The sequence below is a fragment of the Kitasatospora sp. NPDC023118 genome (assembly GCF_055560875.1).
Genome location: NZ_JBVHHW010000020.1, coordinates 110,941 through 154,854, shown reverse-complemented (window position 1 = coordinate 154,854; position 43,914 = coordinate 110,941). Strand labels below are relative to the sequence as shown.

The following is a 43,914-nucleotide window of genomic DNA, read 5'->3' as shown; positions in this document are numbered from 1 at the left end:
GCCACGAACTCCGGCTCCAGACCGAGAGATTCGACAAGCCGGAACAGCGCCACCTCCACCGCGAACAACCCGGCCTGGGCGAACTCCGTCCGGCTCAGCAACTCCGCATCCGAACCCCACACCACCTCACGCAAGGGCACGTCCATCGCCGCACACACCGCGTCGAACGCCTCCGCGAACACCGGGAACCGGGCATACAACTCCCGCCCCATCCCCAACCGCTGCGACCCCTGCCCCGAGAACAGGAACGCCGTCGACCGCTCCCCCGCCACCCCACGGGCAACCTCGGCCCCGTCCACCAACACCGCCCGGTGCGCGAACCGCGAACGCCCCGCCAACGACAGCCCGACGTCCACCGGCGAACCCCCGACCCCGGCAAGCCGCCCCAGCTGCGCGCTCAGCGCGGCCTCCGACTTCGCCGAGACCACCCACGGCACCACGCCCGGCGCCACAGTAGGCTCGACAGTCGGGTCCGCGTCCTCCTCCACCGCCTCCTCGACGATCACGTGCGCGTTCGTCCCGCTGATCCCGAACGAGGACACCCCGGCCCGTCGCGGCCGCTCGCCCCCCGGCCACTCGCGCGCCTCCGCCAGCAGCCGCACCGAGCCCGCCGACCAGTCCACGCGCGAGGACGGCGTGTCCGCGTGCAGCGTCTTCGGCAGCACGCCCGCCCGCATCGCCTGCACCATCTTGATCACGCCCGCGACCCCGGCGGCCGCCTGGGCGTGCCCGAAGTTGGACTTGATCGAGCCCAACCACAGCGGCCGGCCGTCCTCCCGCCCCTGCCCGTAGGTGGCGAGCAGGGCCTGGGCCTCGATCGGGTCGCCGAGCGGCGTGCCCGTCCCGTGGCCCTCGACGGCATCGACGTCGGCGGCCGACAGCCCGGCGTTGGCCAGCGCCTGACGGATCACCCGCTGCTGGGACGGGCCGTTGGGCGCGGTGAAGCCGTTGGACGCGCCGTCCTGGTTCACCGCCGAGCCCCGCACGACCGCGAGGACGCGGTGCCCGTTGCGGCGGGCGTCCGACAGCCGCTCCAGCACCAGCACGCCGACACCCTCGGCCCAGCCCGTCCCGTCCGCGCCCTCCGCGAACGCCTTGCAGCGCCCGTCCGAGGCCAGTCCGCCCTGCCGGGAGAACTCCATCAGGGAGCCGGGCGTCGCCATCACGTTGACGCCGCCCGCGACGGCCAGCGTGCACTCGCCGGCCCGCAGCGCCTGGACCGCCCAGTGCAGGGCGACCAGCGAGGACGAGCAGGCGGTGTCGACCGTCACCGCCGGACCCTCCAGCCCGAGGGTGTAGGAGAGGCGGCCGGAGAGGGCCGAGGCGGCGATGCCGGTGCCGATGTCGCCGGTCGCGTCGGCCAGGGAGCGCACCAGCAGGTACGCGTAGTCCTGGCCGTTGGTGCCGAGGAACACGCCGGTCCGCGAGCCGCGCAACGCCGTCGGGTCGATGCCCGCCCGCTCGAAGGCCTCCCACGACGTCTCCAGCAGCAGGCGCTGCTGAGGGTCGGTGGAGACGGCCTCGCGCGGCGAGATGCCGAAGAAGTCGGCGTCGAAGCCGGATACCGAGTCGAGGAAGCCGCCACGCCGCGAGACGCGGGTGCCGCGCTCGTCGACGCCGGCGTCCGCCAGGGCGCCGAGGTCCCAGCCGCGGTCGGCCGGGTAGCCGCCGGTGGCATCGGTGCCGCCCGCCACGAGGTCCCAGAGGTCCTCGGGCGAGGCGACGCCGCCGGGGTAGCGGCAGCCCATGCCGATGACGGCGACGGGTTCGGCGGCCGCGGCCAGGAGCTGGCGGTTCTGCTTGCGTAGCCGTTCGGTCTCCTTCATCGAGGACCGGAGAGCGGCGACTACCTTGTCGTGGGGCGTGGTCATGGCTGCTCCGTCAGTCCTGGGCGTGGTCGGGGTCGTTGCGCAGGGCGGCCTGCACCAGGTCGTCCAGGTCCATCGCGTCGATGGCGTCGGTGTCCTCGTCCTCCGGGGCGGCCGCGCCGTCGGCGAGCCTCAGCAGCGCGTCCAGGACGCCGCTGCGCCGCAGGCGGTCCAGCGGGACGGACTCGACGAGCGCCCGCAGGCGGGCGCGCTCGGGGTCCGCGCCGTCCGCTCCGGCCGCGCCGTCGCCCTCGAAGAGCAGGCCCAGCAGGTGCTCGGCGAGTTCGGTCGGGCTCGGGTGGTCGAAGACCAGCGTCGGGGACAGGTCCAGGCCGGTGGCGGCGCCGAGCCGGTTGCGCAGCTCGATCGCGCCGAGCGAGTCGAACCCGAGGTCGCGGAAGGCCTTCTCGGGGCCGACGGCCTCGATGCCGGGCAGTCCGAGCACCTCGGCCGCGCGGCCGCGCACCAGCCCGAGGAGGGCGGCGCAGCGGCGGGCCGGGCTGAGCGCGGCCAGTTCGGCGCGCAGCTCGCGGCCGTCGGCGTTGTCCCCGCCGGGGCCCTGCCGGTCCGCGTAGCCGGGGAGTTCGGCGAGCAGCCGGCTCGGGCGGACGGCGGTGAAGGCGCGGACGAAGCGCTCCGGGTCGACGTCGGCGACCAGCGTGGTCGGCGCGGTGTCGAGGACGGCCCGGCGCAGCGCGGCGACCGCGACGGCCGGGTCGAGCGGCCGGATACCGGTGCGGCGGGCGGCCTCGCCGGCCCGGGCGTCGGCGGCCATGCCGCCGCCGGCCCAGGCGCCCCAGGAGAGGGAGGTGGCGGCGAGGCCGTCGGCGCGGCGGCGTTCGGCGAGGGCGTCGAGGACGGCGTTGGCTGCCGCGTAGTTGCCCTGGCCGGGGTTGCCGACGGCCGCGGAGGCGGAGGAGAACAGGGCGAAGACGGCGAGGTCGTGGTCCCTGGTCAGCTCGTCGAGCAGGAGGGCCGAAGTGGCCTTGGCGCGGTAGACGTCCTCGAAGCGGTCGGGGGTGAGGCCGTCGATGACGCCGTCGTCGAGCACGCCGGCGGCGTGGACGACGGCCGTCAGCGGGTGTTCGGCGGGCACGGCGGCCAGGACGGCGGCGAGCGCCTCCCGGTCGGCCGCGTCGCAGGCCGCGACGGTGACGGCGGCGCCGGTGGCGGCGAGTTCCTCGCGGAGCCCGGCCGCCCCGGGGGCGTCCGGGCCGCGGCGGCTGAGCAGCACGAGGTGCCGGGCCCCGGCGGCGGCGAGGCCGCGGGCGACTTCGGAGCCGAGCGCACCGGTGCCGCCGGTGATCAGGACGGTGCCGGTCGGGTCCCAGTCCGCCCGGTCACCGGCCGCCGTGGAGCCGCCGGGGGTGGCGGCCAGGCGTCGGCCGAGGACCCCGGTGGGCCGGACGGCCAGCTGGTCCTCCCCGTCCGGGTCGGCGAGGACGGCGGCCAGCAGGGCGCCGGTGGGCCGGTCGAGGCTCACGGGCAGGTCGATCAAACCACCCCAGCGCTGCGGGAGTTCGAGCGCGGCGACCCGGCCGAGGCCCCACACGGCAGCCTGGGCCAGGCCCGTGACGCGGTCGCCGGGGGCGGCCGCGACGGCGTCCCGGGTGAGGCACCACAGGGGCGCGCCGATCCGGGCGTCGCCGAGGGCCTGCACCAGGGCGGCGGTGCGGGCGAGCCCGGCGGGGACGCTGCCGTCCGCCGACTCGTCGAGCGCCAGGAGGGACACCACGGCGGTGATCTCCTCGGCCTTGTACGGGAGTTCGGCGAGCTGCTTGGCGAGTCCGGCGCGGTCGGCGTCGGCCTCGACGGTCAGCCGGACCGCGTCTGCGCCGAGTGCGGCGAGGACGGCGTCCGTCCAGGCCGTGTCGCCGTGGCCGGCAGGCACGACGGCGAGCCGAGTGCCGGCCGGAGCCGCGGCGCGGGGCCGGTCGAGCGGCTTCCAGACGATCCGTCGGCGGCGCGCGTCCACGGCGGCCCGCTCCTCGCGCCGGTCGTGCCAGTCGCGCAGCGCCGGGAGCACCTGGGCGAGGGCGTCGCCGTCGACGTCCAGGGTGCCGGCGAGCGCGTCGAAGGACGCGGAGCGCAGCGCCGTCCAGAACTCCCCGTCCGGCGACGCGGCCGAGGCGAACGACTGCTCGGGCCAGTAGCGCTGCCGCTGGAACGGGTAGGTGGGCAGGTCGACCCGGCGGGCGCCGGTGCCGGCGAAGACGGCGGACCAGTCCGGCGCGAGCCCGTCGGTGTGCAGGCGGGCGACGGCGGTGAGCAGGGTCGTGCGCTCGTCGCGGCCGTGGCGCAGCGCGGTGGCGGTGACGACCGGGCGGGCCGGGTCGGCGTCCTCCGCGGTGTTGGCCTGGACGAGGGCGGACAGCACGCCGTCCGGGCCGAGTTCGAGGTGGCGGCGCACGCCGCGGGCGGTGAGGGCGGCGACGCCGTCGGCGAAGCGGACGGCCTCGCGGACGTGGCGCACCCAGTACGCCGCCCCGGTGTCGCCGGTGACGACGCCGCCGGTCAGGTTGGACACGAGCGGGATGCGCGGGGCGGCGTAGGCGATGCCCCGGGCGGTCCGCTCGAAGTCGTCGAGCATGGCGTCCATGTGTACGGAGTGAAACGCATGGCTCACCCGCAAACGCCTAGTCCTGCGTCCGTCGGCGGCGAATCCGGCGGTGACGCGTTCGACGGCGTCCGCGTCTCCGGAGAGGACGACGGCGCGCGGGCCGTTGACGGCGGCGATCGAGACGCCGTCCGTCAGCAGCGGCAGCACCTCCTCCTCCGTCGCCTCGACCGACACCATCGCTCCCCCACCGGGGAGTTCGGACATCAGCCGGGCCCGAGCCGCGACCAGCGCACAGGCGTCCTCCAGCGAGAACACCCCCGCCACATGCGCCGCCGCGATCTCACCGATCGAGTGCCCGACCACGAAATCGGGCCGCAGACCCCACGACTCCACCAACCGGAACAGCGCCACCTCCAACGCGAACAGAGCCGGCTGCGCGTACCCCGTACCGTCCAGCAGCTCAGCCTCCGCCGACCCCTCCTCCGCGAACAGGACCGGGCGCAACGGCCCGGCCAGCCGTCCCTCGAAGCCGGCGAGGACGGTGTCCAGCGCGTCGGCGAACACCGGGTAGGTGGCGTACAGCTCCCGCCCGGCGCCGGGGCGCTGCGAGCCCTGGCCGGGGAAGAGGAAGGCGGTCTTCCCGCCCAGGGCCGAGCCCTGGACGAGCCGCGTCGCGGCCTGGCCGTCGGCGAGGGCGCGCAGGCCCTGCGTCAGCTCGGCGCGGTCGGCGGCGAGCACGGCGGCCCGGTGGTCGAGCAGCGTGCGGGTGGTGGCGAGCGAGTGGCCGAGGTCGCGGACCGTCAGCTCCGGGTGCGCTGCGAGGTGGCCGAGCAGCAGGGCGGCCTGCTCGCGCAGCGCGGCGGGCGTCGCGGCCGAGAGCGGTACGGGCAGCGGCCGGTCGTCCGGGCGCTCCTCGGCCGGCTCGGCCGCGGGCGGCGCCTCGACGATCACGTGGGCGTTGGTGCCGCTCGCACCGAAGGCGGAGACGCCCGCCCGGCGCGGGCGGCCGGTGGCCGGCCACGCGGTCTCCTCGGTGAGGAGCTCGGCGGCGCCGGCCGTCCAGTCGACGTGCGAGGACGGCGTGCCGACGTGCAGCGTGCGCGGCAGCAGGCCGTGCCGCATGGCCAGCACCATCTTGATCACGCCGGCCACGCCGGAAGCGGCCTGGGTGTGGCCCAGGTTGGACTTCAGCGCGCCGATCAGGACGGGCCGTTCGCGGTCCTGCCCGTAGGTGGCGAGGAGCGCCTGGGCCTCGATCGGGTCGCCGAGCCTGGTGCCGGTGCCGTGCGCCTCGACGGCGTCGACCTCCGCGGGCGCCAGGCCCGCGTTGGCCAGGGCGCGCCGGATGACACGCTGCTGGGACGGGCCGTTGGGCGCGGTGATGCCGTTCGACGCGCCGTCCTGGTTGATCGCGGAGCCGCGCAGGACGGCCAGCACGCGGTGGCCCCGGCGCTCGGCGTCCGAGAGCCGCTCGACCACCAGGACGCCGACGCCCTCGGACCACGCGGTGCCCTCGGCGGCATCGGAGAAGGTGCGGCAGCGCCCGTCCGGGGACAGCGCCCCCATCTCGCCGAACTCGACGAAACCGACCGGGCTCGACATCACCGTCACACCGCCCGCCAGGGCCAGCGAGCACTCGCCGGACCGCAGGGCCTGGGCGGCCAGGTGCAGGGCCACCAGCGAGGACGAGCACGCGGTGTCCACGCTGACCGAGGGCCCCTCCAGCCCGAGAGTGTAGGAGAGCCGGCCGGAGAGCAGGCTCGCGGACTGCGCGGTCTCGACGTGGCCGAGCTGGCCGATGGCCGGCCGGTAGTCGCCGCTGCCGCCGCCGATGAAGACGCCGGTGTCGCCGCCGCGCAGGCCCGCCGGGTCGATCCCGGCGCGCTCCAGCGCCTCCCACGCGGTCTCCAGGACGAGCCGCTGCTGGGGGTCGACGACCATCGCCTCGCGCGGGGAGACCCCGAAGAAGGCGGCGTCGAACTCGGCCGCGTCGTACAGGAACCCGCCCTGCTGGGTGACGCTGCGCCCGCGCCCGTCGCGGTCGCCGTGGGCGAGCCGGTCGAGGTCCCAGCCGCGGTCCGCCGGGAAGGGGCCGATCGCGTCGACGCCCTCCCGCAGGAGCCGCCACAGGTCCTCGGGCGAACGGACGCCGCCCGGGTAGCGGCAGCCCATGCCGACGATCACGATCGGGTCGTCGGTGTCGGCGGCGACGGCCGAGCGCTCCACCTCCCGCGCCTCGTCGAAGAGCTCGGCGCGGAGGTGGGCGGCGAGGGCCGCCGGGGTCGGGTAGTCGAACACGAGGGTGGCGGGCAGGCGCAGGCCGGTCGCGATGTTGAGCCGGTTGCGCAGGTCGACGGCGGTCAGCGAATCGAAGCCGAGGTCCTTGAACGGGTGTCCGGACGGCACGTCGTCGGCGCCGGCGTGGCCGAGCACGGCGGCCGACTCGGCCCGGACGATCGCCAGCAGCGCCTCGGTGCGCTCGGCCGCCGACCGCTCGCGCAGACCGGCGCGCAGCGCGTCGGCCCGGCCGGAGGCGCCGGGCGCTTCCTCCGGCTCCGCGGCGACGCGGGCCTCCGGCAGGTCGGCGAAGAGCCGCGTCGGCCGGGCCTCGGCGAAGGCGGGCGCGAACCGCTCCCACGCCACGTCGGCGACGGTGACGGCTGGGCCGTCGAGGGCGGCGGCGAGGGCCGTCAGGGCGCGGTCGGGCGACATCGGCGGCAGCCCGTTGGCCCGCAGGTGCGCGGCCAGGGAGTCGGGCGTGCTGCCCGCCCAGGCGCCCCACGCGACGGCGGTGGCGGCCCGCCCGGTGGCGCGGCGCCCCTGGGCGACGGCGTCGAGGAGCGCACTGGCGGCGGCCTCGTCGGCCCGGCCCTTCACACCCCAGGTGCCGGTGATCGACCCGAACAGCACGTAGCCGTCGAGCTCCCGGTCCGCGAACGCCTGGTCGAGCGCGTCGAGATCGGCGAGTAGCCCGGCGAGGTGGTCGGCGGGCTCTCCGGCCCGGCCCGTGTAGAGGACGGCCGAGAGATCCGGCAGCCCGAGGACGGAGGCGACGGCCTCCGGGTCGCCGGGCGTGCCGGTGACGAGCGTCAGCTCGGCGCCGTACTCGGAGAGCTCGGCTCGCAGCCGGTCGACGGCCTCGCCGTGGACGGCAGTGTCCGCGGCGAGCAGCACCACCTGCCGGGCGCCCGCGTGGGCGAGCCAGCGGGCGGCGGGGGCCGCGTGGCCCTCCGCGTCGCCGACCACCACGACGGTGCCGCGCGGGGTCCACGGGCGCGCGGCGTCGGACGTCGTGGCGCGCACGAGGCGGCGGGCGAAGGCTCCGGCGGGGCGCAGCACCAGCTGGTCCTCGCCGTCCCCGGCCGTCAGCAGGGCGCGCAGGCGGGTCGCCGTGCGGGCGTCGGGGGCCTCGGGGAGGTCGATCAGCCCGCCCCAGCGCTGCGGGTGTTCGAGGGCGGCCACCCGGCCGATGCCCCAGGCGGCCGCCTGCGCGGCGTCCTGCGGGGCCTCGGTGTCGCCGACGGCGACGGCGCCCCGGGTGAGGCACCACAGCGGGGCCTCGACACCCGCCTCGCCGAGGGCGGCGAGCAGGGTGTCCGGCCGGGCGAGCCCGGTGGGCACGCCGCCGGAGGCGGCGAGCAGGGACACCACGCCGGTGATCGGCCCGGCGAGCGGGGCCGGGTCCACAGCGCCGTCCCCGTCGACCGCCACCCGCACGACGTCCGCGCCGAGGCCCGCGAGCACTGCGGACGTCCAGGCGTCGTCGTCCCGGTCGGCCGGGACGAGGGCCAGCCAGGTGCCTGGCAGGGCGTCCGGGCCGGTGGGGGCGGCGTACGGCTTCCAGACCGCGCGGTAGCGCAGCCGGTCGGCGTCCGTCCGCTCGGTCCGGCGGCGGCGCCACGCCGAGAGGGCGGGGAGCAGCGCGCTGAGCGACGTGTCGTCGTCGAGGCCGAGGGCCGTGCCGAGGGCGGCGGTGTCGGCGCGCTCGACGGCGGACCAGAACGCGGCGTCCGCCGGGTCGGTAGCGGCGACGGCCTCGGGTGCGCGCTCGGGCCAGTACAGCTCGCGCTGGAACGGGTAGGTGGGCAGGTCGACCCGGCGGGCGCCGGTGCCGGCGAGCAGGGCGGTCCAGTCGACCGGGACACCCGCGGCGTGCAGGCGGGCGAGGGCGGTGACCAGGGTCCGCTCCTCGGGCCGGTCGCGGCGGCAGGTCGCTTCGGCCACGCGGTCGGGGTCGTCGGCGGAGCGCTGGGCGAGGGCGGCGAGGACGCCGTCCGGGCCCAGCTCCAGGTAGGCGGTGGCGCCCGCCTCTTCGAGCGCCCGGATGCCGTCTGCGAAGCGGACGGTCTCCCGGACGTGGCGCACCCAGTACTCGGGGGTGCACAGATCCGCGCTCGCGTCGCCCGTCAGGTTGGAGACCAGCGGGATCGATGGAGCCGCGTACGCGAGCCCGTCGAGGACGGCCCGGAACTCGTCGAGCATCGGCTCCATCAGCGGCGAGTGGAAGGCGTGCGAGACCCGCAGGCGCGTGGACCGCCGGTCGGCGAAGTGCGCCTCGATCGCCGCGACGGCTTCGGCGGCACCCGAGACCACCACCGACGTCGGCCCGTTCACCGCCGCGACCGAGACGAACTCGCCCAGCAGCGGCAGGACCTCGGCTTCCTCGGCCTCCAGGGCGAGCATCACGCCGCCCTCCGGGAGTGCCTGCATCAGCCGGCCGCGCGCCGCCACCAGCGTGCACGCGTCCTCCAGGGAGAACACCCCGGCCACGTGGGCCGCGGCGATCTCGCCGATCGAGTGTCCGGCTACGAACTCCGGCCGCACGCCCAGGGATTCGACGATCCGGAACAGCGCCACCTCGACCGCGAACAGCGCGGCCTGGGCGTACTCCGTCCGGTTCAGCAGCTCCGCGTCCTCGCCCCACACCACGTCCCGCAGCGGCCGGTCCAGGAGCTGGTCCAGCCGTGCGCAGACGCCGTCGAAGGCCTCGGCGAACACCGGGAAGCGGGCGTACAACTCCTGCCCCATGCCGATCCGTTGCGAGCCCTGCCCGGAGAACAGGAACGCCGTCGAGCGCTCGGCGGCGACGCCGCGCGCGACCTCGGCGCCGTCCAGCAGCACCGCCCGGTGCCCGAGCGAGGCCCGGCCGACGGCCAGCGAGTGGGCGACGTCCAGCGCGGACGGCGCGTCCACGTCGGCGAGCCGCGCGAGCGAGGCGTCCAGCGCGGCCTCCGATTTGGCGGAGACCACCCACGGCGCGGCGGCTGCGGGCAACACCGGACCGGCCGGGTCCGCAGCGGAAGGCGCCTGCTCCAGCAGGACGTGCGCGTTGGTGCCGCTGACGCCGAAGGCGGAGACACCGGCCCGGCGCGGGCGGCCGGTCTGGGGCCAGTCGCGGGCCTCCGTCAGGAGCTCCACGGCGCCGGCCGTCCAGTCGACGTGCCGGGAGGGCGCGTCGACGTGCAGCGACTTCGGCAGCAGACCGTGCCGCATCGCGAGCACCGTCTTGATCACACCGGCGGCGCCGGCGGCGGCCTGGGTGTGGCCCAGGTTGGACTTCACCGAACCGAGCAGGAGCGGCAGTTCGCGCCCCCGCCCGTAGGCGGCCAGTAGGGCGTGCGCCTCGATCGGGTCGCCGAGGGCGGTGCCGGTGCCGTGCGCCTCGACGGCGTCGACCTCGGCGGCGGTCAGGCCCGCGTCGGCGAGGGCCGCGCGGATCACCCGCTGCTGGGCCCGTCCGTTGGGGGCCGTCAGCCCGTTCGAGGCGCCGTCCTGGTTGACGGCGCTGCCGCGCACGACCGCGAGCACCGGGTGCCCGAGCCGGCGGGCGTCGGAGAGCCGCTCCAGGACGAGCACGCCCGCACCCTCGGACCACGCGGTGCCGTCGGCGGCGTCGGCGAAGGGCTTGCAGCGGCCGTCCGAGGCCAATCCGCCCTGCGCGGTGAACTCGACGAAGGCGTCCGGGCTGGACATCACCGAGGCGCCGCCGGCCAGGGCCAGCGAGCACTCCCCGGCGCGCAGCGCGCGGGCGGCCAGGTGGAGCGAGACGAGGGCGGAGGAGCACGCGGTGTCGACGGTGACGGCCGGGCCCTCCAGCCCGAGGGTGTAGGAGAGCCGGCCGGACAGGACGCTCGCGGTGTTGCCGGTGGCGGCGTGGCCTCGGACGTCGGCGGTGCCGCGGCGCAGCACGGTGAGGTAGTCCTGGCCGTTGGTGCCGACGAAGACGCCGGTGTCGCTGCCGCGCAGGCGGTCGGGGGCGATGCCGGAGCGCTCCAGGGCCTCCCAGGAGGTCTCCAGGAGGAGGCGCTGCTGGGGGTCCATGGCGAGGGCTTCGCGGGGCGAGATGCCGAAGAAGCGGGCGTCGAAACGGCCGACGCCGTCGAGGAAGCCGCCGTGGAGGGTGGCGGAGCCGCCGCGGCCGAGGGCGTCGAGGTCCCAGCCGCGGTCGGCGGGGAACGGGCGGATGGCGTCGGCGCCGTCGCCGAGCAGCCGCCAGAGGTCCTCCGGGGACTCGATGCCGCCGGGGAAGCGGCAGGCCATGCCGACGATCACCACGGGGTCGTCCGCGACGTCGCGCGCGGCCGGGGCCGGGTCGGGTTCCGGCAGGGTGCCGAGGAGTTCGGCGAGGAGGTGGGCGGCCAGGTCCGCCGGGCTCGGGTGGTCGTACACGAGGGTGGCGGGCAGGGTCAGGCCGGTGGCGGCGGTGAGGGCGTTGCGCAGTTCGACGGTGGTGAGGGAGTCCATGCCGAGGTCGGTGAAGGGCTGGTCCGCGCCGACGCGCTCGCCGCCCGCGTGGCCGAGGACGGCCGCGACGCGGGTGCGCACGAAGTCGAGGACGAACCGCTTCCTGGCCTGCTCGGACAGCTCGGCGAGGCGCTGTCGCAGCCCGGAGTCCGGGGCGGTCACCGACGGCCGGCCGGCCGGTCCGGCCAGCGCGGCGATCAGTGGGACGGGCCGCTGCGCGGTGAAGACGGCGGCGAAGCGCTGCCAGTCGATGTCGGCGACGGTGAGCGCGGTGTCGTCGTGGTCGAGGGCGTGTCCGAGGGCGGTCAGGGCGCGCTCGGGCGCCATCGGGCCGTAGCCGCCGCGGCGCACCCGCTGTTCGACGCCGGCCCCGGCCATGCCGTCGCCGGCCCACGGGCCCCACGCGATGGCGGTGGCACGCAGGCCACGGGCGCGCCGGCGTTCGGCGAGGGCGTCCACGTAGGCGTTGGCGGCGGCGTAGTTGGCCTGTCCGGCGGCTCCGATGGTGCCGGCGGTGGACGTGAACAGGACGAAGGCGGCGAGGTCGGTGTCGCGGGTCAGCTCGTCGAGGTGGTGCGCGGCGTCGACCTTGGGGCGGAACACCTCGGCGAAGTGTTCGACCGTCAGGGTGTCGAGGGTGCCGTCGGCGACGACGCCGGCCGTGTGGAAGACGGCGGTGAGCGGCCGGTCGGCGGGGACGGCGGCGAGGACGGCCGCGAGGGCGTCCCGGTCGGCGGCGTCGCAGGCGGCCAGGGTGACGTCGGCGCCGAGGGCGGCGAGGTCGGCGCGCAGCTGCTCGGCGCCGGGGGCGTGCGCGCCGCGGCGGCTGACCAGCAGCAGGTGCGCGGCGCCCTGGGCGGCGAGGCGGCGGGCGAGCTGCCCGCCGAGGCCCCCGGTGCCGCCGGTGATCAGGACGGTGCCCGTGGGCGTGTACGGCCGGGCGTCCGGGCGCTCGCCCAGCGGGTGACGCAGCGGGTGGCGCACGAGGCGCCGGGCGAAGGTGCCGGAGGCGCGGACGGCGAGCTGGTCCTCGCCGTCGGTGCGGGCGAGCGCGGCGGCCAGGCGGCGCAGCGCGGTGTCGTCGAGCCGCTCCGGCAGGTCGATCAGCCCGCCCCAGCGGGTGGGCAGTTCGAGGGCGGCTGAGCGGCCGAGGCCCCAGACGGCGGCCTGCCGGGGATCGGCGGGGCGGTCGGAGCGGCCGGTGGCGACGGCGCCGCGGGTGAGGCACCACAGCGGGGCGGTGAAGTCCGCGTCGCCGAGGGCCTGGACGGCGGTGACGGTGGCCGCGAGCGAGTCGTCGCCGAGGGCGAGCAGGGACAGGACACCGGTGAACCCGGCTTCCTCCGCGGCCACCTCACGGAGCTGCGCGGCGATCGCGGACCGGTCGCCGCAGACCCGGAGGGTCACCCCGTCGACGAGCCCGTCCACCCACGGTGCGTCGTCCGACGCGAGCACCAGCCAGCGGCCGGACGGCCGGGCCGCAGCGCCCGTGGCATCGAGCGGCGTCCAGGAGGCGCGGTAGCGCCAGGCGTCGACGGTGGAGCGCTCGCGCCGGGCGCGGCGCCAGGTGGAGAGGGCGGTCACGGTGTCGCGGTCGAGGTCCAGGCCGGTGCCGAGCGCCCCGAGGTCGCCGCGGTCGACGGCGGCCCAGAACTCGGCGTCCACGGGGTCGGATCCCACCGCCGGGACGGACCGGCCCTCCGGCCAGTAGCGCTCCCGCTGGAACGGGTACGTGGGCAGGTCGGCGCGGCGGGCGCCGGTGCCGGCGAAGACGGCCGCCCAGTCCGGGCGCAGGCCGCCGACGGCCAGCCGGGCGAGCGCGGCCGTGAGGGTCGGGACGCCGGGCCGGCCGCGGCGCAGCGCGGGCACGCCGGTGAGGCGGGCGCCGTCGCCGAGGGTGTCGCGGGCGGCGGCGGTGAGGACGCCGTCCGGGCCGAGTTCGAGGAAGGCGGCGGCGCCGTGGCCCACGAGGGCCTGGACGGCGTCGGCGAAGCGGACGGTGCCGCGCACCTGCCGGGCCCAGTACGCGGGCGCGGCGAGCTCGTCGGCGGTGGCGGGCGCGCCCGTGACGGTGGAGATCAGCGGGATCGCCGGGGCGTCGTAGGTGAGCGTGGCGGCGACGCGGGTGTAGGCGTCGAGCATCGGCTCCATGTGCGGGGAGTGGAAGGCGTGCGAGACGCGCAGGCGCTTGGTGCGCCGCCCGTCGGCCGCGAACTGTTCGGCGATGCGCAGGACTTCGCTCTCGTCGCCGGAGAGGACGACGGCGCGCGGGCCGTTGACGGCGGCGATCGAGACGCCGTCCGTCAGCAGCGGCAGCACCTCCTCCTCCGTCGCCTCGACCGACACCATCGCTCCCCCACCGGGGAGTTCGGACATCAGCCGGGCCCGAGCCGCGACCAACGCACAGGCGTCCTCCAGCGAGAACACCCCCGCCACATGCGCCGCCGCGATCTCACCGATCGAGTGCCCGACCACGAAATCGGGCCGCAGACCCCACGACTCCACCAACCGGAACAGCGCCACCTCCAGCGCGAACAACGCCGGCTGCGCGTACCCCGTGTCGTCCAGCAGCTCAGCCTCCGCCGACCCCTCCTCCGCGAACAGGACGTCCCGGACGGGCCGTTCGTAGTCGAGGTCGAAGCGGGCGAGGACGGCGTCGAGCGCCTCCGCGTACACCGGGTACCGGTCGTACAGCTCCCTGCCCATGGCCGGGTACTGGCTGCCCTGGCCGGTGAACAGGAACGCCAGGCCACCGGCGGCCGCCCGGCCGGTGACGAGGGCGGCGTCCGGCAGGCCGTCGCGCAGGGCGGCGAGCGCGCGCCGGAGCTCGGCGCGGTCGCCGGTGGTGACGGCGGCACGGCGGTCGAGCGCGGTGCGGGTGGTGGCGAGGGAGAACGCCAGGTCGGCGAGCGGCAGTTCGGGCTGCTCGTCGAGCGCCGTGAGCACCTGCCCGGCCTGGGCGCGCAGCGCCTCGTCGGTACGGGCGGACAGCGTGAAGGGCACGGTGTCGCCGTCCGCCGGCGCAGCCGCCACGACGGCGGCCGGTGCCTGTTCGAGGATCACGTGCGCGTTGGTACCGCTCAGCCCGAAGGAGGAGACGGCGGCCCGGCGCGGACGCCCGGTCTCGGGCCAGTCGCGCGCCTCGGTGAGGAGCTCGATGGCGCCCTCCGTCCAGTCGACGTGCGTCGACGGCCGGTCGATGTGCAGGCTGGCCGGGAGCACGCCGCTGCGCAGCGCGAGCACGGTCTTGATGACGCCGGCCACGCCGGAGGCCATCTGGGTGTGGCCGATGTTGGACTTCACCGAGCCGAGCAGCAGCGGCAGTTCGCGGTCCTGGCCGTAGGTCGCGAGGAGAGCCTGGGCCTCGATCGGGTCGCCGAGCCTGGTGCCGGTGCCGTGGCCCTCGACCGCGTCGACCTCGCCCGGGGCGAGCCGTGCGCTGGCGAGCGCGGCACGGATCACGCGCTGCTGCGCGGGCCCGTTGGGCGCGGTGAGGCCGTTGGAGGCGCCGTCCTGGTTGACGGCGGAGCCACGCAGGACGGCGAGCACCGGGTGGCCGAGCCGCTCGGCGTCGGAGAGGCGCTCGACCAGGACGAGGCCGACGCCCTCGGCGAGGCTCATGCCGTCGGCGGACTCGGCGTAGGCCTTGCAGCGGCCGTCCACGGCCATCGCGCGCTGGCGGCTGAAGCCGACGAACGCGTTGGGCGTGGCCATCACGCTGACGCCGCCGGCGAGGGCGAGGGAGCTCTCCCCGTTGCGCAGCGACTGGCAGGCCAGGTGCAGGGCGACGAGCGAGGACGAGCACGCGGTGTCGAGCGTGACGGCCGGGCCCTCGAAGCCGAAGGTGTAGGAGAGCCGGCCGGACAGGACGCTCGGGATGGTGCCGGTGACGAGGTGGCCCTCGGCACCGTCCTGAGCGGAGTCGCCGGGGCTGTAGTCCTGGTAGCTGGCACCGATGAAGGTGCCGGTGAGACTGCCGCGCAGGGCGGACGGGTCGAGGCCGGCGCGCTCCATGGCCTCCCAGGCCGTCTCCAGGAGGAGGCGCTGCTGCGGGTCCATGGCGAGGGCCTCGCGCGGGGAGATGCCGAAGAACGCGGCGTCGAAGTCGGCGACGCCTTGCAGGAAGCCGCCGCGCACCGAGTAGGTGCGGCCGGGCGCGTCCGGGTCCGGGTCGTACAGCCCCTCGGTGTCCCAGCCGCGGTCCGCCGGGAACTCGGTGATGGCGTCGCCGCCCGAGGTGACGAGCCGCCACAGGTCCTCGGGCGAGGCGATCCCGCCGGGGTAGCGGCAGCTCATGCCGATGATGGCGATCGGCTCGTCCGGCGCGACACCCACCGCCGCCGGAGCGGTGCCGTCGACGGCGGCGCCGGCGATCTTCTCCCGCAGGAAGCGCACCAGGGCGAGCGGGTTCGGGTGGTCGAACACGAGGGTGCTGGGCAGCGTCAGCCCGGTCGCGGCGGCCAGCCGGTTGCGCAGGTCGACGGCGGTCAGCGAGTCGAAGCCGACGTCACGGAAGGCCCGCTGCTCGGACAGCACGTCGGGCGAGGCGTGGCCGAGCGTGGTCGCCGCCTCGGCGCGGACCAGGTCCAGCAGGCGGCGTTCCTGCTCGGCAGCCGGCAGGGCGCGCAGCTTGGCGGCGAACTCGCCGTCCCCGGCCGGGCGTTCGGCGGCCTCGGCGAGCCGGCGCACCTCGGGGACGTCCTCGAAGAGGGCGCTCGGGCGGCCGGAGGTGAAGACCGGGTGGTAGCGCTCCCAGTCGACGTCGGCGATCGCGAGCACCTGCTCGTCGGCGTCCAGGGCCTGGCGCAGCCCGTCCAGGGCGAGCGCCGGGTCCATGAAGACCAGACCGCTGCGCCGGATCTGACCGGGGTCGACGCGGCCGAGCTTCAGGTCGTCGGCCCAGATGCCCCAGGAGATCGCGGTGGCCCGGCCGCCGCGGGCGCGGCGGTGCTCGGCGAGCGCGTTGAGGTAGGCGTTGCCCGCGACGTAGGCGGCGTGCCGGCCGCTGCCCCACATGCCGGCGGTGGAGGAGTACAGCACGAAGGCGTCGAGCTGGTCGTCGGGCAGGAGCTCGTCGAGGTGACGGGCGCCGGCGGTCTTGGCGTGCAGGACCTTGGCAAAGGCCTCGTGGGTGGTCTCCTCGACGGACAGCAGCTCGATGACCGCGGCGGTGTGCACGACGGTGCGCACCTCATGGCCGGCGGCGGCGAGTTCGGCGAGCATCCGTTCGACGGCGTCGCGGTCGGTGAGGTCGCAGGCCACCATCTCGGCCGCGCAGCCCGCGGCGGCGAGTTCGGCGAGCAGCTCGGCGGCGCCCGGCGCGGCGGGGCCGCGGCGGCTGGTGAGCACGATCCGCTCGGCGCCCTCGGCGGCGAGCCGGCGGGCCAGGTGCGGGGCGAGGGTGCCGGTACCGCCGGTGATCAGGACGGTGCCGCGCAGCGGCCGGGGCTCCCGGCGGGCGGCGGCCTCGGCGCGCACGATGCGGCGGGCGTAGGCTCCGGAGGGGCGGATCGCCACCTGGTCCTCGTCGCGGGCGGCCAGCACGGCGGCCAGCCGCTCGCCGCCGCGCCGGTCGAGCGCGTCGGGCAGGTCGACGACGCCGCCGAAGCGCTGCGGGTGCTCCAGGGCGGCCGTCCAGCCGAGGCCGTGGACCTGTGCCTGCACCGGGTTGGCGACCGTGTCGGTGCGCCCGGCGGCGACGGCGCCGCGGGTGAGGCACCACAGCGGCGCGTCCTGCCCGGCGTCGCCGAGGGCCTGGATCAGGGCGAGGGTGAGCGCGACGCCCTCGGGCAGGGCGGGGTGGCGCTCGCTGGGCCGCTCGGCGGTGGCGAGCAGGGAGACGATGCCCGTCAGATCGGCGGGGGCCAGGAGGGCGGCGAGCCGCTGCCGGTCGGTGCGGGTGTCGTCCAGGACGAGCCGCTCGACCGTCGCGCCGTGCGCGGTCAGCGCCTCGGCGACGTCCTCGCCCTCGCCTTCCCGGGCGGTGACGAGCAGCCAGGTGCCGTCCAGCCCGGCGGGACCGACGGAGAGCGGCTTCCACGTCGCCCGGTAGCGCCAGGAGTCGAGCGTCGAGCGCTCACGCCGGCGCCGGTGCCAGTCGGACAACGCGGGCAGCACCGGCGCGAGCGCGCCGCTGTCGATGCGCAGCCGGGCGGCCAGCGCCTCGACGTCGGCCTCCTCGACGGCGCTCCAGAACTCGCCGTCCTCCGGCTCCCCTCCGGGGCGCGGCGCGACGGCCCAGAGGTGCTCGTGCTGGAAGGCGTAGGTGGGCAGCGGCACGCGGCGCCCGCCGACGGTGTGGGCGGACCAGTCGGCCCGTCCGCCGCGGACGAAGGCCTCGGCGAGCGAGGCGAGGAAGCGGTCCGTGCCGCCCTTGTCGCGGCGCAGGGTGCCGACGGCGGTGGCGCGGTCGCCGCGGTCCTCGGCGGTGGCCTCGATCGCCATGGTGAGCACGGTGTGCGGGCTGACCTCGACGAACAGGCCGTGGCCCTGGGCCATCAGCTCCCGCACGGCCGGGTCGAAGCGCACCGGGTTGCGCAGGTTGCGGTACCAGTAGCCGGCGTCCATGGCGGTGGTGTCGAGCCAGTCGCCGGTGACGGTGGAGAAGAAGGGCACCTCGGCGGCGCGCGGGCGCACGGGGGCGAGGTCCGTCAGCAGGTCGTCCCTGAGGAGTTCCACCTGGACGGAGTGCGAGCCGTAGTCGACGCTGATCCGCCGGGCGCGCAGGCCCTCGGCCTCGAACTCCGCCATCAGCTCGTCGAGTTCGCCGGCCGGGCCGGCGATGACGACGGTCCGCGGCCCGTTCACGGCGGCGACGGCGAGCCCACCGCCGCGCGAGCGCAGCCGCTCCTCGGCCTCGTCGGCCGACAGCGGTACGGAGACCATCCCGCCGGAGCCCGCCAGGACGCGGCCGATGAGCCGGCTGCGCAGCGCGGCCACACGGGCGCCGTCCTCCAGGGAGAGCGCCCCGGCGACGACGGCGGCGGCGATCTCGCCCTGGGAGTGGCCCACCACGGCGTCCGGGTGGATGCCGTGGGCGCGCCACAGTTCGGCGAGGGCCACCATGACGGCGAAGGTCGCCGGCTGGACCACGTCGACGCGGTCCAGCGCGGGCGCGCCCTCGGCCTGGCGCAGCACGTCGAGCAGCGACCAGTCAACGTGCGCGGACAGGGCCGCCGCGCACTCGGCGATCCGCTCGGCGAACACCGGCGACTCGTCCAGCAGCCGGGCGCCCATGCCGGCCCACTGGGAGCCCTGGCCGGGGAAGACGAAGACCGTGCGGCCGCCGTCCTCGGCGAGGCCGCGGACGGCGTTCGGCGCGCAGGCGCCGGCGGCGAGCGCGGCGAGGCCCTCGCGCAGTTCGGCGACGTCGGCGCCGAGCACGACGGCGCGGTGCTCGAAGAGGGCGCGGGTGGTCAGCAGGGTGTGGGCGACGTCGTGCGGGCGCGGGTCCGGCTCGACGTCGAGGTGGTCGGCCAGGCGCGCGGCCTGGGCGCGCAGGGCGGCGGGGGTGCGGGCGGAGAGCACCCACGGCACGACGCCGTCGGACACCTCGGCACGCTCGGCCGGAGGGGCGGCGGGCGCCTCCTCCAGCACGACGTGCGCGTTGGTGCCGCTGATGCCGAAGGAGGAGACCGCGCAGCGGCGGGTCCGCTCGCCGGCCGGCCACGGCACGGCCTCGTTGAGCAGGGTGACGGTGCCCGGCGTCCAGTCGATGTGCGAGGACGGCTCGTCGGCGTGCAGGGTGGCCGGCAGCACGCCGTGGCGCAGCGCCTGGACCATCTTGATCACGCCCGCGACGCCGGCCGCCGACTGGGTGTGGCCGATGTTGGACTTGACCGAGCCGAGCAGCAGCGGGCGTTGCGGGTCCCGGTCGCGCCCGTACGCGGCCTGGAGGGCCTGGGCCTCGATGGGGTCGCCGAGGGCGGTGCCGGTGCCGTGCGCCTCGACGGCGTCGACGTCGCCCGGGGTGAGGCCCGCGTTGTGCAGGGCCTGGCGGATGACGCGCTGCTGGGACGGCCCGTTGGGCGCGGTGAGCCCGTTGGAGGCGCCGTCCTGGTTGATCGCGGAGCCGCGGATGACGGCGAGCACCTGGTGGCCGTTGCGCTCGGCGTCGGAGAGCCGCTCCAGGACGACGACGCCGACGCCCTCGGCGAGGGTCATGCCGTCGGCGGCCTCGGAGAAGGCCTTGCAGCGGCCGTCGGCGGCGAGCGCGCGCTGGCGGCTGAAGGCGATGAAGGCGTTCGGGTTGGTCATGACGGTGGCGCCGCCGGCGAGCGCGAGGGAGCTCTCGCCACCGCGCAGCGACTGGCAGGCCAGGTGCAGCGCGACGAGCGAGGAGGAGCACGCGGTGTCGACGGTGACGGCCGGGCCCTCCAGGCCGAACAGGTAGGCGAGGCGGCCGGAGAGCACGCTCGGGCTGGTGCCGGTGACGGCGTGCCCGGCGGAGCTGTCGTCCATGCCGAACCCGTACTCCTGGTACGTGGATCCGATGAAGGTGCCGGTCGCGCTGCCGTGCACGGTGGTCGGGTCGATGCCCGCGGATTCGAGGGCCTCCCAGGTGGTCTCCAGCAGCAGGCGCTGCTGGGGGTCCATGGCGAGTGCCTCACGCGGGGAGATGCCGAAGAACGCGGCATCGAACTCGCCGGCCTCGTGCAGGAACCCACCCTGGGTGGAGTACGTGCGGCCGGGGGTGTCCGGGTCCGGGTCGTAGAGGCCGGTGTCCCAGCCGCGGTTCTCCGGGAACTCGGAGATGGCGTCGGTGCCCTCGGCGACGAGCCGCCACAGCTGCTCGGGGCTTCCGGCGCCGCCGGGGAAGCGGCAGCCCATGCCGACGATGGCGATCGGCTCGTCCGGGTCGGCGGTGGCGACCGGCGGCGCCGTCACGTCCTGCGGTCCGTCGAGCAGTTCGCCGCGCAGGAACGCGGCGAGCGCGACCGGCGTCGGGTGGTCGAAGGCCATCGTGCTGGGCAGCGGCAGGCCGGTCAGCATGACGAGGCGCTTGCGCAGCTCGACGGCGGTCAGCGAGTCGAAGCCGGTGTCGCGGAAGGCTCGCTTCTCGGGCACGCCGTCGACGGAGCCGTGGCCGAGGACGGCGGCGGCCTCGCGGCGCACCAGGTCGACGAGCAGGCGGTCGCGCTCGGCCTCGGACAGGCCGCGCAGGCGGCGGACGAGGTCGGAGGCGGCCCCGGCGTCGGCCGCGGCGCCACGGGCAAGGGCGCGGACTTCGGGCAGCTCGTCGAACAGGACACTCGGCCGGGCGGCGGTGAACACGGGGGCGTAGCGCTCCCAGTCGACGGCCGCGACGGTCACGGCGACGTCCTCGTGCACGATCGCGCGGCGCAGCTCGGTGAGCGCGGTCTCCGGGGCGAGGAAGCGCAGGCCCTGGCGGCGCAGGCCGTCGGAGACGGCCTCGTGGGCGGCCATGCCGGCACCGGCCCACGGGCCCCAGGCGATCGAGGTGGCGGTCAGGCCGCGGGCGCGGCGGTTCTCCGCGAGGGCGTCGAGGTAGGCGTTGGCGGCGGCGTAGGCGCTCTGCCCGGCGCTGCCCCAGATGCCGGCGACGGAGGAGAACAGGACGAAGAAGTCCAGTTCGTGGTCGGCGAGGAGGGCGTCGAGGTGAGCGGCGCCGTGGAGCTTGGCGGCGGTGAGCGCGGCGACCTCGGCGACCGGGGTGTCCGAGAGCGGGGCGGCCTGGCCGACGCCGGCGGCGTGCACGACGCCGGTCAGCGGGTGCTCGGCCGCAACCGCGGCGAGGACGGCGGCGAGCGCGTCGCGGTCGGCGACGTCGCAGGCGACGACGGCCGCGGTGGCGCCGTGTTCGGCGAGTTCGGCGACGAGTTCGGCGGCGCCGGGGGCCTCCGGACCGCGTCGGCTGGTGAGCACGAGGTGCCGGGCACCGCTGCGGGCCAGCCAGCGGGCGACCTCGGCGCCGAGCGCGCCGGTGCCGCCGGTGATGAGGACGGTGCCTTCGACGGTGAACTCCTCGGCGCGGGGCAGCTCGTCGACGGCGTGCCGCACCAGGCGGCGGCCGTAGGCGGCGCTGCCGCGCAGCGCGATCTGGTCCTCTCCCCCGCGCTTACCGCCCGCGAGGACGCCGACGAGGCCCTGCACGGTCGGCGCGTCGAGCACTGGCGGCAGGTCGACCAGCCCGCCCGGCGCCTGCGGGCGCTCCAGGACGGCGACTCGGCCGAGGCCCCACGCGGCGGCCTGGACGGGGTTGGTGAGCGGGTCCGCGGGGCCCGTGGAGACGGCGCCGCGGGTGACGGTCCACAGCGGCACGGCGGAGCGCAGGTCGCCGAGGGCCTGGGCGAGGAGGACGCCGAGCGCGACACCCTCCGGCAGGCCGGGCCCGGGGGTGGGCCGGTCGGCCAGCGGGACGAGCGACAGGATGCCGCTCAGCTCGCCGAAGTCCGCTATCCGGCGGCCGAGTTCGGCGCGGTCGCGGCAGTCCTCGTCGAACACCAGCCGTTCGAGACGGGCGCCGTGGCCGCGCAGCGCGTCGAGGAGCTCGGCGTCGTCGACGGCGTCGGTGGTGACGACCAGCCAGGTGCCGTCCAGCACGGGCGCGGCCGCCGGGCGGACGGGCCGCCAGTGGACGCGGTAGCGGGCGGCGTCGAGCTGGGCCTTCTCGTGCCGGGTGCGGCGCCAGTCGGCCAGGGCGGGCAGCAGGGCGTAGAGGCCGGCGTGCTGTTCGTCGCGCAGGCCGAGCAGGCCGGCGAGTTCGGCGGCGCTGCCGCGCTCCACGGCGCCCCACAGGGCGGAGTCGGCGGGGTCGGCGGCCGGGGCGGCGGTGCCGGGCTCGGCCTCGGGCCAGTAGCGCTCGTGCTGGAACGCGTAGGTGGGCAGGTCGGTGCGGCGGGCGCCGGTGCCCGCGTACAGCGCGGCCCAGTCCAGGGCGTGCCCGCGCACATGGAGCGCGGACAGGGCGAGGGCGGCGGTCCGCTCCTCGGGGCGCCCGGCGCGCAGCAGCGGGACGGCCGCCACGGTGCCATGATCGGACGGAACGGTCTCGGCCAGGATCTCCTCGGTGAGCGCGGACAGCACGCCGTCCGGGCCGAGTTCGAGGAAGGTCGCGGCGCCGGCCGCGCGGGCGGCACGGACGCCGTCGGCGAAGCGGACGGCCCGGCGGACGTGCTCGACCCAGTACTCGGGCGAGCACAGCTCCGCCTCGGTGGCGAGCTCACCGGTGGTGTCGGAGACCAGCGGGATGACCGGCGCGTGGAACTCCAGCTCCGCGACGGTGCGCCGGAACTCCTCCAGCATCGGCTCCATCAGCGGCGAGTGGAAGGCGTGCGAGACGCGCAGCCGCTTGGTCCGACGGCCCTCGGCCGCGAACTCCCCGGTGATCCGCAGGACTTCGTCCTCCAGGCCGGAGATCACCACGGCCCGGGGCCCGTTGACGGCCGCGACGGAGACGCCGGGCACCAGGCGCGGCAGCACCTCGTCCTCGGTGGCCTCGACGGAGACCATGGCGCCGCCCTCGGGCAGCGCGTCCATCAGCCGGGCCCGCGCGGCGACGAGCGCGCACGCGTCGGCGAGCGGGAGCACCCCGGCGCAGTGCGCGGCGGCGATCCCGCCGACGGAGTGGCCGAGCAGCACGTCGGGCCGCACGCCGAGCGAGACGACCAGGCGGAACAGCGCGACCTCGACGGCGAAGATCGCGGGCTGGGCCCAGCCGGTGCGGTTCAGCAGCTCCTCGTCCTCGCCCCACAGCACGTCGCGCAGCGGGCGCTCCAGCCGGGGGCCGAACTCGCGCAGCACCTCGTTCAGCGCCTCGGCGAACACCGGGAAGCGTCCGGCGAGTTCGCGTCCGGCACCGAGGCGTTGTGCGCCCTGGCCGGCGAACAGCACGGCGAGTTTGCCGGCGCCGGTCTCGCCCGCGACCAGCCCGGCGGCCGACTCGCCCGCGGCGAGGGCGGTCAGGGCGGCGAGCAGCTCGTCGCGGTCGTCACCGACGGCGACGGCGCGGTGGTCGAAGCCGGAGCGGGTGGTGGCGAGCGAGAGGCCGAGGTCGGCCGGGCTCGCGGCCGGGTCCGCGGTGGCGAAGGCGCGCAGGCGGGCGGCCTGGTCGCGCAGCGCGGCCGGGCTGCGGCCGGCCAGCGGCCACAGCACGACGGGCTCCGCGACGGCCGGGGTGGCATCCCGCGAGACGACGCCGGGGGCCTGTTCGAGGATGACGTGGGCGTTGGTGCCGCTGAAGCCGAAGGAGGACACGCCGGCCCGGCGCGGGCGGCCGGTCTCCGGCCAGTCCGCCTCCTCGGTCAGCAGCTCCACCGCGCCCTCGTCCCAGTCCACGTGGGAGGACGGCTCGGCGGCGTGCAGGGTGCGGGGCACGACGCCGTGTCGCATCGCCAGCACCATCTTGATCACGCCCGCGACACCCGCGGCGGCCTGGGTGTGGCCGAGATTGGACTTCACCGAGCCGAGGAGCAGCGGGAGTTCGCGGTCCTGACCGTAGGTGGCCAGCAGCGCCTGGGCCTCGATCGGGTCGCCCAGGGAGGTGCCGGTGCCGTGTGCCTCGACGACGTCGACGTCAGCCGTCGCGAGCCCGGCGGTCGCCAGGGCCTGGCGGATCACGCGCTGCTGGGAGGGCCCGTTGGGGGCGGTCAGACCGTTGGAGGCGCCGTCCTGGTTGACGGCGGAACCGCGCACGACGGCGAGCACGGGGTGCCCGTTGCGGCGCGCGTCGGAGAGGCGCTCCAGGGCGATCACGCCGACGCCCTCGGACCAGCCGACGCCGTCGGCCCGGTCGGAGAACGCCTTGCAGCGCCCGTCCGGGGCGAGGCCGCGCTGGCGGGAGAACTCGATCAGCGAGGTCGGGGTGGACATCACGGTGACGCCGCCGGCCAGGGCCAGCGTGCACTCGCCGGCGCGCAGGGCCTGCATGGCCCAGTGCATGGCGACGAGCGACGACGAGCACGCGGTGTCGACGGTGACGGCCGGGCCCTCCAGGCCGAGCGTGTAGGAGACGCGGCCGGAGGCGATGCTGGGCGACGTGCCGCTGCCCTGGTGGCCCTCGAAGCGGCCGCCCGCGAGCAGCGCGGAGTAGTCGTTGTACATCACGCCGGCGAACACGCCGGTGCGGCTGCCGCGCAGCGACACCGGGTCGATCCCGGCCCGCTCGACCGCCTCCCAGCAGGCCTCCAGCAGCAGGCGCTGCTGGGCGTCGGTGGCGAGCGCCTCGCGCGGGCTCATGCCGAAGAAGCCCGGATCGAAGTCGGCGGCCTCGTGCAGGAAGCCGCCGAAGCGGGTGTAACTGGTGCCGAGGTGGTCCGGGTCCGGGTGGTAGAGCGACTCGACGTCCCAGCCGCGGTCGGTGGGCAGGCCGGAGATCGCGTCGGTGCCCTCGCGCAGCAGGCGCCACAGGTCCTCGGGCGAGGCGACGCCGCCGGGGTAGCGGCAGCTCATGCCGACGATGACGATCGGGTCGTCGTCGGCCGCCGCGCGCACGGGGGCCGCGGCGGCGGGCGCCTGGGCGCCCGTCAGGCCGTCCAGGACGTGCCCGGCGAGGGCGGTGACGGTCGGGTAGTCGAAGACGACGGTCGCGGAGGTGCGCAGGCCGGTGGCGGCGCTCAGACGGTTGCGCAGCTCGACGGCGGTGAGCGAGTCGAAGCCGAGGTCCTGGAACGGGCGGTGCGGGTCGACCTCGGACGCGTCGGCGTGCCGCAGCACGGCCGCCACCTGGGCACGGACCAGGTCGACGACGGCCTCGGTGCGGGCACGCTCGTCCAGCCCGGCGAGCCGGCGGGTGAGGGCACCGGCCGCCTCGGTGGCGGTCACGGCGGCGCGCCGTGCGGGGGTGCGGATCAGGCCGCGCAGGAGCGGCGGCACCTCGCCCCGGGCGCGCAGCGCCGGGAGGTCGAGGCGGACGGGCAGCAGGACGGCCTCGGGGCGGGCGAGGGCGGCGTCGAACAGCGCGGTGCCGTCGGCCTCGGAGAGCGCCGGGGTGCCGAGCCGGGCGAGCCGGTCGAGGTCCGCGTCGGTGAGCCCTCCGGTCATTCCGCCGACGGGGGCCCAGGGGCCCCAGCCCAGCGAGAGTCCGGGCAGTCCGGCGGCGCGGCGGGTGCGCACGAGCGCGTCCGCGAAGGCGTTGCCCGCAGCGTAGTTGGCCTGCCCGGCCGCGCCGACGGTGCCGGAGAAGGACGAGAAGACGACGAACGCGGCGAGGTCCAGGCCGCGGGTGGCCTCGTGGAGGTGCCACAGGGCGTCGGCCTTGGGCCGCAGGACGGCGGCGAGCCGCTCGGGGGTGAGCTGCTCGACGACGCCGTCGTCGAGCACACCGGCGGCGTGCACCAGGGCGGTCAGCGGGTGTCCGGCGGGCACGCCCGCGATCAGGCGTTCGACGGCGGCGCGGTCGGTGAGGTCGCACGCCTCGACGGCGACCTCGGCGCCCGCCTCGGTGAGCCGCGCGGCCAGGTCCGCGGCGCCTTCGGCCGCGGCGCCTCGGCGGCTCGCGAGCACGAGGCGACGGACGCCGTGCTCGGCCACCAGGTGCCGGGCGAGGACGGCGCCGAGGCCACCGGTGCCGCCGGTGATCAGGACGGTCCCGTCCGGGTTCCACGCGGCGCCGGTCACGGCCACCGCGCCCGCGCGGGCCAGCCGGGCCGCGAGCACGGCGCCGCCGCGCACGGCCAGCTGCGGCTCGTCGCCGCCGAGGGCGCGCTCGGGCAGCGGGCCGCCGGCCGGGTCCAGGTCGACCAGGCCGAAGCGGTTCGGGTGCTCGGCCTGCGCGGAGCGCACCAGTCCCCACACGGCGGCCGCGGCCGGGTCGGTGACCTCCTCGTCCGCGGTGGTGGCGACGGCGCCCCGGGTCACGAAGACCAGCCGGCCGAACGCGTCTGCGGCGAGCCACTGCTGGAGCCGGGCCAGCGCCAGAGCCGTCAACGCGTGGGCCGAGCCGACCGGGTCCGCCGGGTCGCCCGCGAGCGGCACGAGCACCACCTCGGCCGCTCCGTCTCCCGCAGGGCCCTCGCCCGCCGTCGGCAGCACACCGAGGCCGAGCGGGTCCGCGTCCGGGACGGCCACCGAGGCGGGCGCCTGCGCGCCGCCGCGCGACCGGGACCAGCGCAGCTCGAACATCGCGTCCCGGACCGGCCCGGCGCCCGCACCGGCCAGCGCCGGGAGTGCCCGCAGCAGCAGCGAGCCGACCGAGACGACCGGGCCGCCCGCCGCGTCGGCGACCTCGACGGCGACCGAGTCGTCCCCGGTCGCGGACAGCCGCACCCGCACCACCGACGCGCCCGCGGCGTGCAGGCTGACGTCCTGCCAGGAGAACGGCACCCCGCCGAGCCCCAGGAACGCCGTCGCGTGCAGCGCCGCGTCCAGCAGCGCCGGGTGGATCCCGAACGCGCCGGCCTCGCCGCTCGCGCCCTCGTCCAGGGCGACCTCGGCGAACACGTCCTCGCCGCGCCGCCAGGCCGCGCGCAGCCCGCGGAAGGCCGGGCCGTAGCGGAAGCCCGCACCGGCGAGGCGCTCGTCCAGGCCGTCCAGGTCCAGGGCCTCGGCGCCGGCCGGCGGCCACTTCGTGAACTCCTCTGCGATGGCGCGCTGTTCACCCGCCGAGCCGCCCGGTGCGAGGATGCCGTCGGCGTGCTGCGTCCACGGGGCGTCCTCATCGCCCTCGGGGCGGGCGTAGACGCCGACGGTGCGCCGCCCGCTCGCGTCGGCCCGTCCGGCCCACACCTGCACCTGCACGCCGCCCTGCTCGGGCAGCGGCAGCGGCGCGGTGAGCGTCAGTTCCTCGACGCGCTCGCAGCCGACCTCGTCGCCCGCGCGCACGGCGAGCTCCAGGAAGGCCGTGCCGGGCAGCAGCACGGTGCCGTCGACGGCGTGGTCGGCCAGCCACGGGTGGGTGCGCAGCGAGAGCCGGCCGGTCAGCAGCAGGCCGTCGGTGTTGGCGAGCGAGACGGCGGCGGCGAGCAGCGGGTGGTTGGCCGAGCCGAGCCCGGCGGCGCGGACGTCGCCGGTGCGCGAGAGCGCGCTCTTCGGCCAGTAGCGCTTGTGCTGGAAGGCGTAGGTGGGCAGGTCGGCCGGGCGGGCGCCGGTGCCCTCGAAGTAGGCGTCCCAGCGTACCGGGACACCGCGCACGTGCAGGCCGGCGAGGGCCTCGGTGAGCGCCTCGGTCTCGTCGCGGCCGGGGCGCAGCGCGGCGAGGGCGCTGCAACCTTCGCCGGCCGGCTCGTCGAGGGCGCTCTGGGCGAGCGCGGCGAGGGCGCCGTCCGGGCCGAGTTCGAGGAACTGCCCGGTACCGTGGCCGCCGAGCCAGCCGACGGCGTCGGCGAACCGGACGGCCTGGCGGGCCTGGTCGGCCCAGTAGTCGGCGGAGGTGAGCTGCTCGACGGTGGCGAGCCTGCCGGTGAGCGTCGAGACGACCGGGATCGCGGGCGCCTGCGGGTCCAGCCCGGCGACGACGGCGCGGAACTCGTCGAGCATCGGGTCCATGAGCGGCGAGTGGAAGGCGTGCGAGACGCGCAACCGCCTTACCTTGCGCCCGAGTTCGGCGAAGTGCGCACCGACGGCCTCGGCCGCCGCGGTCTCGCCCGCGACGACCACGTTCTGCGGCCCGTTGACGGCGGCCAGCGACACGCCGTCGCCGAGCAGCGGGAGGACCTCGTCCTCGCTCGCCTGCACCGCGACCATGACGCCGCCGGCCGGCAGGGCCTGCATCAGGCGGGCCCGGGCGGCGACCAGGACGCACGCGTCGGCGAGGGTGAACACCCCGGCGACGTGCGCGGCGGCGATCTCGCCGACGGAGTGGCCGGCCAGGAAGTCCGGGCGCACGCCCCAGGACTCCAGCAGCCGGTACAGCGCGACCTCGACGGCGAACAGCGCGGGCTGCGCGTGACCGGTGCGGTTCAGGGCGTCCTCGTCGGCACCCCAGATCACGTCGCGCAGCGGCGCGCCCAGCCGGCCTTCGAGCTGGACGTCGAGCCGGGCGAGCACCTCGTCCAGCGCGGCGGCGAACACCGGGAAGCGGGCGGCCAGTTCGCGGCCCATGCCGAGGCGCTGCGAGCCCTGGCCGGCGAACAGGAAGGCCAGCTTGCCGCGACCCTGGGGGGTACCCAGGACGGCCCGGCCGTCGCCCTCGCCGTCCGCGAGCGCGGTGAGCGCCGCGACGGCCTCGGCGCGGCCGGCCACGGTGACGACGGCGCGGTGCTCCAGGGCGGCCCGGGTGGTGGCGAGCGCGTGGGCGAGGTCGGCGTCGGAGCCCTCGGCGTCCGTCGCCAGGAACGCGACCAGCCGCTGGGCCTGGGCGCGCAGCGCCTCGGGGGTGCGGCCGGAGACCAGCCAGGGCAGCATCCCGGCCTCGACGGCCTCGGACGCGGGCACCTCCTCCGCCGCCGGGGCCTCCTCGATGATGGCGTGCGCGTTGGTGCCGCTGAGGCCGAAGGACGAGACGCCCGCCCGGCGCGGCTCGGCGCCCCGCGGCCACGGCGTCGCCTCGGTCAGCAGCCGGACGGCGCCGGACTCCCAGTCGACGTGCGTCGACGGCTCGTCCACGTGCAGGGTGCGCGGCAGCAGCTCGTGCCGCAGCGCCAGCACCGTCTTGATCACCCCGGCCATGCCCGCCGCGGCCTGGGTGTGGCTCAGGTTCGACTTCACCGAACCGAGCAGCAGCGGGCGCCGCGCGTCCCGCCCGCGCCCGTAGGTGGCGAGCAGCGCCTGGGCCTCGACCGGGTCGCCGAGAACGGTGCCGGTGCCGTGTGCCTCGACCGCGTCCACCTGGTCGGCGGAGAGCCGCGCGTTGCGCAGCGCCTGCTCGATGACCCGCTGCTGGGACGGCCCGTTGGGCGCGGTGAGCCCGTTGGAGGCGCCGTCCTGGTTGACGGCGGTGCCGCGCACGACGGCCAGCACCCGGTGCCCGTTGCGCCGGGCCACCGACAGCCGCTCCAGGACGAGCACGCCGACGCCCTCGGCCCACCCGGTGCCGTCCGCGGAGTCGGCGAAGGAGCGGCAGCGACCGTCCGAGGCCAGGCCGCCCTGGCGGGCGAACTCGACGAAGGTCGTGGGGGTCGACATGACGGTGACGCCGGCGGCGAGTGCCATACCGCACTCCCCCGCGCGCAGCGACTGCGCGGCCAGGTGGAGCGCGACGAGCGACGACGAGCACGCGGTGTCGACGGTGACGGCCGGGCCGACGGCGCCGAGGACGTAGGAGAGGCGGCCGGAGATCACGCTGGTCGCGTTGCCGGTCAGCACGAAGCCCTGGACGTCGTCGTCCGGCCCGGTGCGGTAGTCCTGCGGCATCGCGCCGACGAAGACGCCGGTGCGGGTGCCGCGGACGCTGCTCGGGTCGATGCCCGCGCGCTCGATGGCCTCCCAGGACGCCTCCAGCAGGACGCGCTGCTGCGGGTCCATGGACAGCGCCTCGCGCGGCGAGATGCCGAAGAAGCCCGGGTCGAAGTCGGCAGCGCCCTGCAGGAACCCGCCCCGGACGTCGACCGGCCCGTCCGCCGGGTCGAGCTCCCAGCCGCGGTCGGCGGGCAGGCCGGTGATGCCGTCCTCGCCGGCGACGAGCATCGCCCAGAGGTCCTCGGGAGCCGCGACCCCGCCGGGGAAGCGGCAGCTCATCCCCACGATGGCGATCGGCTCCCGGGCGGCCGCCTCCAGCTCGTCCACCCGCTGCCGGGAGCGCTGGAGGTCCGCGCTGGCCCGCTTGAGGTAGTCCCGGAGCTTCTGTTCCTTGTCCATCATCGACGCAACCCATCTGGAAGACCGGCGAACGGCAGGGATCCGCTTGAGGACGGCCCGCGTGCCCGGCACGCGCGGCGCTCGCATTCCCGCACTCCAGCGCCCAGTCTCGATCGGGGCCGCGCCGAATTTCCCTAGGGTCTGTCGATCATGTCCGAACGGGCCTCGGACTCTAGGGAATTGCCGGGCCGTTCGGCTGGATCGTCAGTTGCGCGAGCCATGGGTGCGGCCCGGCCGGGCCGAGCGCCCCGACGTCGACGAGGATCACCGCCATGCCCGAACCCTTCCCGCCCGGCGACGCACCGAGAGTGCTGCTGCCCTCCACCGAGGGCACCGCGGACCCGGCCGCGGCCGAGCTCAGCGAGCTCGACGAGCAGCTGATCGCCCAGCTGGTCCACCGCATCCGGCTGGCCCGCGGCCACCAACTCAGCCGCCGCGCCGCCGGGTTGCCGACCACCAGCCTCGCGCAGGAGAACGCGATGCTGCGCCGCTACGCCTCCCGGCTCGGCGACCAGGGCGCCGGGATCGCGCTGGCGATCCTGGAGCTCTCCCGGCCGCCGAGCGGGCGGGCCGTCGAACAACGGTAGGGCGGTGGGGATTTCGCCTCCCCACCGCCCTACCGTCGCTCCCGGCCGGTGTCACCAGCGGGCGCCGGCCAGCACCTCGCCGTAGTCACGGGCCACGCGCGCCTGTTCCAGGTCGGACTCGACCATCATCCGCATGAGCTCGGGGAAGTCGACCTTCGGCTCCCAGTCCAGCTTCTCCCGCGCGTTGCCGGCGTCGGCGCAGAGCGTCTCCACCTCGGCGGGCCGCACGAGCCCCGGATCGACCTCGACGTACCGCTCCCAGTCGAGCCCGACGCACTCGAAGGCGATCCGGGCCGCGTCCCGCACCGAGTGCATCCGCCCGGTGCCGATGACGTAGTCGCCCGGCTCGTCCTGCTGGAGCATCAGGTGCATCGCCCGGACATAGTCCCCGGCGAAGCCCCAGTCGCGGACGGCGTCGAGGTTGCCGAGCAGCAGCCGGTCCTGCAGGCCGAGCTTGATCTGCGCGACCGCGAGGGAGATCTTCCGGGTCACGAACTCGGCCCCGCGGCGCGGCGACTCGTGGTTGAACAGGATCCCCGAGACACCGTACATCCCGTAGGACTCGCGGTAGTTGCGGGTGATGTAGTGACCGTAGGTCTTTACCACGCCGTACGGGCTGCGGGGGTGGAAGGTGGTCCGCTCGTTCTGCGGGGTCTCCGCCACCATGCCGAACATCTCGGAGCTGGATGCCTGGTAGAACCGGATCCGCCCGGGACCGCCGGCGGCACCGGCCGGCTTGTTGATCCCGCTGACCATCCGGATCGCCTCCAGCACCCGCAGCACGCCGGTCCCGTTGACCTCGGTGACGAGTTCCGGCTGGCGCCAGGACATCGGCACGAAGGAGATCGCCCCGAGGTTGTACACCTCGTCCGGCTGGATGGTGTCGACCGCGGAGACCAGGCTGCCCTGGTCCATCAGGTCGCCGTCGACGAACCGCAGGTCCGGGATCAGTCGGCTGACCCGGTCCTTCCGCGGGTTGGCCTGCCCCCTGGTCAGGCCCCAGACCTCGTATCCCAGGGAGATCAGGTGCTCGGCCAGGTACGACCCGTCCTGACCGGTCACCCCGGTGATCAGTGCACGCTTGGACATCCGTTCCCCTTCAGCCACTGCTCGCGGAGCGCTCTCGGCACTGCCAGCGAACCAGAAGAGGGGCTAAGGAATTTGCGAGACTTCCGGCCCACGCCGCCCGGCCACCCATCGGATCGTCACGGGACCGAGAGAACGGCCACCCTGTTCGTCCCGGTGCTGCTCACCGTCGTCTCGCAGGTGGCCCCGCACGAGACCGGCGCGGCCACCGGCATGCTCAACACCACCCAGCAGGTGGGCGGTTCGCTCGGCCTGTCGATCCTGGCCACGGTGTACGGCACGGCCGGCCACAACGAGGCCCGGCAGCAGGTCGGGAAGTTCCTCCGGCACGCCACCCCGCAGCAGGCCGCCCGGTTCAGGGCGAGCGGTGAGCTGCCGGCGCCGTACTCCTCACAGGTGCTGGTGCACGGCATCGCCGGCGCCTTCCAGATGGGGCTGGTGTTCGTGGCACTCGCGGTGGTGATCGCGGTGGTGATCGCGGTGGTGATCGCGGTGGTGATCGCGGTGGTGATCGCGGTGGTGATCGCGGTGTTCGCCATCAAGGTCCGCCGACTGCCGGAGCCGCCGCACGTCAACCCTTCGGGGGGCGGTACTTGACAGGTCGTCTGGGCGTCCAGGACAGTCCTTTACGCAAATGGTTTCCATCTTCGATAACCATCCCCGAGCGCGCACCGCGCGCCCCGCGAAAGAGGACACCCATGTCGCTCGACGTCTCCCCCGCCCTCCTCGACCAGGCCCGCAACGGCCGCGTGGACGAGGCCGACTTCCTCGACACCGTCCGCAGCTCGCTCCCCTACGCCTACCAGGTCGTCGCCGGACTGAGCACCGAACTCGCCGCCACCGAGGCCGAGTTCACCACCGATAACACCACCCCCAGCGACGAGCAGCGCGCCCAGCTGCTGCGCGCGCTGGCCAGCAACGCCATCCGGGGCAGCCTGGAGGACCACTTCGGCGTGAAGCTCGCCTTCGTCAACTGCCACCGCGTCGGCGCATTCCGGCCCGGCGCCGAGGACAGCGAGGCGTACCGCGAGTTCACCTCGCTGCACAACCAGATCCGCAACCAGAGTCCGGAGCTGCGCAGCTGCTGAGCCCGAGGCGGTCACGGCGGGCCCCCGCTCAACCGAGCGGGGGCCCGTCGCTTTCGCGGCCGGCCGGCTGTGACGCCCCGTTGCGGACCGTTGCGGACCATTGCGGTCGATTGCGGTCGATTGCGGTCCGATGGCCGGATCGCGCGCCGATCTTGTGGCACCGCGCGCCGTCTGCGTACCGTCGACGGGCACCACCCCCGACCGGCCCTCCCGGAGCCGCCCGATCCCACGCGGAGCCGCCACCATGCCGTCCTCCCCCCGCCCGCTGCGGAAACTCGGCTTCCTGACCATCGGGCTCTTCGACGAAGCCGACCCGCGCCGCGGCCACGAGATCACCCTGGAACTGATCACCCTCGGCGAGCGGCTCGGCCTCGACAGCGCCTGGCTGCGCCACCGCCACCTCCAGTACGGGATCTCCTCCCCCGTCGCCGTCCTCGCCGCTGCCACCCAGCGCACCAGCCGCATCCAGCTCGGCACCGCCGTCACCCCGCTCGGCTGGGAGAACCCGCTGCGGCTCGCCGAGGACCTCGCCACCGTCGACCTGCTCTCCGGCGGCCGGCTCAACCCCGGCTTCAGTGTCGGCCCGCCCGTCCACTACGAGCAGGTTCGCGGCGCGCTCTACCCCGACACCGGCGAGGACGAGGACTTCGGCTACCGCCGGGCCGAGCGGCTGCTCGCCCTGGTCCGCGGCGAGGACGCCTCCGACTTCGCCGGCACCGAGGGCATCGAGGTGTACTCGCGCCGCGTCCAGCCGCACTCCCCCGGCCTGGCCGACCGGCTCTGGTACGGCGCCGGCAGTCTGCGCTCGGCGCGGTGGGCCGGCGAACACGGGCTCAACCTGCTCACCAGCAGCGTGGTCAAGCCCGAACAGACGGATTCCGTACTGGACTTCGCCGAGATCCAGGCCGAGCAGATCCGCACCTTCCGCGCCCTGCACCCCGACCGCGAGCGGGCCCGGGTCTCCCAGGGCCTGGTGATCATCCCCACCGACAGCGCGACCTCCGACCAGCGCGCCAAGTACGAGGCCTACGCCCTCGCCCGCACCCCGCGCACCCTCACCCCGCAGGGCCCCAACCGGCTGCTCTTCGCACCCGACCTGGTCGGCAGCTCCGCGGAACTCGTCGAGCGGCTGCACACCCACGCCGGATTCCGCGAGGTGGACGAGGTGGCCGTCGCACTACCGTTCAGCTTCGAGCACGAGGACTACGTGCAGATCCTCACCGACCTCGCCACCCGGCTCGGGCCCGCCCTCGGGTGGACACCGTCGACCCCCGGGCAGGGCTGAGCGGCCGAACCATCGCGGGCATGCACCCCACCGGCCCCACCAACACAACTTCCCGCCCGCAGCAGGCCAGGGCACAAACGCGCTCAGCCTCTTGGAGTTCCGCCACCGCGTCTGGACAGCGGGAGGGTACGGCCACCTGCTGGACCGGTTCCGGGCCTGAGGAGGTTCAGAACTCGGCGGTGTCAAGGTCCAGTTGGAAGGGCTCGGGGAGCCGCACCGGAATACCGAACGGGTGCGGCCCCTCGACCCGGGTGTAGCCGAGTTCGCCGGGCTGGGAGAACAGCGTGCAGGTACGCTCCTGACGGTCCACCAACAGGTAGAGCGGCGCACCGAACTGCGCGTATCGGCGCCGCTTCACGGTGCGGTCCGTGTCGGCGTTCGAGGGCGAGGTCACCTCGACCACCAGGACCGTCTGATCCGGCAGCAAGGCGCCCGGGTTGTTCTTGGCCAGTTCGACTGGCACGAGGGCCAGGTCAGGCACGTAGTAATTCTCCGTACCCGGCAGGTCCAGGTTGCCAGATCCTGCGCGCAGGCCGAGTTTCCGCTGGTGCGGGACGATCTGCATTCGGATCAGATCAACGGCGTTCTCATGCTCCCAGGACGGCGACACGGAGGTGATGACTCCCTCGATGATCTCAACGCGCTCACCCGCAATGTGCTGAATCGCGTACTTGAGGGATTGCTCCGGGTTCGGCACGTGACTGTAGTCCCCAGGGCCGACATGCGCTGTGCTCACTTGTTGCTCTCCTCTCCGGCGCCGGTTTCCGCGCTCGGGGGCCGCCCAGAGGAAAGACTAACCGCGCTTCGTCGGCACCTCCGGGCGCTACGCCGAACGGGGTCACAACCCGGCCGTAGTCGCGTTTGACTATGATGCCATAGTCGTGTTTGAGTACCAGCGTGAGCACTTCTCGACTCTTCGCACTCAGCGCCCTCGCCCGGGGCGGTCCGATGCACGGCTACCAGATCCGGCAGGCGGCGCAGCTGGACCGGACCGAGCTGTGGACGGACGTCAAGCCCGGGTCGCTCTACAGCGTTCTGCACCGGATGGCCGGGGACGGGCTGGTCGAGGTGGTCCGCAGCGAGAAGGTGGGCAATCCGCCGGAGCGGACCGTCTATGCGATCACCGACCGGGGGCGGCGGGAGCTGGCCTCCCTGCGGGACGCGGCGCTGCGCAGGGTGCGGCTGCTGCCCGATCCGGTGGACCTGGCGTTGCAGTACACCTCGGACCTCTCGGGTGCGGAACTGGTCGAGGCGGTCGCCGCACGCCGACTGGCGGTGGCCGGTCAGATCACCCTGTTCGAGGCGGAGTTCGAGGCCGCCAAGCCGGATCTGACCGGCCTCGAACCGTGGATCTTCGAGCACTGCCTGGCCCGGCTGCGGGCCGACCTCGCCTGGCATGACGACCTGCTCGACTCCCTCGAACCGAACGAGTGAAACTCCCGGAGGACCCCGTGATACTCGTCACCGGCGCGACCGGCACGGTCGGCCGCGCCCTCGTCGACCAGCTGACCGCCCTCGGCGCACCCGTGCGCGCCGTCACCCGTCGCCCCGACCGGGCCGCACTGCCCGAGGACGTGGACGTCGTCTACGCGGACCTGGGCGAGCCGGACTCGCTGGCCGCCGCACTCCGCGGTGTACGGAGGGTGTTCCTGCTCTCCGACGGGCCGGACATCCCTCGCCATGACGCCAACCTCGCCCGCGCGGCCGCCCGGGCCGGCGTCGACGCCGTCGTGAAGCTGTCCTCCGGCCGGGTCGCCGATCCGAGCGCCGCCGATCCCGTCCCACGCTGGCACCGGGCGGGTGAACAGGCCGTCCTGGACGCCGGATCGGCGTGGACGTTCCTGCGGCCGATGGGCTTCATGTCCAACGCCCTCGCCTGGGCCGGGCCGATCCGCGCGTCCGCGGCCGTCGAGGCGCCGTTCGCCGCCGGGCGGGTCGCCGTCATCGACCCGGCGGACATCGCCGCCGTCGCCGCCCGCGCCCTGACCGAGGACGGGCACGACGGCCGGGCCCATCTGCTGACCGGCCCGCAGGCGCTCTCGCCCGGTGAGATGGTCGCGACGCTGGCCGAGGTGCTGGGCCTGCCGCTGGCCTTCACCGAGGTGTCACCGGCGGCCGCCCGGGAGGCGATCCTCGGGCACGGCGTCTCCCCCGAGATGGCGGACGCGATCACGGCGCTGCGCGCCGCCTCGCTGGAGCCGTTCACCGCGACCGTCACCCCGACGGTGGAACAGCTGACCGGCCGTCCGGCGGCGTCGTTCCGGGCCTGGGCCGAGCGCCACCGGAAGGAGTTCGGCCATGACTGAGGCGCGCCGCGAACCGGTCATCCTGCCACCCGGGTGCGGCGGCCGCTTCCACGTACCGGGCGGCCCGTACGTGATCAAGCTGGCTGGTGAGCAGACCGGCGGCTCGCTGGCCGTGCTGGAGTCCACCTTCCAGCCCGGCGAGGGCGCTCCGCCGCACCTGCACCGCGGCCACGACGAGACCTTCCACGTGGTCAGCGGCGCGTTCCGGCTGCGCTGCGACGACCGGATCATCGAGGCGGGCCCGGGCGGGTTTCATGCACGTCCCACGCACCCGTCCGCACTCCTTCACCGCGATCGGCGACACCCCGGCCACTATCCTGGTGACCCTGACCCCGGCCGGTTTCGAGCACTTCTTCATCGAGGCGGCCGCCCTCGCCGCCTCCGGGCGCCCGGACCGCCGGCTGATGGAGTCGATCCTCGCCACCTACGACCAGGAGCTGGTCGACGGGGAACCCTGACCAGCCCTGGTCAGATGACTAAGCGCTTGCTTACACTCATGTCCCTGCCCTGCTGAACCCGAGCACGCCCCAGGAGATGCCATGACCGGAGTGAACCGCCAGATCCGCCTCGCCCGCCGACCGGTCGGGGAGGTCCGGGCGGAGGACTGGGCGCACAGCGAGGAGCCCGTGGGCGTGCCGGGCGACGGCGAGTTCCTGGGTCGGACCCGGTACATCTCGCTCGACCCGGCCATGCGCGGCTGGCTGGACGACCGGCCCTCGTACCTGCCGCCGGTGGGCCTGGGCGAGGTGATGCGGGCCGGGTCGGTGGTCGAGGTCATCGCGTCCAACCACCCGAAGTTCCAGGTCGGCGACCACGTGGTGGGCACCTTCGGGGTCCAGGAGTACGCGGTGTCCGACGGCAAGGGAGCGCTCACCGTGGATCCCGCGCTCGCGCCGCTGTCGACGTACCTCGGGGCGCTCGGGATGCCCGGGATGACGGCCTACTTCGGGCTGCTGGAGGTCGGGGCGCTCAAGGAGGGCGAGACCGTGGTGGTCTCCGGCGCCGCCGGGGCCGTCGGCACCCTCGTCGGGCAGATCGCCAAGGTCAAGGGCTGCCGGGTGGTCGGGATCGCCGGCGGTCCGGAGAAGTGCGCGCTGCTGACCGACGAGCTCGGCTTCGACGCGGCGATCGACTACCACGCCGAGGACGTCCGCAAGGCGCTGCGCACCCACGCCCCGGACGGCATCGACGTCTACTTCGACAACGTCGGCGGCCCGATCCTGGACGCCGCGCTGACCCGGCTGGCGATGCACGCCCGCGTGGTGATCTGCGGCGCGATCAGCCAGTACAACAACGAGAACGCCGTGCAGGGCCCGTCCAACTACCTGTCGCTGCTGGTGCGGCGGGCCCGCATGGAGGGCTTCGTGGTCTTCGACTACGCCCGCCGCTACGCGGAGGCGGCCGCCGAGCTCGCGGGCTGGATCGGCGACGGCCGGATCAAGGTCAAGGAGCACGTGGTCGAGGGCACCGTGGACGACTTCCCGGAAACCCTCGGGATGCTGTTCCGCGGCGAGAACACCGGCAAGCTGGTGCTGCGCCTGGTGTGACGGACTCCTCGGGCGGCCGCCACCCCCGCGCGGCCGCCCGAGGCCGAACCGCGACTGGCACGGCGAAGTCCCTGGCCTGACCGAGCAGTTGTGGTCCAAAACCGGAACCGTACGGCCCCCGACGCTGACTCTGCGTAGGGTGCGCGGCCGTCGGCTGTCACACCGCGTGCAGGGCATGGGCCGGTGAGGTGTCGCTGGTGGGCCTCGGGGTGTTCGAGCCGCAGGTGCCTTGCGGTGGTGTGCACTCCGCTGTCGATGGGACGCCTCACAGCCGCCGGGTGCGCAGCACGCCGGTCAGCATCGGCAGGGTGAACTCGCCGTGGGCGGTCTCCGGTCGACCGGCGAGGAAATCGCGGATCCGGCCCAGCAGGGCGTCCCGTTCCCGCTCCGGCAGGACCAGCACCCCCGCGCGGGTCGCCAGGGTCGCGACGAGCGAGTCGGCGGTGCGGCGCTGCCCGTGTGCGAACTCGACCTGCTCCGACGAGCCGAACCGGGCGGGCCCGCCGTTCTGCGGAAGGTGTGCTCCGGCCGTCCGGACGCGCCAACTGGCGGGCGTGTCACGTGGGCCGACGGCCGCGCTCCCGCTGACCTTCGCCAGTCCGGCCACCCAGTCGACCCGGTCGTCCATCAGGTTCCACAGGCCGGCCAGGACGCCGCCGGGTGCGAGGACCCTGGCGATCTCCGGCCCCGCGACGGCCATGTCGAACCAGTGCATGGCGTTGCCGACCAGTACGGCGTCGACGGAGGCGTCCGGCAGCGGGATCGACTCGGCGCTGCCCGACAGGCCACGGACGGTCGGCAGCGAACGGCGCAGCTCGGTGAGCATCGCCGGGTCGGGTTCGACCGCGATGACCTCGGCGCCCGTCGCGATCAGCGTGCCGGTCAGCTTGCCGGTTCCGGCGCCGAGGTCGAGCACGCGCGGGCCGGGTGCGGGTGCGAGCGCCCAGCGCACCGCGTCCTGCGCGTAGTCCGGACGGTGCTCGGCGTAGGCGGCCGCCGCCGCACCGAACGACGAGGCGTGGAGTAACTGTTCATCATGGTCCACGTGGACACGCTAACGGTGCGACGGGCGGTCGGTCACCGTATTCGCCATTTCCGCGACCGGCACCCGACAGGGCTTCCGGCCTGCTAGAGCCAGCCGCGCTCGTCGGCGACGCGCAGGGCCTCAGTGCGGTTGCGGGTGCCGGTCTTGGCGATGGCGGAGGAGAAGTAGTTGCGGACCGTGCCCTCGGAGAGGTAGAGCTTTCCGGCGATCTCCGTGACTCCCGCGCCCGAGCGGGAGGCGTCGAGGACGTCGCGTTCACGGGCGGTGAGCGGGGAGGCGCCGGCGGCGAGAGTGGCGGCAGCGAGTTCCGGGTCCACCACCCGCTCCCCCACCGCGACCCGGCGGATGGCGTCGGCGAGCATCTCCGCCGGGGCGTCCTTCACCACGAAGCCGAGCGCGCCCGCCTCCATGGCGCGGCGCAGGTAGCCGGCGCGGCCGAAGGTGGTGAGGATGACGACCCGGCAGCCGGGGGCCTGCTGGGCGAGGACCGCGGCGGCGGCCAGGCCGTCCAGTCCGGGCATCTCGATGTCCAGCAGGGCGACGTCCGGGCGGTGCTCGCGGGCCGCCTCCGCGACCTGGTCGCCGCGTCCGACGGCGGCGACCACCTCGAAGTCGTCCTCCAGGTCGAGCAGGGCGCGCAGCGCGGTGCGGACGAGTTCCTGGTCCTCGGCGAGCAGCAGGCGGATCGTCATGTCGTCCCTTCGGAGGCGGAACCGGGGCCGGGGCCGGAGTCGGTGTCAGTGTCGGACTGCGGGACGGTGACCAGCAGTCGCCACCCGCGCGGGCCGAACGGGCCGGCCTCGACCGTACCGCCCGCCGCCGCGACCCGTTCCCGCAGGCCGGTCAGACCCTTGCCGCCCCCGACCCCGACGCCGCCACCGCCTGTACCGTCGTCGCGGATCTCCACCGAGGAGGCGGTGAGGGCCACCGAGCAGCGGGCGGCCCGGGCGTGCCGGACCACGTTGGTGATGCCCTCGCGCACCACCCAGCCGAACAGTTCGCGGTGCTCCGGCCCGACCGCGTCCGCGGCCCGGGGCAGGTCGGCCACCACCCCGGCGGCGCGCAGCAGTTCGCGGCCGCGGGCCACTTCGCCGGCCAGGCTCATCTCGCGGTAGCCGGTGACGGCGCCACGCACGTCGGAGAGCGCCTGGCGGGACAGTGTCTCGACGGCCGCCATCTCCGCCACCGCGTGCTCCAGGTCCTTGCCCGCCAGGCGTTGGGCGAGCCGGGACTTGACGGTGATCGCGGTGAGCGAGTGCCCGAGCAGGTCGTGCAGGTCCCGGGCGATCCGGTTGCGTTCGGCCTCGGAGGCGAGCCGCGCGACCTCGGCCCGGGCGGCGACCAGGGCTTGGTTGGTGGCGGCGATCTCGGCGAAGGCGCCGCAGGTGAGCGCGGTGAACAGCAGGGCCAGCGCCTGGAATCCGCCGGGTCCGGTGTGCCAGGCGGGTACGGCCCAGGGCAGCAGCAGCGCGGCCAGCGTGCCGATGGTCACCGCTCGGGCGGCGTACTTCCGCCAGAGCACCGCGATCTCCGAGACGATCACGGTGGCGAGGAAGAAGGCGTTCCCGTGGGCGAACGGCAGTGCGGCGAGGAACAGGACGGTCATCACCACCAACAGCGGTTTGATCCACTGCCGTTGGCCGCGTCCGAGGGCGAGTGCGGTGAGCACGTAGCAGAGGCAGAACGCGGCCACCACGGCGTACCCGGTGACCGCGGCCGCCCCGGAGACGTCGGCGGCCAGGGCCACAGCGGTGAGTGCCGGGAAGACCAGCATCCCGGTGCCCAGCAGGAACCGCCGCCAGCCCCCCGCCCACTGGTGGGCAGGGCTCGGCGCGGTCTCATGGTCGAGGTCGGTCACCCTCGCGTCCCCCTGTCAGAGCGTGGCGAACAGCGTACGCAGCTGCCGTCCGTTGATCACCACGGCCACACCCAGCAGCGCGAGGCCGCACAGTCCCTGTTCGATCTTCATCCAGACCGGAAAGGTCCCCGGCACGGCGATGATCGCGACGATAGCGGCGATCATCACGGTCGAGAGGATCCGCAGCCGCCGGAAGGCGCCGCGGGAGCCGCCGGCCGCGCGGACGGCGAGCAGCAGGGTGACGGCGGCGCCGGCCACGACGATGGTGCCGCGGATCCAGACCGCCGGGGTCACGACGTCGGTGTGGGAGCGGAGGGCGAAGGCGGCCGCCAGCGTCAGGACGCTGAGGCCGAGGTAGGCGGTCACGAACCGCCGGACGGTGCGGAAGGCCCGACGGGTGTCGGGGTGGTACAGGTCGATTGAGGTCATGCCCTCATCGTGGCCGCGGGGCCGGCCCGCCCGGCAGTGTGCTGGCACACCGTCGCACCATGACAATTGTCAGCCCCCCAGCTCGGCCTCCCCGGCTCAACCCCCCAGCTCAGCCTCCCCGGCTCAGCCCGCCTGGAGGTCAGGCGGGCGGGGGCAGGGTCGGCCCGGTCCCCGGCGAGGGCTGGTTCAAGGTGATCCGCGCCTTGTCCTCGGCGGTGGCGGCGGCCTCGGAGGGCGTCGCCGTGCGCAGGGTGTTGGCGAGTCCGGGATCGGTCGGCACGATGGCGGCGTTCATGCTGGCCTTCCGCAGGAACAGCTTGTCGACCTCGGACGTGACCACCCTGGCTCCACCGACTCCGGTCAGCGCCGCTCCCACCAGGGCGGTGACGGTCAGGGCCGCCGGAGCTTCGGTCGGCGGATGCGCGCCGAGGATGACGGTGTCCTTGAGCGGGCCGTACAGTCCCCAGCTGACGACGGCCCCGAAGGCTCCCAGGAGGACGTTCCCGAGGAATCCCGGCTGGAGGATGCCGCGCTTCATCCATGGAAGGGCGAGCTTGGTGTCGCTCAGCAGTGCGTTGACCAGGCCGCCGAGACCGCCGGCACCCGCGACGCAGCCCAGGATCTCCCACACCGAGGCAGAGGACGACGCTGTCGCCGTCAGTGACGCGAGAAGAGACATCACGACTCCGTTCGGAGGCATGTTCCGGTGGATCCCCGGCGCCGGCGGGCGGGACCGGGCGCGACCCCCAATGTCCCACCTGATGCTGGGTGATCAAAGCCGGACGGGCCACCCGGCGTAACCGGATGGCCGGGCCCGATCTCGCGTCAGTCCAGCAGGCGCACCATGTGCAGCTTGACCACCGCCTGCCCGTCCACCAGGACGGCCCGCGGCTCCCGACCCCACACCTCGAACCCGCAGGAGGTGTAGAGCCGCAGCGCCGGTTCGTTGCCCTCCGAGACGGTCAGCAGCACCTGGCGCAGCCGCCCGTCCTCGACGGCCGTCGCGAGCACCCGCTCGACCAGGGCGCGGCCGGTCCCCCGCCCGCCGGCGGCGCGTGCCACCGCCATGCCGTACAGGGTGGCTTTGTGCCGCTCCTGGTCACGCCGGTGGACCCGCAGCCCGGCGGTGCCGAGCAGCGTGCCGTCGCCGCTGAAGGCGCCGAGCAGGGCGCCCGGCCCGTCCTCGGCCTCGGCCAGGCGCTGGAGCGTGGCGGCCGGCGGCTTGGCGCTCTCCTCGGCGTGGCTGGAGGTGAAGGCGCTGGGCGTCTCCCGCAAAGCGGTGAGCCGGAAGGCCCGGTACGCTTCGGCGTCCGCCCGGCCCAGGCGGCGGACGGTCACGGGCTCAGCCGAGACGGACACGGGTGCACCTCGTCAGGTACGGCATGGCGATCCGCTCCCGGCCGGCCAGGTCCGGGTGGGTGGCGAGCAGCTGTTCCACATCGGCCAGCAGGCAGGCGCGCTCGGCCTCGGGCAGGGCGATGACGTAGCTGCGCGAGGCGACCATGTCGATGATCCCGGCGGGGGTGGTGGGGTGCTCCCAGCGGATCTCCAGTCGCTCGGGCGGGCCGAACGGGGCCGGGAGCAGCGGCGCGGTGTCGATCCGCTGGCGGGTGGACCGGTGCATCAGCGCGCCGAGTTCGGCGGCCCAGGGCTGGGACTCGTCCCGGACGTTCCACACCAGTGCGAGCGTTCCGCCGGGGGCGAGCACCCGGGCGATCTCGGGGACGGCGGCCGCCTGGTCGAACCAGTGCCAGGCCTGGGCGACCACCACCGTGTCCACGCTGCCGTCCGGCAGCGGGATGCGTTCGGCCGAGCCTGCCCGGACGGCCGCCTTGGGTACGGCGGCGGCGAGTCGGGCGCGCATGCCCTCGTCGGGTTCGACCGCGACCACGTCCAGGCCGGCTTCGACCAGCAGCCGGGTCAACTTGCCCGTCCCGGCGCCGAGATCGAGCACCTTGCGGGCCTCGCGCGGCACCGCCGAGCCGATCAGCGCCTGCGGGTAGCCGGGGCGGCCGTGCTGGTAGGAGTCGGCGGCGACGCCGAAGGAGCGGGCCTGCAGCCGCCCGGCCCAGCGCCGGGTCGCGCCCTGGCGGGTCATTCCGCAGGCCCGGCCGATCTCCTCCCAGGTCGCGGCCTTCCCTCGCCGCAGTTCCTCGACCAGGCCGGTGCGCCGTTCCTCCAGGGCCGCGATCACCCCGGACAGGCGCCGCAGGCCGGCCAGTCCTCCCCCATCGGCCACATCGTCCGCCACCCGCTGACCGAGATCGTCCGTGTTCATGGCCCGCACTGTAGGGACCGGGCACGCGAATCGTCAACACTCATTGCTCTCAGAGGCAACGAGTGTTGCGTCGCGCCGAACGCGGGCCCGAGGTCCCCCGCACGAGTGACGGCGGGCCACCGCGAGCGGCATTTAGCACGAACCCACCGCCGCGCGCGGCAACTTGGGCCGGAAACCCTTCACATGAGCGAATCCCGGCCGGGTTGCCGGTGCGGGCGCGCCGGGGCGAGAAGCCTGGTGGCCGGGCGGTGGTCCACCCGGACTGCGACTGGTGTGCGAGATGTCTGCCATGTCCGGCAAGTTGCCACAAGTCGGTTGACGGACAGTATTTTTGAGGTTCCGTCAGGATTGTCCTGAACTTGGCTATGCTGCAGCACCACGCCTCCGGAGCCGGCCGTCGCCCGTCCCCGTTCTGTTCCGATCGTTTGAGGATGCCGAATGCTTCGAGCTGGATCGTCACCCACCAGACGGCGCCCCGCGCCTCTGCTCGGCTGGTTGCTGCCCACCGCCGTCATGGCGGCGGCGGTGGTGGCCGCCGCG

20 protein-coding genes and 1 pseudogene (1 of these 21 only partly in view) are annotated in these 43,914 nt (G+C 75.3%); 10 read left to right on the top strand and 11 right to left on the bottom strand.

All coding sequences use genetic code 11. From position 1 onward, the window contains the following. The coding region (locus ACZ3UD_RS25545) for a type I polyketide synthase (protein WP_465592052.1) at positions 1–1,871 on the bottom strand (1,871 nt) is incomplete at its 3' end. A gap of 10 nt (positions 1,872–1,881) precedes the next feature. Then, positions 1,882–29,865, bottom strand: a complete 27,984-nt coding sequence (locus ACZ3UD_RS25540) for a type I polyketide synthase (protein WP_465592067.1) — start codon at positions 29,863–29,865, stop codon at positions 1,882–1,884. Positions 29,866–30,137: 272 nt separating this feature from the next. Between ACZ3UD_RS25540 and ACZ3UD_RS25535 the strand changes: the two genes are divergently transcribed. Beyond that, positions 30,138–30,452 carry a chorismate mutase family protein gene (locus ACZ3UD_RS25535; protein ID WP_465592049.1) on the top strand — a complete coding sequence of 105 codons (315 nt, stop codon included), beginning with the start codon at positions 30,138–30,140 and terminating at the stop codon, positions 30,450–30,452. Positions 30,453–30,503: 51 nt separating this feature from the next. Here ACZ3UD_RS25535 and ACZ3UD_RS25530 read toward each other — a convergent pair whose 3' ends face one another. Then, complete coding sequence (locus tag ACZ3UD_RS25530; protein ID WP_465592046.1) at positions 30,504–31,541, bottom strand: GDP-mannose 4,6-dehydratase; 1,038 nt, start codon at positions 31,539–31,541, stop codon at positions 30,504–30,506. A 153-nt stretch (positions 31,542–31,694) separates the two neighbouring features. Between ACZ3UD_RS25530 and ACZ3UD_RS25525 the strand changes: the two genes are divergently transcribed. The 3 genes from ACZ3UD_RS25525 to ACZ3UD_RS25515 all read left to right on the top strand — a co-directional run bounded on the left by ACZ3UD_RS25525 (position 31,695) and on the right by ACZ3UD_RS25515 (position 33,911). Beyond that, positions 31,695–32,135: a hypothetical protein gene (locus ACZ3UD_RS25525; protein ID WP_465592043.1), complete on the top strand. Its 441-nt coding sequence runs from the start codon at positions 31,695–31,697 to the stop codon at positions 32,133–32,135. A gap of 101 nt (positions 32,136–32,236) precedes the next feature. Next, positions 32,237–32,626 carry an SCO5389 family protein gene (locus ACZ3UD_RS25520; RefSeq protein WP_387622146.1) on the top strand — a complete coding sequence of 130 codons (390 nt, stop codon included), beginning with the start codon at positions 32,237–32,239 and terminating at the stop codon, positions 32,624–32,626. A gap of 244 nt (positions 32,627–32,870) precedes the next feature. Beyond that, entirely contained in the window at positions 32,871–33,911 is a 1,041-nt protein-coding gene (locus tag ACZ3UD_RS25515) for an LLM class flavin-dependent oxidoreductase (protein WP_465592040.1), read from the top strand. A 166-nt stretch (positions 33,912–34,077) separates the two neighbouring features. Here the strand turns inward: ACZ3UD_RS25515 and ACZ3UD_RS25510 are convergent, their stop codons facing one another. Further along, entirely contained in the window at positions 34,078–34,647 is a 570-nt protein-coding gene (locus ACZ3UD_RS25510; RefSeq protein WP_465592037.1) for a Uma2 family endonuclease, read from the bottom strand. A gap of 161 nt (positions 34,648–34,808) precedes the next feature. On the opposite strand from ACZ3UD_RS25510, the gene ACZ3UD_RS25505 reads away from it, so the two are divergent. The 5 genes and pseudogenes from ACZ3UD_RS25505 to ACZ3UD_RS25485 all read left to right on the top strand — a co-directional run bounded on the left by ACZ3UD_RS25505 (position 34,809) and on the right by ACZ3UD_RS25485 (position 37,764). Then, entirely contained in the window at positions 34,809–35,345 is a 537-nt protein-coding gene (locus ACZ3UD_RS25505) for a PadR family transcriptional regulator (protein ID WP_465592034.1), read from the top strand. A 17-nt stretch (positions 35,346–35,362) separates the two neighbouring features. Then, the gene (locus tag ACZ3UD_RS25500) at positions 35,363–36,217 is read left to right on the top strand and encodes an NAD(P)H-binding protein (protein WP_465592031.1); all 855 of its coding nucleotides are present in this window, start codon (positions 35,363–35,365) and stop codon (positions 36,215–36,217) included. Beyond that, positions 36,210–36,455 (top strand): annotated as a pseudogene (locus ACZ3UD_RS25495) (cupin domain-containing protein); the annotation flags it as partial. The gene ACZ3UD_RS25500 and the pseudogene ACZ3UD_RS25495, both read left to right, overlap by 8 nt. Positions 36,456–36,471: 16 nt before the next feature. Then, a complete protein-coding gene (locus ACZ3UD_RS25490) occupies positions 36,472–36,675 on the top strand; it encodes a hypothetical protein (RefSeq protein WP_465592070.1) in 204 nt (67 codons plus the stop codon). Positions 36,676–36,756: 81 nt separating this feature from the next. Continuing rightward, positions 36,757–37,764 (top strand): NADP-dependent oxidoreductase, encoded by a 1,008-nt coding sequence (locus tag ACZ3UD_RS25485; RefSeq protein ID WP_465592028.1) that lies wholly within the window; start codon positions 36,757–36,759, stop codon positions 37,762–37,764. A gap of 265 nt (positions 37,765–38,029) precedes the next feature. Here ACZ3UD_RS25485 and ACZ3UD_RS25480 read toward each other — a convergent pair whose 3' ends face one another. From ACZ3UD_RS25480 to ACZ3UD_RS25450, 7 genes are all read right to left on the bottom strand, one after another. Then, entirely contained in the window at positions 38,030–38,809 is a 780-nt protein-coding gene (locus ACZ3UD_RS25480; protein WP_465592025.1) for a class I SAM-dependent methyltransferase, read from the bottom strand. Between the two features lie 83 nt (positions 38,810–38,892). Continuing rightward, positions 38,893–39,501, bottom strand: coding sequence for a response regulator transcription factor (locus ACZ3UD_RS25475; protein WP_387622169.1), 609 nt, complete (start codon positions 39,499–39,501; stop codon positions 38,893–38,895). Continuing rightward, positions 39,498–40,667 carry a sensor histidine kinase gene (locus ACZ3UD_RS25470; RefSeq protein WP_465592020.1) on the bottom strand — a complete coding sequence of 390 codons (1,170 nt, stop codon included), beginning with the start codon at positions 40,665–40,667 and terminating at the stop codon, positions 39,498–39,500. Before ACZ3UD_RS25470 ends, ACZ3UD_RS25475 begins: the two co-directional genes overlap by 4 nt. 15 nt (positions 40,668–40,682) lie before the next feature. Continuing rightward, the gene (locus tag ACZ3UD_RS25465) at positions 40,683–41,096 is read right to left on the bottom strand and encodes a hypothetical protein (RefSeq protein WP_465592017.1); all 414 of its coding nucleotides are present in this window, start codon (positions 41,094–41,096) and stop codon (positions 40,683–40,685) included. 139 nt (positions 41,097–41,235) lie between these two features. After that, a complete protein-coding gene (locus tag ACZ3UD_RS25460) occupies positions 41,236–41,775 on the bottom strand; it encodes a hypothetical protein (protein WP_465592014.1) in 540 nt (179 codons plus the stop codon). A 146-nt stretch (positions 41,776–41,921) separates the two neighbouring features. Continuing rightward, complete coding sequence (locus tag ACZ3UD_RS25455; RefSeq protein WP_465592011.1) at positions 41,922–42,455, bottom strand: GNAT family N-acetyltransferase; 534 nt, start codon at positions 42,453–42,455, stop codon at positions 41,922–41,924. Next, a complete protein-coding gene (locus ACZ3UD_RS25450; protein ID WP_465592008.1) occupies positions 42,439–43,374 on the bottom strand; it encodes a class I SAM-dependent methyltransferase in 936 nt (311 codons plus the stop codon). Before ACZ3UD_RS25450 ends, ACZ3UD_RS25455 begins: the two co-directional genes overlap by 17 nt. A 495-nt stretch (positions 43,375–43,869) precedes the next feature. Here ACZ3UD_RS25450 and ACZ3UD_RS25445 point away from each other — a divergent pair, with 495 nt between their 5' ends. Further along, on the top strand, positions 43,870–43,914 hold the 5' portion of the coding sequence (locus tag ACZ3UD_RS25445; RefSeq protein WP_465592005.1) for an ATP-binding protein. Its footprint extends 1,539 nt past the window's final position; 45 of the gene's 1,584 nt are visible here — the first part of the coding sequence; it begins with the start codon at positions 43,870–43,872; the stop codon falls past the right edge of the window.

Excerpts from the sequence above, each read along its gene's own strand:
- ACZ3UD_RS25490 (WP_465592070.1), top strand. The coding sequence starts at position 36,472 with ATGCACGTCCCACGCACCCGTCCGCACTCCTTCACCGCGATCGGCGAC.
- ACZ3UD_RS25450 (WP_465592008.1), bottom strand. The coding sequence starts at position 43,374 with ATGAACACGGACGATCTCGGTCAGCGGGTGGCGGACGATGTGGCCGAT.
- ACZ3UD_RS25465 (WP_465592017.1), bottom strand. The coding sequence starts at position 41,096 with ATGACCTCAATCGACCTGTACCACCCCGACACCCGTCGGGCCTTCCGC.
- ACZ3UD_RS25520 (WP_387622146.1), top strand. The coding sequence starts at position 32,237 with ATGTCGCTCGACGTCTCCCCCGCCCTCCTCGACCAGGCCCGCAACGGC.
- ACZ3UD_RS25540 (WP_465592067.1), bottom strand. The coding sequence starts at position 29,865 with ATGGACAAGGAACAGAAGCTCCGGGACTACCTCAAGCGGGCCAGCGCG.
- ACZ3UD_RS25535 (WP_465592049.1), top strand. The coding sequence starts at position 30,138 with ATGCCCGAACCCTTCCCGCCCGGCGACGCACCGAGAGTGCTGCTGCCC.
- ACZ3UD_RS25530 (WP_465592046.1), bottom strand. The coding sequence starts at position 31,541 with ATGTCCAAGCGTGCACTGATCACCGGGGTGACCGGTCAGGACGGGTCG.
- ACZ3UD_RS25515 (WP_465592040.1), top strand. The coding sequence starts at position 32,871 with ATGCCGTCCTCCCCCCGCCCGCTGCGGAAACTCGGCTTCCTGACCATC.
- ACZ3UD_RS25475 (WP_387622169.1), bottom strand. The coding sequence starts at position 39,501 with ATGACGATCCGCCTGCTGCTCGCCGAGGACCAGGAACTCGTCCGCACC.
- ACZ3UD_RS25485 (WP_465592028.1), top strand. The coding sequence starts at position 36,757 with ATGACCGGAGTGAACCGCCAGATCCGCCTCGCCCGCCGACCGGTCGGG.
- ACZ3UD_RS25460 (WP_465592014.1), bottom strand. The coding sequence starts at position 41,775 with ATGTCTCTTCTCGCGTCACTGACGGCGACAGCGTCGTCCTCTGCCTCG.